The 41,477-nt window shown below is 58.7% G+C and carries 33 protein-coding genes; 20 read left to right on the top strand and 13 right to left on the bottom strand.

Annotated features, from left to right (window positions below; all coding sequences use genetic code 11):
- From JWR14_RS25915 to imuA, 4 genes are all read right to left on the bottom strand, one after another.
- Positions 1 to 420, bottom strand: a 420-nt coding sequence (locus JWR14_RS25915) for a DUF2501 domain-containing protein (RefSeq protein ID WP_299714143.1), incomplete at its 3' end; no start/stop codon positions are given.
- A 133-nt stretch (positions 421 to 553) separates the two neighbouring features.
- Positions 554 to 3,715, bottom strand: coding sequence for an error-prone DNA polymerase (locus JWR14_RS25910; RefSeq protein WP_299714140.1), 3,162 nt, complete (start codon positions 3,713 to 3,715; stop codon positions 554 to 556).
- Between the two features lie 6 nt (positions 3,716 to 3,721).
- Positions 3,722 to 5,215, bottom strand: a complete 1,494-nt coding sequence (locus JWR14_RS25905; RefSeq protein WP_299714137.1) for a DNA polymerase Y family protein — start codon at positions 5,213 to 5,215, stop codon at positions 3,722 to 3,724.
- Positions 5,145 to 5,852, bottom strand: coding sequence for a translesion DNA synthesis-associated protein ImuA (gene imuA / locus JWR14_RS25900; protein ID WP_299714134.1), 708 nt, complete (start codon positions 5,850 to 5,852; stop codon positions 5,145 to 5,147). The genes JWR14_RS25905 and imuA overlap by 71 nt, the downstream gene beginning before the upstream one ends.
- A gap of 140 nt (positions 5,853 to 5,992) precedes the next feature.
- Here imuA and JWR14_RS25895 point away from each other — a divergent pair, with 140 nt between their 5' ends.
- Complete coding sequence (locus JWR14_RS25895; RefSeq protein ID WP_299714131.1) at positions 5,993 to 6,910, top strand: DUF72 domain-containing protein; 918 nt, start codon at positions 5,993 to 5,995, stop codon at positions 6,908 to 6,910.
- 120 nt (positions 6,911 to 7,030) lie between these two features.
- A complete protein-coding gene (locus JWR14_RS25890; RefSeq protein WP_299714149.1) occupies positions 7,031 to 7,402 on the top strand; it encodes a translation initiation factor Sui1 in 372 nt (123 codons plus the stop codon).
- 33 nt (positions 7,403 to 7,435) lie between these two features.
- On the opposite strand, the gene JWR14_RS25885 is transcribed toward JWR14_RS25890, so the two are convergent.
- Positions 7,436 to 8,383 (bottom strand): GlxA family transcriptional regulator, encoded by a 948-nt coding sequence (locus JWR14_RS25885; protein ID WP_299714128.1) that lies wholly within the window; start codon positions 8,381 to 8,383, stop codon positions 7,436 to 7,438.
- Positions 8,384 to 8,598: 215 nt separating this feature from the next.
- Here JWR14_RS25885 and JWR14_RS25880 point away from each other — a divergent pair, with 215 nt between their 5' ends.
- The 8 genes from JWR14_RS25880 (at position 8,599) to JWR14_RS25845 (ending at position 16,473) form a co-directional block, all read left to right on the top strand.
- Complete coding sequence (locus tag JWR14_RS25880) at positions 8,599 to 9,693, top strand: alpha/beta hydrolase (RefSeq protein ID WP_299714125.1); 1,095 nt, start codon at positions 8,599 to 8,601, stop codon at positions 9,691 to 9,693.
- Positions 9,694 to 9,701: 8 nt separating this feature from the next.
- Positions 9,702 to 10,712 (top strand): alpha/beta hydrolase, encoded by a 1,011-nt coding sequence (locus JWR14_RS25875; protein WP_299714121.1) that lies wholly within the window; start codon positions 9,702 to 9,704, stop codon positions 10,710 to 10,712.
- 462 nt (positions 10,713 to 11,174) lie between these two features.
- Entirely contained in the window at positions 11,175 to 11,384 is a 210-nt protein-coding gene (locus JWR14_RS25870; protein ID WP_299714118.1) for a DUF2945 domain-containing protein, read from the top strand.
- 94 nt (positions 11,385 to 11,478) lie between these two features.
- Positions 11,479 to 12,243: an SDR family oxidoreductase gene (locus JWR14_RS25865; RefSeq protein WP_299714115.1), complete on the top strand. Its 765-nt coding sequence runs from the start codon at positions 11,479 to 11,481 to the stop codon at positions 12,241 to 12,243.
- Positions 12,244 to 12,833: 590 nt separating this feature from the next.
- Entirely contained in the window at positions 12,834 to 13,184 is a 351-nt protein-coding gene (locus tag JWR14_RS25860) for a DUF4148 domain-containing protein (protein WP_299714112.1), read from the top strand.
- 141 nt (positions 13,185 to 13,325) lie between these two features.
- Positions 13,326 to 14,120: an alpha/beta hydrolase gene (locus tag JWR14_RS25855; protein ID WP_299714109.1), complete on the top strand. Its 795-nt coding sequence runs from the start codon at positions 13,326 to 13,328 to the stop codon at positions 14,118 to 14,120.
- Between the two features lie 266 nt (positions 14,121 to 14,386).
- Positions 14,387 to 15,064, top strand: coding sequence for a heavy metal response regulator transcription factor (locus JWR14_RS25850; protein WP_299714107.1), 678 nt, complete (start codon positions 14,387 to 14,389; stop codon positions 15,062 to 15,064).
- Entirely contained in the window at positions 15,064 to 16,473 is a 1,410-nt protein-coding gene (locus JWR14_RS25845; protein WP_299714103.1) for a heavy metal sensor histidine kinase, read from the top strand. Before JWR14_RS25850 ends, JWR14_RS25845 begins: the two co-directional genes overlap by 1 nt.
- 67 nt (positions 16,474 to 16,540) lie before the next feature.
- Here the strand turns inward: JWR14_RS25845 and JWR14_RS25840 are convergent, their stop codons facing one another.
- Positions 16,541 to 17,281 (bottom strand): glucose 1-dehydrogenase, encoded by a 741-nt coding sequence (locus JWR14_RS25840; protein WP_299714100.1) that lies wholly within the window; start codon positions 17,279 to 17,281, stop codon positions 16,541 to 16,543.
- Positions 17,282 to 17,354: 73 nt separating this feature from the next.
- Between JWR14_RS25840 and JWR14_RS25835 the strand changes: the two genes are divergently transcribed.
- Positions 17,355 to 18,281, top strand: a complete 927-nt coding sequence (locus JWR14_RS25835) for a LysR family transcriptional regulator (RefSeq protein WP_299714097.1) — start codon at positions 17,355 to 17,357, stop codon at positions 18,279 to 18,281.
- Between the two features lie 22 nt (positions 18,282 to 18,303).
- Here the strand turns inward: JWR14_RS25835 and JWR14_RS25830 are convergent, their stop codons facing one another.
- Entirely contained in the window at positions 18,304 to 19,218 is a 915-nt protein-coding gene (locus JWR14_RS25830; protein ID WP_299714094.1) for a LysR family transcriptional regulator, read from the bottom strand.
- Positions 19,219 to 19,322: 104 nt separating this feature from the next.
- On the opposite strand from JWR14_RS25830, the gene metE (JWR14_RS25825) reads away from it, so the two are divergent.
- The 3 genes from metE (JWR14_RS25825) to JWR14_RS25815 all read left to right on the top strand — a co-directional run bounded on the left by metE (JWR14_RS25825) (position 19,323) and on the right by JWR14_RS25815 (position 24,226).
- Positions 19,323 to 21,602 carry a 5-methyltetrahydropteroyltriglutamate--homocysteine S-methyltransferase gene (gene metE / locus JWR14_RS25825; protein WP_299714091.1) on the top strand — a complete coding sequence of 760 codons (2,280 nt, stop codon included), beginning with the start codon at positions 19,323 to 19,325 and terminating at the stop codon, positions 21,600 to 21,602.
- A 220-nt stretch (positions 21,603 to 21,822) separates the two neighbouring features.
- Entirely contained in the window at positions 21,823 to 23,106 is a 1,284-nt protein-coding gene (locus JWR14_RS25820; RefSeq protein ID WP_299714088.1) for a cystathionine gamma-synthase family protein, read from the top strand.
- A 148-nt stretch (positions 23,107 to 23,254) separates the two neighbouring features.
- Positions 23,255 to 24,226, top strand: coding sequence for a LysR family transcriptional regulator (locus JWR14_RS25815; protein WP_299714085.1), 972 nt, complete (start codon positions 23,255 to 23,257; stop codon positions 24,224 to 24,226).
- 34 nt (positions 24,227 to 24,260) lie between these two features.
- Here the strand turns inward: JWR14_RS25815 and JWR14_RS25810 are convergent, their stop codons facing one another.
- From JWR14_RS25810 to JWR14_RS25795, 4 genes are read right to left on the bottom strand one after another with little or no spacing between them, the layout of a single operon-like run.
- On the bottom strand, positions 24,261 to 25,739 hold the full coding sequence (locus JWR14_RS25810) for a M81 family metallopeptidase (RefSeq protein ID WP_299714082.1): 1,479 nt from the start codon (positions 25,737 to 25,739) through the stop codon (positions 24,261 to 24,263).
- A 37-nt stretch (positions 25,740 to 25,776) separates the two neighbouring features.
- A complete protein-coding gene (locus JWR14_RS25805; RefSeq protein WP_299714079.1) occupies positions 25,777 to 26,949 on the bottom strand; it encodes an iron-containing alcohol dehydrogenase in 1,173 nt (390 codons plus the stop codon).
- A 23-nt stretch (positions 26,950 to 26,972) separates the two neighbouring features.
- Entirely contained in the window at positions 26,973 to 28,364 is a 1,392-nt protein-coding gene (locus JWR14_RS25800) for an aldehyde dehydrogenase family protein (RefSeq protein ID WP_299714146.1), read from the bottom strand.
- 23 nt (positions 28,365 to 28,387) lie between these two features.
- A complete protein-coding gene (locus JWR14_RS25795; RefSeq protein ID WP_299714076.1) occupies positions 28,388 to 29,785 on the bottom strand; it encodes a glutamine synthetase in 1,398 nt (465 codons plus the stop codon).
- Between the two features lie 393 nt (positions 29,786 to 30,178).
- On the opposite strand from JWR14_RS25795, the gene JWR14_RS25790 reads away from it, so the two are divergent.
- Positions 30,179 to 31,234, top strand: a complete 1,056-nt coding sequence (locus tag JWR14_RS25790) for a HoxN/HupN/NixA family nickel/cobalt transporter (protein WP_299714073.1) — start codon at positions 30,179 to 30,181, stop codon at positions 31,232 to 31,234.
- 97 nt (positions 31,235 to 31,331) lie between these two features.
- On the opposite strand, the gene JWR14_RS38630 is transcribed toward JWR14_RS25790, so the two are convergent.
- Positions 31,332 to 31,523 carry a DUF3717 domain-containing protein gene (locus JWR14_RS38630; RefSeq protein ID WP_366144599.1) on the bottom strand — a complete coding sequence of 64 codons (192 nt, stop codon included), beginning with the start codon at positions 31,521 to 31,523 and terminating at the stop codon, positions 31,332 to 31,334.
- Between the two features lie 89 nt (positions 31,524 to 31,612).
- Between JWR14_RS38630 and metE (JWR14_RS25785) the strand changes: the two genes are divergently transcribed.
- From metE (JWR14_RS25785) to JWR14_RS25770, 4 genes are all read left to right on the top strand, one after another.
- Positions 31,613 to 33,907: a 5-methyltetrahydropteroyltriglutamate--homocysteine S-methyltransferase gene (gene metE, locus JWR14_RS25785; RefSeq protein WP_299714070.1), complete on the top strand. Its 2,295-nt coding sequence runs from the start codon at positions 31,613 to 31,615 to the stop codon at positions 33,905 to 33,907.
- A gap of 354 nt (positions 33,908 to 34,261) precedes the next feature.
- Positions 34,262 to 34,666, top strand: a complete 405-nt coding sequence (locus tag JWR14_RS25780; protein WP_299714067.1) for an FKBP-type peptidyl-prolyl cis-trans isomerase — start codon at positions 34,262 to 34,264, stop codon at positions 34,664 to 34,666.
- A 710-nt stretch (positions 34,667 to 35,376) separates the two neighbouring features.
- Positions 35,377 to 36,171 carry a transporter substrate-binding domain-containing protein gene (locus tag JWR14_RS25775; protein ID WP_299714064.1) on the top strand — a complete coding sequence of 265 codons (795 nt, stop codon included), beginning with the start codon at positions 35,377 to 35,379 and terminating at the stop codon, positions 36,169 to 36,171.
- Positions 36,168 to 39,284 carry an EAL domain-containing protein gene (locus JWR14_RS25770; protein WP_299714061.1) on the top strand — a complete coding sequence of 1,039 codons (3,117 nt, stop codon included), beginning with the start codon at positions 36,168 to 36,170 and terminating at the stop codon, positions 39,282 to 39,284. The genes JWR14_RS25775 and JWR14_RS25770 overlap by 4 nt, the downstream gene beginning before the upstream one ends.
- A 45-nt stretch (positions 39,285 to 39,329) precedes the next feature.
- Here the strand turns inward: JWR14_RS25770 and JWR14_RS25765 are convergent, their stop codons facing one another.
- Complete coding sequence (locus JWR14_RS25765; RefSeq protein ID WP_299714058.1) at positions 39,330 to 40,181, bottom strand: LysR substrate-binding domain-containing protein; 852 nt, start codon at positions 40,179 to 40,181, stop codon at positions 39,330 to 39,332.
- Between the two features lie 127 nt (positions 40,182 to 40,308).
- On the opposite strand from JWR14_RS25765, the gene JWR14_RS25760 reads away from it, so the two are divergent.
- Positions 40,309 to 41,477 (top strand): aminotransferase class I/II-fold pyridoxal phosphate-dependent enzyme (locus tag JWR14_RS25760; protein ID WP_299714055.1); only part of this gene is annotated, 1,169 nt, incomplete at its 3' end.

The following is a 41,477-nucleotide window of genomic DNA, read 5'->3' as shown; positions in this document are numbered from 1 at the left end:
AACTTGCTGCTTCAACCCACCGCCACTCAGATCCACCGACTTCCCATCGCCGCTTTTCAAAAGCCCCGCAGCCCCGGCGGTATACCCACTATCCGACGACGCAGCCGACGTCCCACCCAGCTTGCTCATCAGCGAATCCTTAACGGACGACGCTCCATTCCCACTGAGATAATTGTTCTTGATACAGAACTGCAGCACACCCGCGACATTACTCGTACTACCCGATGTCAGCGATGACCCGGTCAACCCACTGGTCATACCGCTCATGTTCCCCAGGCTGCTGAGCCCGCTGGACGACGATCCATCGGAGCTGCCGCCTCCCTTCAGCAAATTGCCAAGCTGCGCGTGAGCGGCTGAAAAGGGTAACAACATTGCAATTGCGATGCCTGCAACAGTGCGGCGATACATACGGACTTTCATACTCGGACTCCTTCAGTGACCAATACCAGCCTCTAATATAGTGCGTTTCACGCAAGACATTGAACAAGAACATCCCCGACTTGCGATAAACCAATTTAAATGGAGTGCTGATAATAAAAAATGACAAAAAATATCAATGAAAGTCCCGGCTAACGCTCGTCAACCCACCCAGCAGATACGACATATCCACCAACCTTTGCGCAACGAGATGTCGAACCTCGCCCTCACATTGCCATGTACCGTACACGGCCAGCAACGTCGAACCGAGCGCCTCGCGGCGCTGCTTCTCGAGCAGACCAGGCCACACGATGACGTTCACATTACCGGTCTCATCTTCAATCGTAACGAACATCACGCCCTTCGCGGTTCCAGGCCGTTGACGCACCGTCACGAGTCCGCACCCACGCGCTAATCGTCCATTCCTGTAATCACGCAACGTAGCGGCCGACATCAACCGATGCTCAAGCAACGCCGGACGCAACAGTTCAAGCGGATGACGTCCGAGAGACAGACCCGTAGCCTTGTAGTCGCTGACAATATCGTCAGCTTCCGAAGGCGCGCCAAGCAGCGGCGTGACATCTTCTACGCGGGCATCGTTGAGCAGATCCTTGTCGGGCACTGCAGCCACGGACTGCCATAACGCTTCCCTCCGATTCCCGGCGAGCGAAGTCAACGCGTTGGCAGCAGCCAGCGCCTGCAAGTCATGCCGATCAAGTTGCGCCCGTTGTGCGAGGTCCCCCACGTTTTCGAACTGACGCACGCTACGGGCAGTTTCAATACGCTCAGCCGCACCATCCCGCATCCCGCGAAGCAGCGATAACCCCAGTCGCACAGCAGGCCTGCTGTCATCGCCGCGGCATTCATCCGGATACTCAAGCACCGAATCCCAACCGCTCACCGTCACGTCAGCGGGAAACACGACTACACCATGACGCTTGGCGTCCTGCACGAGTTGCGAAGGGGAGTAGAAACCCATCGGTTGCGAGTTGAGCATGGCCGCAAGAAACGCCGCTGGTTCATGTCGCTTCAACCAACTGCTGACATACACAAGCAACGCAAAACTCGCCGCATGGCTTTCCGGAAAACCATATTCACCGAAGCCCTTGATCTGCTCAAAAATTGCTTCTGCAAAGGCCTTTTTATAACCGCGCTCGACCATGCCGTTCACAATCCGGTCATAATATTTTCCCAGACCGCCTTTGCGTTTCCATGCTGCCATTGCCCGTCGCAATGCATCGGCTTCACCGGCTGTAAACCCCGCTGCGATCATCGCGATCTGCATGACCTGTTCCTGAAATATCGGCACGCCCAAGGTTCTTTCGAGTGCGATCTTCAACCCCTCGCTAGGGTAGTTCACTTCCTCCAACCCCTGACGCCGCCGCAAATACGGATGCACTGCGCCACCCTGAATCGGACCGGGCCGTACGATCGCCACCTCGATCACCAGATCGTAAAACTCCTTCGGCCGCAGTCGCGGCAACATCGACATTTGCGCACGCGACTCAATCTGAAACACGCCGATAGTGTCCGCCTGCGAGATCATGTCGTAGGTCGGTTTATCGTCGGGTGGAATGTCCTGCATCTCAAGACGCTCGCCGCGTTTCTCCGAGACAATATCGAGCGTGCGTCGAATGGCCGAGAGCATGCCGAGCGCGAGCACATCAACTTTTAAAAGCCCCAGCGCTTCCAGATCGTCCTTGTCCCACTGGATCACGCTGCGATCCACCATAGCCGCATTTTCGATAGGAACCAGCCGCGTCAGTTTCTCCCGGCTGATCACAAATCCCCCGGAATGCTGCGATAAATGCCGCGGAAAATTCAGTAACTGCGCGGCCAGCGAAGCCCACGATTGAATCAACGTATTCTCCGGATCAAGCCCGGATTCAGTGAAGCGCTGCAGCAGGTCATGACTGGTATCGAACCACTGATGCGACTTCGCGACGCGATCCACAATCTGCGGATCGACGCCCAGCGCCTTGCCCGTTTCACGCAATGCGCCGCGTGGCCGATATGTCGACACCGCCGCCGCAATCGCCGTGCGATCACGCCCATATTTTCGATAGATGTACTGGATGACTTCCTCGCGCCGCTGATGCTCGAAGTCGACATCAATATCCGGCGGTTCACCGCGCTCTTTACTGATAAATCGCTCGAACAGCATGTTGCTGCGCGCCGGGTCCACTTCAGTAACACCGAGGCAATAGCACACAGCGGAGTTCGCCGCGGAACCACGCCCTTGACAAAGGATATTTTCACCGCGCGCAAAGCGGACGAGGTCGTAGACGGTGAGAAAATACGCCTCGTATTTCATATGCTCGATCAACTCGAGTTCATGTTCTATCTGCGCCTGCACCTTGTGCGGAACGCCGAGCGGAAAACGCCGATGCGCGCCAATATAGGTTTCCTGCCGCAAATACGCGGCGTGGGTATAACCGGCCGGCACAATCTCGTCGGGATAGTCGTAACGCAAATCATCGAGTGAAAAGGTGCAGTGCTTGAGCACGTTGAGCGTTTCGCCAAGCGTGTATTCCGGATAGAGATTCGCGAGCCGCAACCTGGAACGCAGATGTTGTTCGGCGTTCGGCGCGAGATCGTAACCACATTCCGACACGGGCTTGCCAATACGAATTGCCGTCATGGTGTCCTGCAGCGGCTTGCGCGAGCGCACGTGCATCACCACGTTGCCGGTCGCCACCACAGGCACCTTATGAAACGCAGCCACGTGCTCGACGATCCCCCGGTGGATGTCATCGAGCGCGCGCTGGTGCAGCGTCAATCCAACCCACGCCCGTTGAGGAAACGTGGTGTCGAGCCATTCGATCTGGGCATCGAGCGCAGTCTGCTTCGCGGGGAAATCGGGCACCAGGATCGCGAGGCAATCCGGCATACCGCGCAGATGCGCGAACTCTTTATCGGGCCGTGCCAGATCGTTAGGCGTGAGCAGGTACGCGCCTTTTTTCGACCGCATGCGGGCAATGGTGATGAGCTCGGACAAATTGCCGTAACCATTGCGGTTCGTGGCCAGCAAAATGAGTCCGAAGGCCGGCGAAAGATCCGCATTGACGAGCTTGAAATACGAGCCAATCACCAGCGGAAAATTCAGGTTCTTCGCCTCCACATGCGCGCGTACGACACCCGCGAGCGAGCATTCATCGGTGATCGCCAGACCGGCATAACCGAGTTGCGCCGCGCGCGCGACCAATTCCTCTCCACGCGATGCTCCGTGCAGGAACGTGAAGTTGGAAAACGCGAAAAGCTCCGCATACGCGGGCAGCATGGAGAAGGTGGTATCCACGGCGCATCATCCAAACAGACCGTGGAGAAACCAGCGCGGATCTTCGGCGTCAGCACTACCGGGCCGCTCGCGATAAATCCAGTAGCAACTTTGATCGCTGGCTTGCGCGACGAAATAATCGCGGCTCATCAAATTACTATCGAACCATCCCGCCTCGATGCGTTCAGCCGGCGACACCAGTTTTAGCGACGACCCATAAAACGGCCGATGGTTTTTCATCATCAATTGCAGCGGCTTTTCAAGCAGCCACGCCGGACGCGGCAGATCCGACGGCACGGCTTCCAGCTTTTGAGGATGGGTGGTGTCGGTGACGGAGATCCATCGGTTCGCCTGTTCAGGCCGGTAATCCGATGAAGGCGCCGCTCGCAGCACGTTCTCGGCGCCCAGTCGCGCAACCAGCAATTCCAGCAAACGATTGTGGTCTTCTGGCGAGCCGCCGGGTTCAGGGAAAAGCGTCTCGGTAGGCGGCTCGGCGGGCTGTATTTTTGCGGCGCTCAGACGCATCGCAATCACCGGAGCCACGAGTTCCGTGCGGCCAAGCCGCTCCTTGAACAAGCGCAGCAGATGTTCTTCGTGCCAGGTGGGTTCAGCGAGCGCGATCTGGATAACGGTGGGGTCGATGGCATCGCGGCCGCGCTCGTGCTCCAGCGTGAGCGTGGCGTGCGTGAGCGCCAGTTGCTGCGCGCTCAGCCAGCCGCACAATTGCACGATCAACCGGCGCGCGGAAAACAACATGGCTTCCGCGTGCTCGATACGATCGGGCAACTCGATGCGCGCGCTGAAAGCAGGCGGCACAGCCAGCCATTCGTATAGCTCGGGCGCGAGTCCATAAGCGCGATCGAGCGAATCCAGCAGCGCGACGCCGCAACGCTTTTTAAGCCCTGCACGCGGCAGGCGGCGAATGTCGTTCAGCGTCTTGCAACCCAGCCCGTTGAACCAGTCCGTGAACGCGCGCACTTCCGGCGCGGCCTGGAACGGCAGCGTTCCAAGCTTGCGTTCAAGCGATGCCATTTTCAGCACGCGCCGCTTGCCGAGGTGAGCGTTCCGGGTGCTTTTGGCCAGCAGCCACGCGCCCTGGCCGGTCGGCGCCGTGCTAAGGCGTGCCGTCACGCCGATGGCATTCACAATCTCCTGCATCTGATGACACAGCGGCACGATGCCGCCGAAGAGCCGCAAGCTCGCCGTGACGTCGATAACAATGGTTTCCTCATCGCAGAGCGCGACCATGGGTGAAAATTTCATCAACGAAAAAGCTACCTCGCGCATCAAGTCGTTTTCCCGGCTCAGCTCACGCTCGAACATGAGGGTGTCGGGCGAGAGCGTGAGGACGCCGCCGCGTTTCATGCCCACGCATACGCCGGCCTCGCGAGCGCCCTTGTCTCCTATGAAGACCGTGTCGCGGTCGAGGACGACGCAGCCATGTTCAGGCCTACGCGACCAGCGTGGACGGAACACTTCCAGCGACAACCGGGGTAGATGTATGCCGACGTACACGGGCATGGGGACTCATTAGAACGGGAGAGGGTTGCAGGGTGACGGACAGTCTTTCAGCACGGATCGGGCCTTTGCGCTTGATGATGTCGACAGCAATACCGTCGCCGGCCGGCCGCACGCACAGCCTCAACGTGGCCGGTGACGAATCCGCCGCGCTCGCGAGCGGCCGCACCATCAGGAACAGCGTTTCAGAGGATTGCGCGGCCATGTGGAGGCGCCGCAGCGACTCCGTGCGCGCGTACTGCTGCCAGAAGACCAGCGCGCCGCAACTGCCGGTCTTGAGAATTTGCTCGGCTGACCACAATGCGTCAGCCAGTTTCGATGCACGCACCTGGAGCAGCTTCTCGAGCGGCACACCCAGATACGCAAAAGCGAGAGAATTTGGACTATGAGGCGGTTGCACAAAGGCGATAGGGCGGCGGCTCACTGCGGCGAGCGCCGGGCGTAACAGCCTGACTTCGCCCACGCCCGGCTGCTGCACCAGCAACTCGATCAGCGTGCCCAGCGGCCAGCCGCCGCCCGGCAGTTCGGCCGACAGCACGGCGTAACCCGTGTCGACCGTTTGCCCATGCGAGCGCGCGAGCTGCGACCCTCGCCATAAGGCGGGGTGGATGTCTTCGACGTTCTTGAGCAAGGCTGACATGGCAAATTAACCTGTATGGATGTACAGTACTTTACCTTGAATTTGATCGAGCCTGAACTGCCCCTTTTAAAAGGCAGAGAGAAAAACGGGGAGAAAATCATGACCTGTGAATGCGGCAAAAATGGTAGGGAGAATGCGCGGTGACCATCATGGTTGGCACAGCTTCGTGGACGGACCCCACGCTGATCAAGTGCAAGCGTTTTTATCCGCCCGGTTGTTCGAGCGCGGAGGCGCGCTTGCGTTATTACGCGTCCGTGTTCCCTTTGGTCGAGGTCGATTCCAGCTATTACGCCATGCCTAACGCCGCGAATTCGGTGTTATGGGCGGAGCGGACACCGCCGGAGTTTGTGTTCAACATCAAGGCGTTCCGTTTGTTCACGGGACATCAGACCGCACGCGACATGTTTCCGCCGGACATGCAGCCGCACCTGCCGCAGAACGGCAAGACGAGCCTCTATTACAAGGATTTGCCGGGCGAGTTGCAGCAGGAATTATGGTGCCGGTACTTCGAAGCCGTTGAGCCGCTTCGTGCCGCCGGCAAGCTCGGCGCCGTCCATTTCCAGTTCGCGCCGTGGGTGATCTGCAATCCCCACGGCATCCGGCATGTCGAGCACTGCGCGGACGTCATGAGCGCAATGGACGGCTACACCATGGCGGTCGAGTTTCGCAACCAGACCTGGTTCGACGAAAAACGCCGCGATTCCACATTGGCCATGGAACGTGAGCGCGGGCTGGTGAATGTGGTGGTGGATGAACCGCAAGGGTCGAGTAACAGCATCCCCGCCATTTGGGAAACAACGCATCCGCGGCTCGCGTTGATTCGCATGCATGGTCGCAATCAGGACACGTGGAATATCAAGGGCGCGGTTGCATCGTCGTCAAGATTCAACTACGAGTACAACGACGATGAACTCGATTCGCTAGCCAGTCAGATTATCGAAATTTCGAAGGCGATCGATTTGACGCATGTGGTTTTTAATACCAACTACGAGGACCAGGGGCAGAAGAATGCGCTGAAGCTGATGGGCATTTTGGGGACGAACGCGACGTCGTCATGATTCGTTTCGATGGGCTGCTGGTAAAGTCACCCGCTGTGCAATAGAAGCGCATAGGAGAGGCGAGCAGATGGCAGTCATTGACGGTATAAACCACTGACTAATCCACTAACTAAGCCAATGATGAAGAGTAGTGAAAAAGGTAGAGCAAGGGGTGGTCTTGTCTATTCCACCGATGGCGGACGGATGTGCCCTGAATGCAGGCAGCCGCTCGCGGAATGTGTCTGCAAGAAGGCCAAGACACTACCGGCAGGTGATGGCGTGGTGCGAGTCTCTCGCGAGACCAAAGGCCGGGGCGGCAAAAGCGTGACGATCGTTAAAGGGCTGACGCTCGATCCTCTCGCGTTGGCCTTGCTAGGCAAACAGTTGCGCACGGCCTGCGGTTCTGGTGGAACGGTGAAGGACGGCGTGATTGAAGTGCAGGGGGACCATTGCGAGCGGGTAATCGAAGCGCTCAAGAAGGATGGCCACAACGCGAAGCGAGCCGGGGGGTAATCGCTTCAATCAACGACTGCGTGCGCTGGTACATCAACCGTTCGCATGGTCACGTGCGTTGCGACGAATAGCTTGGGGCGGTTGACCGAAGGCTCGCAAAAACGCTCGGCGCATTCTGTCAGGATCGGCAAAACCGGTTTCTCGTGCAACGACGTCAATTGGCAACCTTCCCTGCTCAACCATGAGACGCGCCGCTTCCAGCCGCAAATTCTCGACAGCCTTCGCGGGTGTCTGCCCCGTCTCTTCACGGAATGCGCGAGTGAATTGCCGCACGCTCAAATTTGCAGCTTCAGCGAGTCTGTCCACCGTTAGCGGGATGTGCAGATTGCTTTTCGCATAGACCAAGGCGGTCTGGATTCGATCAGTTTTGGCATCGAGATCCAGCAGCGTCGAGTGCTGTAATTGTCCGCCGGCACGTCGATGAAACATGACCATTCGCTTGGCGATAGTTCGCGCTATCTTTGCACCCAGATCGCGTTCTACCATCGAAATCGCGAGATCAGTTCCCGCCGTCATGCCCGCAGATGTCCATACCGGACCATCTACGATAAATATACGATCTTCCTCGACGTTGATTCGCGGATACGTGGTTTGTAATTCGCGTGCATGCGCCCAGTGCGTCGTGGCGCGCCGATCATCAAGAACGCCGGCCTGAGCCAAAAAGAAAGCGCCCGTGCACATGGAGGCAACGCGGCGAGTGTTCTTGACCGCGCTTCTTAGATAATTGATCAGTGCTGGACTCGCCGTGTAAACAGCATCAATAACGCCGCCGATGATCACCGTGTCGAAACCACCATCGTCGAAACTGTCGGTCATGACAGAATATCCAAGAGAGCTTTTAACCGGCCCACCGCCTTCAGATATCAGACGTATATCGTAGTGTGGTTCCTTGGTCATCCGGTTCGCCATTTCAAACACCGTAAGGCCGCCGAAGATCATGACCTGAAAGTTTGGAACGACGATATAGCCGATGCGTAACATGAGCAATCCTGGAGGGGTGTAAACGAACTTTACGCATGGCGTTCGCGATCACGCCTGCCGCGCGGCGATTCTAACCGTCGATACAAACGCAATTCGCATGGCTGCGCAAGTATGGCCAGAATCGACGGATATATGGCCTTCCAGCGATCTTTCAAGGTTCTAACATTAGCGGATTCCCAATCTAACGAACCCCCCTGCCATTTGGAGGCAATCCTATGGATAGCAATCTCACCACGCCTGTTTTGGTGCCTGTGCCCCCTTTTTCTCGACGCGCCTTCCTTGCGAGTGGGACTGCCATTGGCGCAAGCCTGCTATTGAATCAGAAGGCGCAGGCGCAGATTCCTGGAAGCGGTGGGGGCTCTGCTCTCAAGGAATACGACATCGATACCAATGGCATCTCCTTGCACGTCACTGAGCAAGGAGATGGGCCCGCCGTCCTTTTCTGCCATGGCTTTCCGGATACTTCATATACGTGGCGCCGACAAATGGAAGCCGTATCGGCAGCCGGATACCGCGCCATTGCTCCGGACATGCGCGGCTACGGCCGCAGCTCGGCTCCAGCAGAGGCCGCCTTATACACGCCGCTGCACACAGCGGGCGACCTGGTTGGACTGCTCGATACGTTGAAGATCTCCAACGCTATTTTAGTGGGACATGACTGGGGCGCGACCCACGCATGGAATGCCGCGCTGATGCGTCCTGATCGATTCAAAGCGGTGTTTTGCCTGAGCGTACCTTACGTTCCACGCGGGGATGTGAGTGTCTTTGAGCGCATGCGGAAGTCCGGCCATCAAAACGACTTCTATATGTTCGAACAGATCCGGCCGGACGCCGATCAAATTTGGGCTGACGCATCAGTGACCATTCCAGGGATTCTTTATTGGGCATCAGGTTCTGCTCCGGCAGACACGCGGTGGAGTCCCTTGGATCCTGCACGAAGCCTTCATCGCGCGGCCCCTGGACCCTTGCCCTCGTGGGTGGAACCCGATTACGTCGCTCATAACATCGCGGAATTCCAGCGCACCGGCTTTCACGGCGCCCTAAACTACTACCGTGCCGCCGAACCGTATTTCTATTTGTCTGCCCCGTGGAAAGGCGCGAAGATCAACCAACCCTCTTTTTTCATTTGGGGGAAAGCGGACGGATTGAAAGAGCTTTATCCACTTACGATGGACCAAATGCGCGCGGGTCTTCCGGGTCTCACTGGAGGTCTGGAACTCGACAATGTGGGCCACTGGGTACAACACGAAGCCCCTGACGCGGTCAATGACCAACTCGTGCAGTTCTTACGCACTGTAACCACGGCCTGATTCGCATCATGACCAAGCTGACCTCGCGTATCTTTAGCTCACCCCGTCACACGACACGTTACTGGGAGTGCGGGCCGGACAACGGCCCGCTGATGATCTTCGTCCATGGTTGGCCGGAGATTGGCCTTATGTGGCGCGCGCAGCTCGACGCCTTCGCTGCCGAAGGCTGGCGTTGCATTGCGCCAGACATGCGCGGCTACGGTGGCTCATCGGTGCCGACTTCGTCCGGGGCCTTCACCTTGAGCGAGATCGTTCACGATATGGTGGAGCTTCACGATCATCTGGGAGCGCGCCCTGCAATCTGGGTGGGCCACGACTGGGGAAGCCCGGTGATTGGGACACTGGCCGCGCACCACGGGCACCGCAGTCGCGGAGTGGTCTTGGTCTCGGTGCCTTACTTCCCCGAAGGCTTCGCGCTGCCAAATCTCGTGCCCTTGATCGACCGTCAGTTGTATCCAGCCGATCAATATCCGGTCGGGCAGTGGGACTACTACCGCTTTTACCTAACGCACTTTGAACAGACGGTTAGCGACTTCGAGGCAGATATCCCGGCAGCGCTCGCATCACTCTACGGCCCGGGAAACCCTGCGTCGGGCGGCCTGGTTTCCCCGTCCGCCTTGATCACAAAAAACGGCGGCCGCTATGGGGCGGCTCATCGCGCCCCGACGACGCAGCCTAACCCGGCGCTATGGCTGCCCGCTGACTTCGAGGCCTTGGCCAAGGCATTCCGAGCCAGTGGTTTCCGCCCGGCCAATTCCTGGTACCTGAACGATTCCGCCAACATTGCCTACGCTCAAGTTGCACCGGATGGCGGCCGCCTGCACCAGCCTGTGCTTTTCGTGAACGGTGATTGGGACGCTATCTGCGATATCAACCGCAGCCGCCTCGGAGAACCCATGCACGGCGCCTGCCAGGACCTCTCCGTAGCGAACCTGCCCGCGGGCCATTGGCTTCCACTCGAGCGCAAGAGCGAACTTGTTCAAGCGATCAGGTCGTGGCTTGAGGCAAAAGGACTGTAGAGGGCGGTCGGCCCGTGTTTCCCTCGTCGAATTGAGTTGCCTCAATTGATAGGCTTTAACAAGCGACTCCGCGCGGGCGTTTGACGATCAAGCGAAAGGCGGAAGCCGCGACGTCACTTGTCGTTTCCTTCGTTCTGGATCTGCTGGACGCCTTCGACCCCAACCCGAATCTTTTTGGAGATGTTTCGTGGCTGGTTGAAAAGCGGGAACCGAAATTGCAGCACGCTGACGTTACCGTTGACTGACGTGGTCTGGCGGTGGCGGCGCAGGCCTTCGTTGTCAATTGTGCTGCGCGCCAGGCATTCGGCACGATGCCTTTAGACTGCAGTGTGATGGCGCCTCGGTTCCCGACGACCCACGAAGAGGGCGGATGCTGTCACTGGTTGTTGCATGGCAAAAGCAGAGGAAGGTTTGTAATCGGCGACGAAACCAATCAGCCGCCGCATTTTTCAGGAGTTCGATATGCCTACGGTATCCAAAGGCGACAAAGTGCAGTGGCAAACATCGCAAGGCCCCACAGAAGGTACAGTCACGCGTAAGGTGACCGGTCAAGCAAAGGCGGGCGGCCACGTTGCGAAGGCGTCTCCTCGTGATCCCCAATACGAAGTCAAAAGCTCAAAGAGCGGTAAAGCGGCTATTCACAAAGCCCGTGCGCTGAAAAAAGTCCGCTGACAATTTCGGCATGGCTTGACGCTCTCGGCCACGGCGCAAACGTCGCGGTTCGCGCTAATGGACACATAGATACCCAGGAGATATTTTGAATCAGATGCTCAAGATGTTTGATCTGTCAGGTAAGCGCGCGCTCGTCACAGGGTCGAGCAGCGGGATTGGCTTTGCGCTCGCGCGTGGACTCGCGGGCGCCGGCGCGAAGGTTATTCTGAACGGCCGAAATGAGGCGCGACTCGCGGAAGCGGTGGCACGTCTGCGTGATGAAGGAATGACTGTTGATGCACTGAGTTTCGACGTGACGTCCCCATCAGCCGTATCAGCGGCGATCGAAAAAATCGAACGTGAAGACGGCCCTATCGACATTCTCGTTAATAACGCCGGGATGCAGCGTCGCGCACCTCTCGATCAGTTTTCCCACGAGCAGTGGCAAGAGTTGATGAGGACGAACGTGGACAGTGTGTTCCTGGTCGGGCAGGCGGTCGCGCGCTTCATGATCACGCGTGGCGCCGGCAAAATCGTCAATATTTGCTCGGTTCAAAGCGAACTCGGACGGCCTGACATTGCTGCCTATACGGCGACCAAGGGCGCCGTGAAAATGTTGACCAAGGGCATGGCGATCGATTGGGGCAAGCACGGCATCCAGGTGAATGGGCTCGGCCCAGGCTACTTCAAGACCGAATTGACTGAAGCGCTCGTGAACAACGAAACCTTTAGCGCATGGCTCATCGGGCGCACGCCGTCGCGGCGGTGGGGCGATGTCGAAGATCTCGTGGGCGCGGCAATATTCCTCACGAGCTCGGCCTCGAACTTCGTCAATGGACACATTCTTTATGTCGATGGCGGCGTGACGGCGACGCTTTAAGCGAGTTCAAGTTGCTGAAGAAAACAAAAGCGCGCTGTGGTCACAGCGCGCTTTTTGGTTTTGGGCTCACGCGAGAAAAAACGCTTACGGCAGGGTTCAATCATCCGCTGCACGCCACTGACTGGAAGCCCATGCACGCACCGGGCGGGAGCCCTCAAGCTACGGGTCCCAATCCGCCACCCTCCTGTCCAAAGATAACAATTTGGTAATGCTGACGTCGGTAATACGCAAAGCTTGAAAGCCCATACTGTTTGCAAGTCACCGGGAATACAAGTACGGCCGGACAGAAGTTGATGGCCAAGCTTACGTCTATGTAAGCAAGATCCAAAGCGTGCAGCGGTGGCTTACGAAGGTCTGTCAGCAGCAAGCCGCAAATTTTTTTGGCTGATCGTGGAATAACAGCAATACCGTCGTGTTTGCCACTACATGAACACGGCAGATTAGATTCAAGTAAATAAGGATACCGAAACGAGGATGAGCCACTTGATCGAAATTTAAGGCTTGTCATCGCACTCCGGCAGCTACAGCGTCATCCGTTTCTGGGCAGGTTTGCCCGCTAATCAATCACACTCATTGAAGGAATAGTCATCATGAAAAAAGCTCTCGTTTGCCTCGCTCTCGCCGCTGGCGCCTTGTCCGCTCCGGTTCTCAGCTTCGCACAATCGAATGCTCCTGTGACGCGCGCTGAAGTTCGTGCCGACCTGGTGCGAGTTGAACAGGCGGGCTACAACCCGGCGCGCGGTGGCGACGTGGATTACCCGGCCGATATCCAGGCTGCTGAAGCGAAGGTCGCGGCTCAAACCGACCAGCAACAGGCGACGCAAGCCTACGGCGGCGTAGCCGAGAACGGCACTTCGTCGTCAGGCGCCCCAATGCACACGGCCACGCACTCGACCTGCGTTGGTCCGGTCAGCTTCTGCAACATCTACGCGGGCAGCTAAGTGGAGCGGTTCAGGGCCTGTGCTGTTGTTGTCATTGTGAATGACACGGACTTGCACAGGACCTGATTTCGCCCGCGCCTTGTCGCGCAACTCGATATCGCAAACCCCTTTTTCTCTATCTAACTTTTAGCGGAGTCTCTCGTGAAACTTTTGCCTTTGGTCGCCTCAGCCTTGTCGTTGTCTGCATGCCTCTTTGCATCGACCGGCGCAATGGCGCAGGATGCCCAGCCCAAGAATGCCCCGGTGAAGAACATTGTCCTGGTCCATGGCGCGTGGGTGGACGGCTCAGGCTGGAAACCCGTCTACAACATCCTGACCAAGGACGGTTATCACGTCACCATGGTGCAGGAACCGTTGAGCTCGCTTGACGACGACGTAGCCGCAACCAAGCGCGTTCTCGATCTGCAGAACGGTCCTACGATTCTTGTAGCCCACAGCTACGGCGGTTCCATCATCACTGAAGCGGGTGTGCATCCGAACGTTGTCGGTCTGGTGTATGTGGCCGCGCACGCTCCGGCTGTCGGCGAGGATGAAAGCGACCTTGGCAAGGGCATGCCCAGCTATACGTCGAAGCAAGCGGGCGCAATCAAGAAGACCGCCGATGGCTATACGTATTTGAATCCGGCGGATTTCCCGAAAGACTTCGCTGCTGATTTACCGCTCAAGCAAGCTCAATTCGAAGCGCAATCGCAGATCCTGACGGCCGCCAAGGTCTTCTCGGCGCCCATGACCGTTGCCGCTTGGACCACCAAGCCTAGCTGGGGCATCGTCGCTGGAGCCGACAAGATCATCAACCCGGATCTCGAGCGCTGGTACTACGCTCGTGCGCATAGCCACACGACCGTGATTCCCGGTGCGAGCCACTCCGTTTATGAATCGCGTCCGAAGGAAGTGGCTGCCGTGATCGAAGATGCCGCCACGCACGCCCAGCAGTAATGTGCCGATGAGCGGATCAATGAGAACAAGGTTTCCTCTCAATTTTGTAATCAAATAATGGGGGCCTCGTCATGTTGGCTGTTGCAACATGGAGCTTGGCTTAACGCGGTTCGGGTCCACCGTCTGCGCCATTATTTGCCGGGACCCACGAACCACCCGCTCGAGAGCGTTGAGCGAAACATCGCGGGTTTTTGTCCCTGGATCGGATCAAACGGGGTGGCGTACTATTCTTTCAGTTAAATAAAATGTTGCAGCGAGGCGTCGACATGAGGGTTCTGGTCATTGAGGATGAGCAAAAAGCGCTCGCCTACATCAAGAAAGGTCTGGAAGAGGCCGGTTTTCTTGTCGATGTGGCGGCTGACGGTGCGGAAGGCCTGATCCTGGCACGAGAGGATACGTATGACGTCATCGTGCTGGATGTGATGTTGCCGACCATGGACGGCTGGAGTGTCCTGAAGAATCTTCGAACCTTGAAAGCGACGCCTGTCCTGTTTCTCACCGCCCGTGACGAGGTAATCGATCGCGTGCACGGGCTTGAACTAGGCGCCGATGATTATCTGGTCAAGCCGTTTGCATTTGTCGAGTTGCTCGCGCGGGTCCGTACATTGGCACGCAGAGGACCGCCTCGGGAGCACGATTTGCTGACGCTCGCGGATCTGGAAATCGATGTGACGCGCCGCAAGGTCCGCCGTGCAGGCAAGCGGATAGAGTTAACGCCTCGCGAGTTCGCGTTGCTGCAATTGCTTGCGCGCAAGCAGGGCGAGGTGATGAGCCGAACCCAGATTGCATCGTATGTCTGGGACATGAATTTCGACAGCGATACCAATGTAGTCGAGGTCGCGATTCGCCGACTGCGGGCAAAAATCGACGATGACTTCGACGTCAAACTCATCAAGACAGTACGTGGCGTGGGCTACGTCATAGACACCAAAGAGGACGACTGATGCGCTCCCGGTCGCTGACGGCGACACTGGCACTGGCCTTTGCAGGAACCACGCTGGCGGTGTTCGCCCTGGTTGGAAGCTACGTGTATGTGGCGCTGGCGCACGAGGTCAGTACGCAGGACGATCAGGACATCGTGCTGGCGGCGCGGCATATGCGTCGCCTGACGCTGGAGTTGGCTAATGCGCGCGACCTGACGCTGCATCAGGAACGGCTGGAAAGTCAGGTGTTAGGCAACGAAGCGTTGTCGGTGGAAGTGACCGATTCGTCCGGTCAGGTTCTCCTGGAACATAACTTGTCCAATGCTGCGCTCAGCATTGTCTGGCCCGTGGCCGAGCTGGATGCCTCCGCGAGAATAACGGCAGAATCAATCACGGCCTTGACCGCTAGCGACGGCACGCCGTTCCGTCGAATTGCCACCGAGGCGAAACTAGCCGATGGTTCGACCGTGAAGATAGTCGTGATGCGCAATGTGGCCGACAGATGGCTGTTGCTAAAGAAGTATCGCGATCGACTTTTCCTGGCAAGCGGCATGGGCGCATTGCTCGCATTTTTGATGAGCTTCTTGCTTGTTCGCCAGTCACTCAAGCCCTTGCGTGACATCGCGCGTAGCGCGGCAGGCTTTACGACTGACAATCTCAGTGCGCGCATCGCGGTGCGCAAAGTGCCGCGAGAACTGGAGACGCTGGTTGCCTCGCTCAATGGCATGTTTTCCGGTTTCGAACATGGGTTCAACCGGCTCTCCCGATTTACGGCAGACCTGGCCCATGACATGCGCACGCCCTTGGCCAACTTGCGCGGTTCGACCGAGGTCGCGCTTGCCCGGCCGCGCTCCAGCGAGGAATATCAGACGCTGTTGGCATCGAATCTTGAAGAGTGCGACCGCCTTTCAAGGATGATCGAAAATGTCCTTTTTCTGGCCCGCGCCGAGCATCCTCATTTTTCACGGCACTTGCTTGAATTTGATGTCGACGAAGAGCTTCTCAAGATAGCCGACTATTTCGAAGGAATTGCAGAAGACGCCGGTGTTCGAATTCGCGTGACGGGGCATGCGCGATTGAAGGCAGATCTCGAACTTTTCCGGCGCGCCGTTAGCAACCTGCTTGCGAATGCGGTGCGCTTTACACCGCTTGGCGCCGAGATCATGTTGTCTGTTGCCGAACGCGACGGTGCGGTGCGCGTTGAAGTGATGAACGAAGGCGTTCCACTGGACGCGAGCCTGCTTGAGCGTGTCTTCGACCGGTTTTATCGCGCGGATCCGTCGAGGACGAACGGTGCGTCGGCGAGCGGATCGACCGGGCTGGGACTGGCGATAGTGCGGACGATCATGGAACTGCACGGCGGCAAGGTGCATGCGGAAAGCGAGCCGCAGGGAACACGATTCGTCCTGACTTTCCCGCTGGTCAAATGAGTTTTTTGACTTGCGCAGCACTCCGTAACCCGTGTGCACAAGTCGTTCGCCATGCTAAGCGAAGGCGTCAAAACACCATCCCGCCCGCGACGTCGATAGTGCAGCCGGTGATCCAGTCGGCGTCGTCCGAAACGGCGAAGGCGACGGCCGCGGCAATATCCTGGGGCTGCCCGACGCGCCCCAGCGGCGTCTTGGCGACAAGGAAATCGGCCATCCCTTGCGCTGACTCCGCATTCCCTTCGGTGGTGACGAACCCCGGCGCGATGCCGACCACGCGAATCTTGCGAGGGCCAAGCTCCATCCCCAGCGTGCGCGTCAGGGTGTCCACCGCGCCCTTGGTGGCGCAGTAGACGTGCACCATGGGGTATGGGCTGTGTGCGAGACCCGAACTAATGTTGACGATCACGCCGCCCGCCGGCAACACGCGCGAAGCAGCCTGCGTAGTAAGAAGCAAGCCACGTACATTGAGGTGGAAGTGCTCATCGAAACTCTCCACGGAGAGTGTTTCCAGCGAGTCCACTTTGTAGACCCCTGCGTTGTTGACCAGGATATCGAGTTTGCCGAACGCATCGAGGGCAGCATCTATCAGCGGCTGGATCTCAGCGGGCCTGGAGATATCGGCTTTGACCGCGATGGCCTTGCCGCCCGCCGCAATGATTCCTTTGACGACGGCGTCCGCATGTTCCGCACTGCGCGAATAATTCACGACCACGTGAGCGTCGTCGGCGGCGAGGCGCTTGGCGATGCCCGCTCCAATACCTTTGGACGAACCGGTGACGATGGCGACTTTGCCGGAAAGCTTGCTCATGAAGGGATGCTCCTGTGGGGTGAAGCACCCATGATAGGCTGCGCATTGGTATGGATTAAGGGGGGTAATCAATATGCAGCATGAAGCGCTGCTTCATAATATGGCGATGCTGCCCGACCTGCTGCCAGGCATTGCCGCCTTTGCGCGCGTGGCGCATCACGCCAGCTTTACACGCGCCGCGGCCGAGTTGGGCGTGTCGCCGTCTGCGTTGTCGCAAACCATGCGCACGCTGGAAGGGCGCCTTGGCGTGCGCTTGCTCGATCGTTCGACGCGCCGGGTCGGACTGACTGAAATGGGACAGCGTTTCTTGCAGGACGCGCAACCGGCGCTAGCCGCGCTCGCGACCGCCGTCGACGCAGTCAACGAATCGCGTGACAAGCCTGCCGGCCTGCTGCGCCTCAACCTCTCGCGCACGGCGGCCGACATCCTGGTGATGCCTCATCTGGTCGACTTCCTCGAGGCCTATCCCGACATCACGGTGGAAATGCATTGCGACAACGCGTTCGTCGATCTCGTCGGCGGGGGCTTTGACGCGGGGATCCGCTTGGGCGAGAACCTGGCGCAGGACGTGGTGGCGGTGCCTTTCGGCGGCCAGCATCGCATTGCGACCCTGGCGGCGCCGCGCTATCTGGCCGGACGCCCGCTACCGCGCAAGCCTGAGGATTTGCGCGAGCACAGGTGTATCAATGTTCGTCTCGCGGGCAGTATTTATCGCTGGGAATATACGCATAAGGGACGTGACTTCGACATCGAGGTGCCGGGTCCGCTGGTGACTAACGACGGCGATATCATTCTCGCGGCTATCCGGGCCGGTGGCGGCATTGGGTGTGCGTTCGAGGTCCAGGTGCAGGACGATATCCAGACCGGGCGCCTGACGCCGCTGCTGAAGCCGTGGTGGCCCACTTTCCCCGGGTTTTACCTCTATTACCCCAGCCGTGTTCACGTGCCCCGCAAGCTGCGTGCGTTCGTGGATTTCATGCAGGATCGATTGAATCGATGAGGCGCTACTGCGTTTCGTATGCCTACGCCTGCTCTGTTTCAACCGCCGCGTTCCAGTCGGAGCCACGCGCAAGCTCAACAAAGGCGCTCAGATAGTCGATGGTCGTGTCCGTTTCACGCACGCCAAGAAAGATCTGCTTGGCAATGCCTTGCTTGCCCAGCCGGACCGCACTCACCGCGACCTTGTCCGAATACTCCTCAACGAGCCAGCGAGGTAATGCGGCAACACCTCGACCGCTCGCGACCATCTGCAACATGATGTCGGTGGTTTCTATGACTTTGTGCCGCTTCGGCATGACGTTCGCCGGCATGAGGAACTGGTTGTAGATATCCAGCCGGTCAATCTCGACCGGATACGTAATCAGGACTTCGTCGGCGAGTTCATCGGGCAGGATAAAGGGCTTGTGCGCCAGCCGATGCTGCCGGCCCACCACCAGCACCTGCTCATAATCAAACACCGGTTCGAAGCGCAAGCCTGGCTTTCTCAACGGGTCCGGCGTGACCAATATGTCGATGTCATAGCCGAACAACGCACCAATCCCGCCAAACTGGAATTTCTGTTTGACGTCGACATCCACGTCAGGCCAGCGCGCGAGGTAGGGCGACACCACCTTGAGCAGCCACTGATAGCAAGGATGGCATTCCATGCCAATACGCAGCGTCCCACGCTGTCCCAGCGCGAATTGCCTCATGCGCTCTTCCGCATGTTCCATCTGCGGCAGCACGCGGTTCGCAAGCGCCAGCAAGTATTGCCCCGCCTGGGTCAGCCGCAAGTTGCGCCCGTCGCGGCTCCACACGGCGGTCCCGAGCTGCTGCTCCATCTTCTTGACGGTATGGCTAAGCGCGGACTGCGTCAGGCACAGCACGTTCGCGGCGGCAGTCAGCGAGCCGTGACGGTCGACTTCCCGAATAATAGCCAGATGAGTTCGTTCGAGCATGTGGCGTCCATGAAAGGAACTAATCGATCAATGAGAAAAGACCATTATATTTCATAGGCCACGCGACCTATGATCGAGCCGTTCATTTCAGGAGCGGCACATCAATGGTCACGACGCACAATTTGGGTTTCCCCCGCATCGGCGCAAAACGCGAACTGAAATTCGCGCAGGAAAGTTATTGGAAAGGCCAGTCGTCACGCGACGAACTGACCAGCTTGGGCGCACAACTGCGCGAGCGGCATTGGGAAGACCAGGCCGGTTTGGACCATGTGCCTGTCGGCGATTTTTCGTTCTACGACCAGGTGCTCGATACGAGCTTCACGCTTGGCAACGTCCCGGAACGCGTACGCGGTTTTGACGGCAGTTCACTGGACAATTACTTCCGCGTCGCGCGTGGCCGCTCCGCGCAAGATTCGGCTTGCAGTTGCGGCGTGCAAGCTGGCGAGATGACCAAGTGGTTCGATACGAACTATCACTACATCGTGCCGGAATTCAGCGCTTCGACTGAGTTTGCACTCGATGCATCGCGCCTGCTCGATCAGTTGGCGCAGGCTCGCAAGCTCGGTGTGAAGGCCAAGCCGGTCATCATTGGGCCGGTGACGTATTTGTGGCTAGGCAAGGCAAAGGATGATTCGGACAAGCTTGCATTGTTGCCGCGCCTCTTGCCGGTCTATGCAGCGTTGCTCGAACAACTCGCGGCGCAAGGTGTGGAGTGGGTGCAGATCGACGAGCCTGCCCTGGTCACGGAACTCGACGCAACATGGCAGCAAGCTTTCGTCACGGCCTACGACGCATTGAAGGGTTCGAAGGCCAAGCTGCTTCTGACGACCTACTTTGGACAGCTACAGAACAACCTGGAAATCGCGTGCAATCTTCCGGTTCAAGGTCTGCATATCGATGCAATCAACGCGCGTGCTGAAGTTGAGAAGGTGCTCGCGCAGTTGCCTTCGGACAAGGTGCTGTCGCTGGGTGTCATCAATGGCCGGAACATCTGGAAGAGCGACCTGAGCGCGGTGCTGGACTGGGTGGAACCCATCCATAAGACATTGCAGGACCGCTTGTGGATCGCGCCGTCGTGCTCGCTGTTGCACGTGCCGGTCGATCTCGTCAGCGAGCAAAAGCTCGATAAGAAAATCCGGTCCTGGCTCGCATTCGCCTTGCAGAAGCTCGACGAACTGAAGGTGCTGGCCCACGCGCTAAACGGCGGACGCCAGTCGGTGCAAGCGGCGCTTGCTGAGAACGGGGTTGCCATCCAGAACCGCCGTTCGTCGCCGCGCGTGCACAATCCAGCGGTCAAGGCAGCGGTTGCGAAAATCGATGCAGCGCTGGGCCGCCGTTCAAGCGCTTACCCGCAACGTGCCACGAAGCAGTCGGCGTTGTTGAAGCTGCCGGCGTACCCGACAACGACGATTGGCTCGTTCCCGCAGACCGCCGGGATTCGCCAGGCTCGCAGCCAGTTCAAGAGCGGCGAACTGGACGACGCCGGCTACAAGGCCGTCATGCAAAGCGAGATCACGCGCAGCGTGCGCGAACAGGAAGCGCTGGGACTGGATGTGCTCGTGCACGGCGAAGCCGAGCGCAACGACATGGTCGAGTACTTCGGCGAGCAGCTCGACGGCTACGCATTCAGTCAGTTTGGCTGGGTGCAGTCCTACGGTTCGCGCTGCGTGAAGCCGCCCATTTTGTTCGGCGACATCAGCCGTCCGAAGGCGATGACCGTGGAGTGGATCAAGTACGCCCAATCGCAAACGGCCAAGCCGATGAAGGGCATGCTGACGGGTCCGGTCACTATCCTGAACTGGTCCTTCGTGCGCGACGACCAGCCGCGTTCGGTGTCGTGCCATCAGTTGGCGCTGGCTATCCGCGAAGAAGTGCTGGATCTGGAAAAAGCCGGTGTGCGTGTGATCCAGATCGACGAGGCAGCGCTGCGTGAAGGCTTGCCGTTGCGAAAGTCGCAGTGGAACGAATACCTGCAGTGGGCTGTTGAGTCGTTCCGTATCACGGCGAACGGCGTGCAGGACGAAACGCAGATCCACACGCATATGTGCTATTCGGAATTCAACGACATCATTGAGTCGATTGCCGACATGGACGCCGACGTGATCACGATCGAGACATCGCGTTCGGACATGGAGTTGCTGGATGCCTTCGATAACTTCAACTACCCGAACGAGATTGGACCGGGCGTGTACGACATCCACTCGCCGAATATTCCGAGCCAGGAGCACATTGTTCAATTGATGCGCAAAGCGGCTGAGCGTATTCCGGCGGAGCGGTTGTGGGTTAATCCGGATTGCGGGTTGAAGACGCGTCAGTGGGATGAAGTGATCCCCGCGCTCAAGAACATGGTCGCCGCCGCGAAGACGTTGCGCGCGGGCGTGTGATTCATAGCAGGCTTCAACCGTGCCCAAGTGATAGCACCACGTAGAAGCATGTGCATGAACAGACGGCCGCCTTCGGGCGGCCGTTTTTTCAGGCGGCGCACGCTTTGCTTGTATGGGCTAATGACTACCATGGAGTAGCATGATCTCGCATTGCCGCGGGCTAACACGCCAAGGCTGCGTGCAACGTTCGACCGTCGGTAAAACCTCGTTTGGAGCAACCATGGCCTATCGCAACTACCATAAGCGCAAGATTGGCGACCGCGAACTGCATCCCCAGACACAGATGATGTCCTACGGCTACGATCCTTTCCTCTCTGAAGGATCGGTCAAGCCACCCGTGTTCCTGACGTCGACGTTTGCCTTTCGAACAGCAGAAGATGGCGCCGATTTCTTCGATATGGTTTCAGGCCGCAAGCCTTCACCGGAAGGTGAAAGCGCGGGACTGGTCTATAGCCGTTTCAACCATCCGAACCTGGAGATCGTGGAGGATCGGCTTGCGCTTCTGGACGACTCCGAATCGGCTGTCGTGACGTCGAGCGGCATGTCCGCCATCGCAGCGGTCTTGCTGGCGTTCTTGCGGCCAGGAGACTGCGTCGTGCAGTCCGCGCCGCTATACGGCGGGACGGAAACACTGATCGCAAAGTTTCTGCCGGAGTGGGGCATCACGTCGCAAGTGATCGACGATGGTCTTTCACCGGAAGCCATTCGCCATGCGCTCGAAGCCGCCGCGCAAAAAGGCAAGGTGCGGATGTGCTACATCGAGACGCCGGCTAATCCAACGAATGCGTTGTTCGATCTTGAGGGGCTGCGTCAAGAGATCGATGCCTTCGAGACGCGCCACGGCTATCGTCCGCTATCGGTGTGCGACAACACGCTGCTCGGGCCGTTGTATCAGAAGCCGGTCAAGCAAGGCATCGACCTCTGCGTGTATTCCCTGACGAAGTACGTTGGCGGGCATAGCGATCTGGTTGCGGGCGGCGTGACAGGCAGCCGCAGCCTTGTCACCAAGGTGCGTTCGATCCGGAGTGCACTTGGCTCGCAACTTGACCCGCACTCATCGTGGATGATCACGCGCTCAATGGAAACACTGGTCCTGCGCATGGAGCAGGCTGCCCGAAGCGGCACCGCCGTCGCGCAATGGCTGGCGAGCAATCCTCATCGACCGGTCAAGGTCCTGCATCCTGAACTAAACGACGACCCTGCATACCAGGCCGTGTATCGAAGTCAATGCACCGGCCCGGGATCGACGTTCGCGTTTGTACTCGATGGGGGCCGCGAACAGGCTTTCAGGTTGATCAATAGTCTGGAGCTGTTCAAGTCGGCCGTTAGCCTGGGTGGCACGGAATCATTGATCTGTCATCCGGCGTCGACAACGCATTCCGGCGTACCCATTGAGGCTCGCGCTGCAGCGGGCGTGTCGGAAGGATTGATTCGTGTCTCGGTCGGGCTCGAACATCCGGATGACCTTATCGCTGATTTGTCGAACGCGCTGGAGCATTGTTGACTGCATTGCAAGACCTTGGCAGCCCCGAGCTGCGGCGCGTTTTCAGATCACCTTTTGCGCCGCTGCTCACTGCGGTTAAACTAGGCCGAGGTGTGATACAACCCGTCCGTTCCCGGCCACTTCCTGCTGCGGCTCATCAGCCGGTCTTATGCAAAATGGCATTTCTTTCGATCTGAAGGCGCTTGAGGTCTTCGTGCTTGTCGTCGAATCCGGCGGCATGACGGCGGCCGGTCAACGGCTGAGCATCACGCAATCGTCAGTCTCTCAAACGCTGTCGAATCTGGAACAAACACTCAATCTGCAATTACTGGATCGCTCGCAGCGGCCGCCAATGCTGACACCCATAGGGCGCCAGTTTTACAACCGGGCCTGTACGCTGCTGGATGACGCCAGGCATTTGAGTCAGGAGTTCCGCAAACCCCTCGGTGAACCGCTCAAGCATATTCGGATTGCACTGGTCGATTCCATGGCGACCAGCATTGGCGCCGATCTGCTGGTCGCGATACGGCAGCGCACCGCCAACTGGTCGATGGTGACGGGTCAATCGCATCAACATGCCGAAGCGTTGTTGTCCAGGCGGGTGGACATCATCATTTCCGATGACGTTGTGTCAAAGAACCCTTTGCTATACCGGCAGCGTATCTTGCGCGAACCTTTTGTGCTGGTTTTGCCCGGTGACTTCAAAGGACCTGTTCCCTCTTTGCGCAATCTCCTGGTCAGAGGCGACTTCATTCGCTATAGCAATACGACCGTCATTGGCCGCAGCATTGAAACCCAGTTGGAGAAATGGGGGATTCAACCACCGCTGCGACTGCAACTCGACAATACGTTCGCCATCATGTCCCTGGTGATGGCCAATGCCGGCTGGACCATCACCACGCCGCTATGCTTGTTGCAGTCGGGGCTGACGCTGGACAATAAGTTTTCCCCGGCGTTTCGCTTGTCCCCGATTCCCGGCGAAGAGTTCTTCCGCGAACTGACCATGGTCGCCCGCCAGGACGATCTCGGCTTGCTGCCGCAGCAACTCGCGCAGGACAGCGTGGAATTGCTGAAAAAGCGCTTCCTGCCAGTCATCGAGGCGAATGCGCCGTGGGTGCTGCCGTCTATTGTGTTGGGCTGAAACAAGCTGATGAAGCTGACGTGCCGCGCTTACTTCAAAGCAGCGTGACGCCCGGCCTCAATTTTTCATAACGCAGTTGGCGCAAATCCGCGACATTGATACCGGGCGCGGCGACCACCAGAATCTCGTCTGCCAACGCGGCAAAGTCGGCTCGAAAATGTACTGAGCTCTTTAGAACCAGAATGCGGTAATCGGCTGGATCGGCGCCGACATGACGGAACATGGCCTGATCGGCAGCCTGCTGTTTGCGGCTCGACACCACGATTTCAATCCCATGCGGGCCGCCGCAGCGCACCCGGGCCATCGCCCCCAGATCCATGTGGCAGCCATGGTAGAAGGGCCCTGTGCCGGTGAAACGGCCGCTTCCCAGTGCAAGCACCTCGAATGGCGCTTGCACCGGCCCTGCGCCCAAACCTCCGACCCCGCCCAGCGGGACATAGATAACGGCGCTGATTCCCGCGTGCGTTGCTGCTTCGACAAATCCGGCATCGCACACGACCCCGGCGCAAACCCGCTGCGCTTTTTGCCGCAACAGTTCGTGCAGGATATCGGTGGTATCGCCGCCACCGCCGCCGCCCGGATTATCCTGGGTATCGGCGAGGATGACCGTACCGCCCCCCGGTCGCAGGCCCTGCTCAAGCGCGTGCGCGACCGCCTCGGCCGGCAGATAGAGACGCCCGCCGAAGTCCGCCCGTCTAGTCAGAACAGCCTGTGTTAAAGATTCAACCGCTGACTCGACCGCCCTCTGATTGGCGCCATAGGCAATCACGCTAGGCCCACTTTGTTGGATATCGGCGAGCGGAAAACCCGGCACAAAGTCGGCCGCAAAAACCTGTTCCGACGCGAGCGATTCACCAAGCGCCACCAAACCACGCATCGGTTCGCTCAAGGTGCTTTGCCAAGGCATGGGAATCAGAAAAGGTACCTGGCGATAGCCCTTGTGCAACACTTCGCCGGCGAGCAACCGGTCGAGCAGCACGTGTGCACGCTGCCCTGTCTGCGCCATGTCGACATGCGGATAGCTGCGGTACGGCAGCAGGCCGCTGGCATGTTCGATCATGGCCGGCGTGATATTGGCGTGAAAATCGAGCGCCGCGACTATCGGCATCGTGCAGCCGACTCGTCGCCGAAGGCGTCGCAGCAACTCCCCCTCACCGTCCTCCAGATGCTCGCTGACCATCGCGCCATGCAGATCGAGAAACAGCGCGTCCAACCGGCCTGCATCGCGGATCATCCGGTCGAGCATGAAGGCAATCGCTTCGAATGCATCCTGCGTCACGGGACCGCTGGGGTTGGCCGAGGCCCACAATAGCGGGACGAGTTCGTGCGATGTGCGCGCAGCTTGTATGAAACCGTCTATTGCCAGATTGACGCCCGAGACCGCACTGAACATCTCCTCGCCAACGAGCAAGCCGGGCCACGCGTCTGCCTCGACGAAAGTAGCAAAACTCGCCCGGCTGGCGGCAAAGGTATTCGTCTCATGTAGAAAGCCAGCGATCCCGATTCTTGCCACACCATCCCCTCGATAACACTGATCAAATCAACTGGCTTTACAGCAAGCCCTCTACCGCCGTCACGAAAATGCGGCTGTACTCGGCGTCGCTGAACGGGATCGGGTTGGTCCCGGCTGACCCATCAGCCACGGCCATTTCGCCGACCTTTGCCGCATTGCTGCCATCAATGCCGATCTCGCTCAGCGTATGGGGAATGCCCAATGTGTCGCGCATCATCAGGACCCAGTCGAGGAAGGAGGTGAACGACGGCTGCGCCAGTTCAAGATAGCGCGCCAACAGTTCGATCCGGTCCGAGATCGCCGATTCGTTGGCCTTGAGCACATACGGCATCAGGATGGCGTTGAGCATGCCGTGGTGGGCGTCATACAGCGCGCCCAGAGGATGCGCCAGCGCATGCATCGCGCCCAGGCCACGCTGAAATGCGGTGGCGCCCATACTCGACGCCACCAGCATTTGCAGGCGTGCATCGAGGTCCTGGCCGTCCTTGACGGCACGCGGCAGATACTGCTTGATCAGGCGAATGCCTTCGACCGCGATGCCAGTCGCCATCGGATGATAAAACGGTGAACAATAGGCTTCGAGGTTATGCGAGAGCGCATCCATGCCGGTCGCCGCTGTCAGCTTGGCCGGCAAGCCGACCGTCAACTCGGGGTCGAGAATGACGACCGAGGGCAGCATGTTTGCGTGGAATATGATGCGTTTTACATGAGCGTGGTCGTCGGTGATCACCGATGCTCGCCCGACTTCCGAGCCGGTCCCGGCCGTGGTGGGTACGGCAACAACGGGCGCCATGCCGGCCACATAGACGCGTAGATAGTTGTCGCCGATGTCTTCGAAATCCCACAATGGACGATCCTGCCCAACCATTAGCGCCACGGCCTTGGCTGCATCAAGAGCCGAGCCGCCGCCGAAGGCGATCACACCGTCATGGCCGCCGGCCTTGAATATGGCCACGCCATCGTCGACATTCTTGCCGGTCGGATTGCCCTTGATCTCGTGAAACAGTCCGCACTCCAGACCGGCGGACCGGCAGTGATCCAGGACGCTGCCGATCAGCGGCAATGCGGCCAGACCCGGGTCGGTAATCAACAACGGCCGGCGCATGCCCAGGCTTTGACACCATTGCGGCAATTCGCGGATCCGGCCTGCGCCGACCTTGACTGCGGTCGGGTAATTCCAGTTTGCGGAGGGAAGTGACGGATGTGACATACGAAATTCCTTCGATGATCCGTTCAGAGACGGGTTTTCAGATGAAAAGATTTGGCTCGTGTCAGGTGCTCGTATCCGATTGCCGACAAGGTCACACCTCGGCCGGTATTCTTCACTCCGGTCCAGGCCAGTGCAGGGTCGAGATAGTCGCAGCGGTTCATGAAGAAGGTGCCGGTTTCTACACGGCGGCCGATCGATAGCGCGGCTTCTTCGTCGCTCGTGAACACACTGGCCGTCAAACCGTAGGGGCTGTCGTTCATCAGTTCGATGGCTTGTTCATCTCCGGACACCGGCATGATGCCAACCACCGGGCCGAAACACTCATCGTTCATCAGCGTCATGCCGTGATCGACATCCACAAACACGCCCGGCGCCACATAGGGTGTGCCGGCGTGCGACATGCCGAACCGAGTTTCGTCGATCAGATTTTTAGCGCCTTTGGCGAGTGCCTCGGCGATTACGGTCCGCACCCCGTCGGCTGCTGCGGTACGGACTACCGGTCCAAGCGTAGTTTGCGCATCAAGCGGATTGCCCAGCACATATTGATTCGTGAGCGCCACCGCGCGCTCGATAAAATCCTTGTACAGAGGCTGAGCCACATAAATTCTTTGGATACCGCAGCATGACTGGCCCGAATTGAAGAAGGCGCCGTCGACCAGCGTCTCTACTGCGTAGTCGAGATTGGCATCGCTTCGCACGTAGGCCGGATCATTACCGCCCAGTTCCAGCCCAACCCCAATAAACCGCCCGGCCGCCGCTTCCTCGACAATGCGTCCCCCGCCCACCGAACCGGTGAAACAGACAAAGCCGATCTCGTTCGCGTGTATCAATCGACGCACACGTTCATGATCCACATGCAGATACTGAAACACACCCTCGGGCAATTCAGCCTGGACAAAGGCCTGGTGAATGAGCTCGGCGCACAATGGTGTTTGGTCGGAGTGCTTGAGAATCACGGCGTTGCCCGCGAGCAATGCCGGGACAATACTATTGACTGCCGTCAGCAAGGGGTAATTCCACGGCGCGATGGTGAGCACAACACCAACCGGCTCACGCGATATAAAACGGGTAAAGCCTTCCTGCGGGACCACTTGCACGAGCTTCAATGCATCTTCGGCAATCGCCATCATGTGGCGCGCCCGCGAGGCAAAGCCGTCCACTTCGCCGGCGGTGTAGCGCAACGGGCGTCCCATCTGACGCGTAATCGCCTCGGCGATGGCTGCCTTGTTTTGGACGAAGTGTTCTACGGCCTGACCAACCAGCGCCAGCCGCTCCGAGAGCGGTCGTGCAGCCCACGCCTTCTGGGCAGTTTTCGCGCGCTGTAGCGTCTGCTGAATCTGCGATTCGCTCGCATAAGGCCGGCGCACGAATTCGCTGCCGTCAATCGGGCTAATGGTAATCAGTTCTTCTTTCATCATATTGGCTTGGATGTTTGGACTCAGATAATCTCGAAATAGCGGGCTAGTTCCCAATCGGTGACATGCCGTCGGAACTGTCGCTCTTCCCATTCGCGGGTCGCGACAAAATGCTCGACGAATGCTTCGCCAAACAAAGTCTTCGCGGCTTCCGAATGGCGCAGTCGCTGTGCGGCCTCCCACAACGTGCAAGGCAATTTCAGATGGGCGGGGAATTCCTGCGTATAGGCGTTGCCCTCGACGATCTGCCCTGGATCCAGACCCTGTTCGATGCCATGCAAGCCGGCGCCCAAAGCGGCTGCCAATGCAATGTAGGGATTCGCGTCGGCCGAACCAATGCGGACTTCAACGCGCTGAGATTTTTCCGAACCCGGGATCAGCCGCAAGGCTGTCGTTCGATTCTCAACGCCCCATGTTGCATCCAGCGGCGCCCAATAGCCCGGCACCAGCCGTGAATAGCTATTGACGGTCTGCGCGAACATCGACATGAATTCGGGCAGGTAGCGTTGCACCCCCGCCATGAAACTGGCCTGCTTGACGCTCATATTGTAAGGACGGCTTTCGTCGTAAAACGCCGACTTGCCCGTGCTCGCCTCACGCAAGGACAAATGGATATGACCGCTCTGTCCTGGGTGGTCATGCGACCATTTCGCCATGAAGGTCGCCATCAGATTATTTTTCTGAGCCAGCGCCTTGGTAAATGTCTTGAACAATATGGCCTTGTCCGCCATCTCGGACGCGCCGTCGACCGCAAGCGCAGCCTCCAGCACGCCGGGACCGGTTTCGGTATGCAGGCCCTCGATCGGCATGTCCATCTGCTCGCACATATCGAGCAATTGCCGATAAAAATCGCCTTCGACCGTACTGCGCAGTACCGAGTAGCCGAAATTGCCCGGCGTCCAGTTCTTCAGGTCGCGGTAGTTTTTTTCGCGCACCGAATGGGGCGTTTCCTCAAACATGAAGAATTCATATTCAAGCGCGGCAGAAGCCTCGAATCCCATGTCGCTTGCGCGCTTCAATACCCGTTGCAACAAGCCCCGTGGGCAAATTGCTTCGGCATCCCCAACAAATTCGGCAAGGAAGAACAGCATGTCTTCGCCGTCGCCCTGTTCCAGCGGCAAACGCCGGCAGCTCTCCGGTACGATGCGCACCATGGCGTCCGGATAGGCCGTGTGCCAGCCGGTGTATTTCGTGTTGTCGTACATCTGGTCGTCGGCGTCCCAGCCCAATACGACATTGCAGAAGGCGAATCCCGAACGCAGTGCTCCGAGGAATTTATCCTTGCGCAGATATTTCCCGCGCAAGATACCGTCGATATCGGACAGGCCCACTTTGATATGCGTCAGCCTGCTCGCCTCCACCAGACGAATCGCATCTTCCACTGTCTTGATTGCCCGTTCGGGCTTCGCTTGCGCATCCATAATCAGTGTCTCCGTGTTATCGCTTTTTTTTCGGCTGATTCATCTTAGGAACGAGAAAATTGCAGATCAACAACAATCGGTATTGGTTATGGTGTTGATCGGCTGGGGTAATACTCGGTGCCTTGTGGGCGAGGGTGGTCGCAACCCCGCGAGATGGCTGAGGCAACCCGCGCTACCCGGCGGATGGCTGGGCTTGCTACTGGTGCGAGCGCGCCCAATCTCCGCTCGTTCAGCGCCACTTTAGGGCGTTCCCGCGCCGCTGCTCACCCTGCCAATTGTTGCTAAAGACCTTTCGTAACCCCTTCGACCAAGGCATCCTTGCCATTGGCACAACTCTTGTGTATGAAGTTAAAAATTACTTCAAGCGGGACGCGCATTCCCAAAGGGTTTCCATTGATTACTCGACTGGTACAGATCTTTAACGACTCGGGCGCCAAGGTACGGAGCAAGCTTTTCGGCATTTACGGCTTACTGATTGCGATCAATGTCCTCGCCTGGGTTTGGGCACTCGTGGCGTTCCGCCATCATCCGGTACTTCTGGGAACCGCCTTGCTGGCCTACGGATTCGGCCTGCGTCATGCGGTGGATGCCGACCATATAGCAGCTATTGACAATGTCACCCGCAAGCTTATGCAGGAGAAAAAACGCCCCGTTGCCGTCGGCTTCTTCTTTTCCCTTGGGCACTCGACCGTGGTCGTGCTCGCGTCTGTCGGGGTGGCTGTTGCAACGTCGGCCATGCAAGGGCGGTTCGACCACTACAAGGAAATCGGAGGCGTGGTCGGCACGCTGGTGTCGGCGTTATTCCTGTTCGCGATTGCCCTGATGAACCTGATTATCCTTAGGTCGATCTATAAAGCGTGGCGCAACATCAGGAGTGGCGGCGCGTACGTTGACGACGATTTCGATCTGCTTTTGGCCGATCGTGGATTTCTGGCTCGCCTCTTTCGCCCGCTATTTCGCATGATCACGCGAAGCTGGCAAATGTACCCGCTAGGTTTCCTGTTCGGTCTCGGATTCGATACAGCGACGGAAATTGGCTTGCTCGGCATAGCGGCAACCCAGACGTCGCAAGGGCTCTCGCCCTGGGCGATCATGGTGTTCCCGGTACTGTTCAGCGCCGGCATGTCGCTGATAGACACGCTGGACGGTCACCTGATGCTTGGCGCCTACGGATGGGCCTACCTTAAGCCGATCCGGAAAATCTACTACAACATGACCATCACGCTGGTGTCCGTGATCGTGGCTATTGTGATTGGCGGGATAGAAGCGCTTGGGCTGCTCGCAGATCAATTGAAGCTGCAAGGTCCGGTGTGGGATGCCATAGGGACCCTGAACGATAATTTCGGCACGCTGGGCTTTGTCATCATCGGGATTTTTGCCTTTAGCTGGATCGTGTCGGTCCTGATCTATCGCGCCAAGCGTTTCGACGAGCTGGAAGTTAGCCGCTAGAAGTTAGCCGCTAGAAGTTAGCCGCGGGAGCAGCCGCTGGACGCATAAGCCAGCCGCCCAGGATTCGGGCGGCTTCGCTCCTTACTCTCCATACCCGCTAACGCGACACACCGCGTTGATCCAGGGCGCTCGTCAGCGCCTGAATTTGCTCGCTGTTAAGCGAGGCCGCGTCGATTGCATCGGCTCGGGGAAAAATCATCTGCCCATAAACATCGGCGAGCACACGCGCTTCCCGCCGCGCTGTCCGATTTTTGACGATGTCGCAAGGTTGCGCAAGTTGTCCCCACATGAACGAAACTAATAGGAAGATGAAAACATGTCCCTTGTTGAATAACACGTCGGCATTCAGACTGTGGGCCACTCGGTTAAGGACGCATCATGGCTCGCACTCATCTACACGGTTTTCCGCGCATCGGCGCGCAACGCGAACTCAAGTTCGCGCAAGAGGCTTTCTGGCGCGGGGAGTGCAACGAAGCTCATGTACGTAACGTCGCGGCGGCGTTGCGTGCGCGCCATTGGTCGTTGCAGCGCTCGGCGAAGCTGGATTTTATAGCGGTCGGCGATTTCGCCTACTACGACCAGATGCTGAACCTGACTGCGCTATTAGGTGCGTTGCCGGAGCGGTTCGAATTTGACCCGTCGGCGCTCTCGCTCACGCAATATTATGAGCTGGCGCGAGGCAACCAGGCGCAGCCCGCCATGGAGATGACCAAGTGGTTCGACACCAACTACCACTACCTTGTGCCGGAGCTGGGTCCGAGCACCACATTCAATGGCGGGGTCGATTGGTTCTTCGATGAAATCGATGAAGCGCTGACACTGGATCATTCCATCAAGCCGGTTCTCATCGGCCCGATTACGTACCTATGGCTATCCAAGAGCCCCGTTCCCGGCTTTGACCGGCTTTCACTTCTGCCAAAGCTCGTGATTCGCTATATGCGCATTCTCGACCAGTTGAAGCAACGCGGGATTGAATGGTTCCAACTGGACGAACCGGCGCTGTGCCTGGACCTGGATGACGAATGGATCGAGGCGTTTCATGCCGCCTACGATGTGCTTGGCGCGTCAGGCAGCAAGGTCATGCTGGGCACGTATTTCGACACAACCGCTCGCCACGCACCGCTCGTCGCGGAACTTCCTGTGCAGGGTGTTCATATCGACCTGATCAGGGCGCCCGAACAACTGGACGCGTGGCGCGCGGCGCTGCCAGCGGGCAAAGTGCTGTCGGTAGGTGTGATCGATGGTCGGAATATCTGGCGGGCAGACCTCGGTAAAATCGTCGATTCGCTTCGGAGCCTGAGTGAAGAACGGTCGGATAACTTATGGATTGCGCCGTCCTGTTCGTTGCTGCATGTGCCGGTCACGCTTGCCTCCGAGAAAAGGCTCGATAGCCGTTTGACGTCATGGCTTGCATTCGCGACTGAGAAGCTTGATGAGGTCGCTGCTATTGCGCTCGCGTTAAGTGATTCGGCAGAAGCCGGATCTGCGCTCGCCGCGTCAAACGCGGCGCTCGATACGCGACGCAACTCGGACTCGATCGTCAACACCCTCGTGCGGCGAAGGACCGCTTCCATCACCCAGGCGATGGCAAGTCGTAAAAGTCCTTATGTCATCCGCAAGCGGGTGCAGCGACATACGCTCAGGCTTCCGCTCCTGCCCACCACGACCATAGGTTCGTTCCCCCAGACAACAACGATCCGTCAAGCTCGCGCGGCGTACCGGCGCGGGGAACTGGGCGCACTCGATTACCTGGAACGCATGCGCGCGGAGATAACGGCCGCAGTGCGCAAGCAGGAGGAGCTCGGGCTCGACGTACTCGTGCATGGCGAAGCGGAACGTAACGACATGGTCGAGTTTTTCGCGGAGAAGCTTTGGGGATTTGCGCTGACGGAGAACGGCTGGGTTCAGAACTACGGCTCGCGATGCGTCAAGCCGCCCATCATTTACGGCGACATCTATCGTCCGGAGCCCATGACGGTGGACAACATGTGCCATGCGCAATCGCTGACCGACCGCGTGATGAAAGGCATTCTTACGGGACCGGTGACCATGCTCCAGTGGTCTTTTGTCCGTGACGATCAACCCCGCGAAACGACGGCGCTGCAGCTTGCGCTGGCCATTCGCGACGAGGTAATGGACCTTGAAAAGGCCGGCATCCGCATCATTCAGATCGATGAACCGGCGTTCCGCGAAGGCTTGCCATTGCGTCAGGCCGAGTGGCCCGCTTACCTTGACTGGGCAACCCGGGCTTTCAAGATCGCCGCTAGTGGCGTCTCCGATGCAACGCAGATTCACACCCACATGTGTTATTCGGAGTTCAACGACATTCTCCCCTCCATCGCAGCGCTGGATGCGGACGTGATCACGATCGAGACGTCGCGCTCTTCAATGGAACTGCTGGACGGCTTCGGTGCGTTCGTCTACCCGAATGGAATCGGGCCTGGCGTCTATGACTCACATGCGGCGCGGGTGCCGAGCGTTGCGACGATGCAGCGCCTGCTTGAGCGTGCATGCGAGGTCATTCCTGCGGAGCATCTATGGGTCAACCCTGACTGCGGTTTGAAAACGCGCGCGTGGCCGGAGACGGAGGCGGCATTGACAAACATGATTCTGGCGGCCCGCGCCGTGCGAGAGGCGTTGATTGCGAAAAGTAAGGAAATAGCAGAAGTCTGAGCGCCCGTCAGCACCACTAGTACCTTCACCGGCGGCCTTGGCCACACCCTTGCGGCTTGGGACTTCTAACCAGCTTGCCTCGGCTGCTGGACAGTGTTCAGTGGGCACCGCGGTCCCTCCGCGACGCTCATCACCATGACGCCATCCCACATCTGACCTTGCGCGGCGAAACGGGCAGAAGACCCGCTTGGGGCACCCCGGCGGCACACCGAAGTCCACCCGAGCTTACCCGTAAAGAACCGCGTAGAAGCGCGGTTCTGCCATGCCGTGGCCCGTCCGTGCTAATGTATTTGGCTTGGCTTCGTTGACTTTGTACTTTACTCACCACGCCCTTTCGGGACGCTCTGGACGCTTATGAAAAAAGTATCGCTGCTGCTTACTCTTGCTTTTATCGCTTCGTCATCGGCTTATGCCGCCACAGGCGCGACTGAAACGCTTCCCTCCGGCGTCACCGTGACGCAGATCAAGGAAGGCACTGGCGCGCAGCCTACCGCCGCTGACACCGTGACCGTCAACTATCGCGGTACGCTCGCGAACGGCACCGAATTCGACTCCTCGTACAAGCGTGGGCAGCCGGCATCGTTCCCGCTCGGTCAGGTCGTCCCGTGCTGGACGCAAGGCCTTCAGAAGATGAAGGTTGGCGGCAAGGCCAAACTCGTGTGTCCGCCGGCAACTGCATACGGCGAACGCGGCGTAGGCCCGATTCCGCCGAACAGCACGCTGACGTTTGAAGTCGAGTTGCTGAAAATCGGCAACTAGAGCCTGTACAACGCGCATTCGCTTCAACGCAATCAGGCGAATCGCGCGTCCTGTGCTATTGCGATAATTTTTGCTTTTCGCAATAGCACAGCTGTGTAACGTCAGCGTAGTGCCATCAAATAGGTTGATGGATGTAGCGAGTGCTTAATCCGACTCCAATGGGAAAACCCTCCCTGCGCTTACGCCCTATACGCGCCGTATACGTTTACTGTCGAGACAGCCCGATTTTCAGTCAGAGGATTGACGGGTGCGAAGTAAAATTATCGGAAAGCAGGGCACACGAACCTGTCACTTGCACCACGTAAGATAGGCGCTGGGGCGCTTAATGCAGGCTCAGTGCAGCAACGGCCAGAGGTCGGAGCCTACGCCACCAAGCCGGAATCCAATGCCAGGATAGTCGGGCTGGTACAAATCAATGGGTACAACACGGTCCGCAAACGATTCCCTTCTGTTGCAGTTTTAATAAGCGTCCGGTAACATTAATTCGCGGGTAGTATCAATTTTTTACTAAACTGGTTACCTGCCGGGACTGCCTGGATAAGCAATTTTCTGTCTTTTAAGTGACAGATAGGGCATGCCAAAGGCGCCGTGCAAAAAGTCTCCCTGCATAACCCGTTGTTGAAGGGCCAAAATCACTAAACAGGCCGTCGCGACCGGTGTTAATAAAAAGAGGGCTGTATCTTAGTCACTTCCACCACCATGGCGACGCTGTGATCCGACACACTCTGGGCGGCTTGCTACTGGTGATGTTATGCCTCGGCCGTGCGGTCGCGGCAGGTCCCGATTGCACACGTCCCTTCACGCTTGCGCTGCACGACCACGGCCTGCTTTATTCCGCCGATACCGACACGGGTATCGATAAAGATTTCGCCGACGAACTGATCCGCCGCAGCGGCTGCCAGATTACCGTCAGCCTGATGTCGCGGGCGCGCATCTGGCAATTGATCGAATCCGGCGCACTCGATTTCAGTTTGTCCGGCATTGCCAACGCCGAGCGCAACCGCTTCGCTTCGTTCGCCTGGTACTTCAGCAACAAATACTATTTGCTGGTGCGCAAGGACGCGGGCATGCATCAGCTTGCCGATTTCGAGCGCAGCGACCAGTTTCAACTGGGCGTGATCCGCAGCTTCCGCTACAGCGACTCCGCCAACAAGCTGGTCGACACGCTCGCGGCGGAGAACCGCGTCAGCCAGGCCGGCGGCCTGGCGCCGCTCTACGAGGCGCTGATCCACCAGCGTATCCAGGGCATGATCATGGAGCCCTTCGATTACCCCGCGCTCGACGAAAAGAAGATCCGCGATGTCACCGCCATCATTGAGTTCAACGATCCCGCCATACCGCATGGCCTGATCATGTCAAAGAAGGCGCTGTCACCCGCCGAGCAGGACAAGTGGCGCGCGCTGGTGAACGAGATGCGCGCGGACGGAACCGTGCTGCGTATTTTCGAGAAGTATTTCAAACCCGATCTGGCTAAATCCATGGTCGATTTCCAGGCACCTCCGTGACCTGGGCTCGCCTGGTATTGCTGCCCCTGCTGATCTTGTCCGCCGCACTCGGCGTCACGTGGATCGTCTGGGATCACGAGCGGCAAGCTTCCCACAACGAGTTACTCTCCCAGTTCAATTTTTCACTGGGCGACGTGGTCAGCCGCGTCGAACAGCGCATGTCGACTTATGAACAGATGCTGCGCGGTGTGCAGGGCCTGTTCGCGGCCACCGACCAGATGGACCGCGACAACTTCCGCGACTACGTCAGCGCGCTCAATCTCGACGCCAATTTTTCCGGCATCCAGACCATTGGGGTTATCGACTGGGTGCCGGCGGCGCGAAGAAACGCTCATATTGCCGCGATGCGTCAGTTGGGTTTTACCGGCTATACCATCCAGCCGCAGGGCCTGCGGGAGAACTACGCGCCGATCATCCAGCGCGAACCGTCCGCGCTCAGCAACCGCGCCCCGCTCGGAGTAGATCCCTGGGCCGATCCTGTGCGGCGGCAGGCCATGGAGAAGGCACGCGATTCCGGCATGGTGGCGGTTTCTGGAAAAGTCCGCCTCGGCGTGGACGTCGGGCCGGATGCAAAACCCGCCTTCATCATGTACTTGCCTATCTATACCCGGGGCCAGTCGCACGACGGCGTCGCCGAGCGTCGCGCGCATCTTGCCGGCTGGGTGTACGCGTCGTTTCGCATGCACGATGTCATCGCCAGTCTTTATGGCGATACGCTGCCCGGCCTCGCGTTAGCGATCTACGACGGCGTCGAGCCGTCCACCGCGGCCTTGCTGTATCGTTCCCGTGCCGCTGAAGAGCAGCATCGGCCGCCGCTCATTTCAGCCAGTGAATACCTGGTGGTTGGAGGGCATGACTGGACGCTCTCGATGAGGACCCTCGACGACTTCAAGGGCCGTTTCGGCCGTAACGCCGAAGTACTGATCGCGGTCACCGGCACGGGTCTGAGCCTGCTGCTGGCGCTCCTCGCGTGGCTGATGGTCACCGGCCGCGGTCGCGCGATGCGGCTGGCCTCCAAGATGACCCGCGAGTTGCGCGAGAGTGAAGAGAAATTCCGGGCCATCGCGGACTGCACGGTCAACTGGGAAGTCTGGTGGGGAACGGATGGCAAGCCGCGCTGGATCAATCCATCGGTTAAGGAATACACCGGCTATACCGTCGACGAATGCATGGCCATGCCCGATCTCGCCGGCACGCTGATTCATCCCGACGATATGGCCCGCGTCGCTCCCGAGTTCCTGAGGGGACTCCAGGGCTCTCGCGGCGACGACCTCGAATTCCGCTGCGTTCGCAAGGACGGGACGCTGGTCTGGCTGTCCGTTTCCTGGGTTCCGATCACCGACGCCAAAGGCGTATTGACGGGGTTCCGGACCAGCGGACGCGACATCACCGACCGCAAGCAGGTCGAGGCCGAATTGCGGATTGCGGCGGTCGCCTTCGACTCGCTCGAAGCCATGATGGTCACCGATGCCACCAACACCATCCTGCGGGTCAATTCAGCGTTCACCGAGTGCACCGGTTACACGGCTGAAGAGGCGGTGGGCCAGACACCTCGACTGCTCCGCTCGCATCATCACGACGAAGGATTTTTCGGCGAGATGTGGGAGACGATTCACCGCATGGGTGGCTGGCAAGGTGAGATCTGGGGGCGTCGCAAGAATGGTGAGGTCTATCCGAAATGGCTGACGATCTCGGCGGTGACGGGCGAAGGCGGAGTCGTCAGTCACTATGTGGGCACGCATCACGACATTACCGAACGCAAGATCGCGGAAGAGCGCATCAAGGAGCTGGCTTTCTTCGATGCCCTCACGCGTTTGCCCAACCGCACGTTGCTGCTGGATCGCCTGACGCAGGCCATTACGCTCAGCGCACGAAGTGGTGCGTGCGGGGCGTTGCTGTTCATCGACCTGGATCACTTCAAGACGCTCAACGACACCCTGGGCCACGACAAAGGAGACCTGCTGCTTCAACAAGTGGCGCAGCGGCTGGCTGCCAGCGTACGTGAGGGCGATACCGTGGCGCGGGTTGGAGGCGACGAGTTCGTGGTGGTGCTCGGCAGCCTGCATGAAACGTGGCAGGAAGCGGCCAGCCAGACAGAAGGCGTGGGCGAAATCATCCTCGATGTTCTCGGCAAGTCGTACCAGCTTGATGACATCGATTACCGCAGTACGGCCAGCATTGGCGCAACCGTGTTCCGGGGCTACCAGACGTCCATCGACGAACTCCTGAAACAGGCGGACCTCGCCATGTACAAGTCGAAGGAACTGGGGCGCAACGCACTGTGTTTCTTCGACCCGGCCATGCAGACCGTGGTAGTGGAACGGGCGGCGCTCGAGGCGGGTTTGCGGAAGGCCATAGAGGGCAATCAGTTCGTGCTGCATTACCAGGCGCAGGTGCTCGACGGGGACAAAGTCGTTGGAGCCGAAGCACTCGTGCGTTGGCAGCATCCCCAGCGCGGTCTGGTGCCGCCAGCCGATTTCATTCACCTCGCTGAAGAGACCGGGATGATCCTGGCGTTGGGCAACTGGGTGCTCGAAACCGCATGTACTCAACTGGCGTTGTGGGCCATGCGGCCCGACATGTCCCACCTGACGATCGCAGTCAATGTCAGCGCGCAGCAGTTCCGCGAGCCTGACTTCGTGGCCAAGGTGTTGAACGTCATCCGTCGAACGGGCGCCAACCCTGACCGGCTGAAGCTGGAACTGACCGAGAGCGTGCTGGTGGACAACGTGCAGGACATCATTGAAAAGATGCATGCACTCAAGGCCCGGGGCGTGGTTTTTTCACTCGACGATTTCGGTATTGGCTATTCGTCGCTTTCGTATTTGAAGCGCTTGCCTCTGGATCAATTGAAAATCGATCAGTCATTCGTGCGCGACGTGCTCATCGATCCGAACGATGCGGCGATTGCCCGGACGATTGTCGCGCTGGCGCAAAGCCTGGGCTTGGGGGTGATCGCCGAGGGCGTGGAGACCGAAGAGCAACGCGACTTCCTGGCCGGCGCCGGCTGTCATGCTTATCAAGGTTTCTATTTTTGCCGGCCTTTGCCCGTTGAAGGATTTGAAGAGTTTGCGTGCAGGGGGTGGACGAAGCCGAAGGCGGTCCGCGCATAACAGTTCGAATAGTTCGGTTAGCTGACCGCATTGTTTCGCAGCAGCTTAGATTCGCAAGTCAGTCAGGATCTGTTCCGCTAAAAAATCACAGGGCGGCCGGTTCGATCCCGCGCTGCGCGCGAGCACGATTTCCAGGTCCGGCAGGGCAGGCAGGCCGTCCGCGCTGCCGAGTTGGACAAACCGTTCAGGAATGCTGCATCGGGACAGGGGGGCAATCGCAAGCCCCGCTTCGACCATGCTGAAAAGGCCCAGCAGGCTCGGGCTTTCGTACGACGTGCGATAGCTGATCTTCGCCCGTTCCAGCGCGTGGATCGCCTTGGACCGCGCAACGCTGCCCGGTGCGAAGACGGCAATGGGCAACGGCCGTTCCTTCCATACTTCGTTGCCGACCGCGCAACCGGCCCAGACCATCGGTTCGAGCCGGATGAAGTCACCACTCAAGCCCTTCATCCGTGTCATGCACGCGAGATCGATCTTGCCTTCCTTGATGAGCGGCGCCAGCGCATTGCTCGGCATGCCGATCACCTGGATCTCGACCTTGGGGTAAGTCGCAGAAAATTTTCTCAACACGGAGGGCAGGAGAGACGATGCGTAGTCGTCCGGTACTCCAATTGCCACCCGCCCCCTGACGTCCGGGCGAACAATGGATGCCCAGGCTTCGTCGCGCAAGGCAAGCAACCGGCGCGCATAGGCGAGCAGTACATGGCCGTCCTGCGTCAGCGTGAGATTGCGCGGTTTGCGTAAGAACAAGGACTTCCCCAGCGACGCCTCCAGCGACTTGATCTGCATACTGACGGCGGATTGGGAACGATGCACGAGTGCTGCGCCGCGCAGGAAGCTGCCTGTATCGGCAACGGCAACGAACATGGAGAGCGCATCGAGGTCGAAGGTTTTCATGGGTGTCGGAGGGGTGTCGAAGGCATCAGAAAAACTGAACGAAGTCTTCAATATAACTCGCTTTCCTGAATCCGGTGGGCCTTGCATACTGGGCGTCCCTCAACGCGAAAACGACGGAAAAGAAACGATGTCGATGACCTACGATGATTTCAGGAAGCTCGGGATAAAAATCGATATGACGCGCGGAAAGCCGTCGTCGGAACAACTTGATCTCTCCTCGGATGCACTGGCCAACGCGCTGAAAGCGGGCGAATTCATGTCGCGCGATGGTATCGATTGCCGTAATTATGGTCATGCCCTGGGTCTGCCCGAAGCACGTGAACTCGGCGCCGATCTGCTTGGGACTGCTGTCGAGCAGGTGGTGGCGGCGGGGAATTCCAGTCTTGAGTTGATGCATGACGCCATGGCGTTTGCCATCCTGCATGGCATGGCTGACGGCAAGCCGTGGCGCAATGAGGGCGACGTCGCGTTCCTTTGCCCCGTGCCGGGATATGACCGCCATTTCTCGATCTGCGCGGCGCTTGGCGTGCGCATGATCCCGGTGCCGCTAACCGGCAATGGCCCTGATATGGATTTTGTCGAAGCACAGGTCGCCGGCGATCCGGCCATCAAGGGCATCTGGTGCGTGCCGCTCTATAGCAACCCAACCGGCGAAATCTACTCCGCCGATACGATTCACCGTCTCGCCTCGATGCCAACAGCCGCCCCCGACTTTCGCTTGTTCTGGGACGACGCGTACCGGTTCCATCACCTGACTGAGCAGAAGCACACCACGTTGAACATGATCGACGCTTGCGCGGCGGCAGGGCATCCGGATCGGGCGCTGGTGTTCGCGTCGCTGTCCAAGATTACGATTGCGGGCGCTGCGCTGGCGTTCGTTGCATCGTCGCGCCGTAACATCGACTGGTGGCAGCGTTGTTCGGGTATCAGGACCATTGGGCCGGACAAACTCAATCAACTTCGGCACGTACGGTTTTTGCGGGACCGGCAGGCATTGGAGGGATTGATGGAGCGGCATCGCGCGCTGTTGCGACCCAAGTTTGACGCCATGACGACGACCTTCGCCGAGATCCTTGCGGATCTTCCGGGCGTGTCCTGGACCGAGCCGCAAGGGGGCTATTTCATCAGCCTCTACAGCCCCGATGGTCTCGCTAAACGCACGGTCGCGCTGGCCGCCGACGCCGGTATTGCGATGACGCCGGCAGGCGCTGCGTTCCCTCATGGTCTCGATCCACGGGACCGGCATCTGCGCGTTGCACCGACCTTTCCGTCACTTGATGAAGTGAAGCGGGCGGC

The sequence above is a fragment of the Caballeronia sp. genome (assembly GCF_028292365.1).
GTDB lineage: Bacteria > Pseudomonadota > Gammaproteobacteria > Burkholderiales > Burkholderiaceae > Caballeronia.
The sequence above is the reverse complement of the archived record's forward strand: the minus strand, read 5'-3'. Positions and strand labels throughout refer to the sequence as shown.

Bases quoted from the DNA above. Each gene is read 5' to 3' on its own strand.
- JWR14_RS25905 (WP_299714137.1), bottom strand. From the start codon at position 5,215: ATGCCCGTGTACGTCGGCATACATCTACCCCGGTTGTCGCTGGAAGTG.
- imuA (WP_299714134.1), bottom strand. From the start codon at position 5,852: ATGTCAGCCTTGCTCAAGAACGTCGAAGACATCCACCCCGCCTTATGG.
- JWR14_RS25890 (WP_299714149.1), top strand. From the start codon at position 7,031: ATGAAGAGTAGTGAAAAAGGTAGAGCAAGGGGTGGTCTTGTCTATTCC.
- JWR14_RS25885 (WP_299714128.1), bottom strand. From the start codon at position 8,383: ATGTTACGCATCGGCTATATCGTCGTTCCAAACTTTCAGGTCATGATC.
- JWR14_RS25880 (WP_299714125.1), top strand. From the start codon at position 8,599: ATGGATAGCAATCTCACCACGCCTGTTTTGGTGCCTGTGCCCCCTTTT.
- JWR14_RS25875 (WP_299714121.1), top strand. From the start codon at position 9,702: ATGACCAAGCTGACCTCGCGTATCTTTAGCTCACCCCGTCACACGACA.
- JWR14_RS25870 (WP_299714118.1), top strand. From the start codon at position 11,175: ATGCCTACGGTATCCAAAGGCGACAAAGTGCAGTGGCAAACATCGCAA.
- JWR14_RS25865 (WP_299714115.1), top strand. From the start codon at position 11,479: ATGCTCAAGATGTTTGATCTGTCAGGTAAGCGCGCGCTCGTCACAGGG.
- JWR14_RS25860 (WP_299714112.1), top strand. From the start codon at position 12,834: ATGAAAAAAGCTCTCGTTTGCCTCGCTCTCGCCGCTGGCGCCTTGTCC.
- JWR14_RS25850 (WP_299714107.1), top strand. From the start codon at position 14,387: ATGAGGGTTCTGGTCATTGAGGATGAGCAAAAAGCGCTCGCCTACATC.
- JWR14_RS25845 (WP_299714103.1), top strand. From the start codon at position 15,064: ATGCGCTCCCGGTCGCTGACGGCGACACTGGCACTGGCCTTTGCAGGA.
- JWR14_RS25840 (WP_299714100.1), bottom strand. From the start codon at position 17,281: ATGAGCAAGCTTTCCGGCAAAGTCGCCATCGTCACCGGTTCGTCCAAA.
- JWR14_RS25835 (WP_299714097.1), top strand. From the start codon at position 17,355: ATGCAGCATGAAGCGCTGCTTCATAATATGGCGATGCTGCCCGACCTG.
- JWR14_RS25830 (WP_299714094.1), bottom strand. From the start codon at position 19,218: ATGCTCGAACGAACTCATCTGGCTATTATTCGGGAAGTCGACCGTCAC.
- metE (WP_299714091.1), top strand. From the start codon at position 19,323: ATGGTCACGACGCACAATTTGGGTTTCCCCCGCATCGGCGCAAAACGC.
- JWR14_RS25820 (WP_299714088.1), top strand. From the start codon at position 21,823: ATGGCCTATCGCAACTACCATAAGCGCAAGATTGGCGACCGCGAACTG.
- JWR14_RS25815 (WP_299714085.1), top strand. From the start codon at position 23,255: ATGCAAAATGGCATTTCTTTCGATCTGAAGGCGCTTGAGGTCTTCGTG.
- JWR14_RS25805 (WP_299714079.1), bottom strand. From the start codon at position 26,949: ATGTCACATCCGTCACTTCCCTCCGCAAACTGGAATTACCCGACCGCA.
- JWR14_RS25800 (WP_299714146.1), bottom strand. From the start codon at position 28,364: ATGAAAGAAGAACTGATTACCATTAGCCCGATTGACGGCAGCGAATTC.
- JWR14_RS25795 (WP_299714076.1), bottom strand. From the start codon at position 29,785: ATGGATGCGCAAGCGAAGCCCGAACGGGCAATCAAGACAGTGGAAGAT.
- JWR14_RS38630 (WP_366144599.1), bottom strand. From the start codon at position 31,523: ATGTGGGGACAACTTGCGCAACCTTGCGACATCGTCAAAAATCGGACA.
- metE (WP_299714070.1), top strand. From the start codon at position 31,613: ATGGCTCGCACTCATCTACACGGTTTTCCGCGCATCGGCGCGCAACGC.
- JWR14_RS25780 (WP_299714067.1), top strand. From the start codon at position 34,262: ATGAAAAAAGTATCGCTGCTGCTTACTCTTGCTTTTATCGCTTCGTCA.
- JWR14_RS25765 (WP_299714058.1), bottom strand. From the start codon at position 40,181: ATGAAAACCTTCGACCTCGATGCGCTCTCCATGTTCGTTGCCGTTGCC.